This is a genomic window from uncultured Winogradskyella sp. (assembly GCF_947498345.1).
Classification (GTDB): domain Bacteria; phylum Bacteroidota; class Bacteroidia; order Flavobacteriales; family Flavobacteriaceae; genus Winogradskyella.
Map to the genome: position 1 here is coordinate 115,344 of NZ_CANMJY010000008.1, position 57,671 is coordinate 173,014.

Sequence of the window (57,671 nt, forward strand, 5' to 3'; positions counted from 1 at the left end):
ACCACTTCATCGCAGTTGAAACCTTACGGTCTGGACGAATTTGCATAGGGATTTGGAATGTAGCACCACCTACACGACGACTACGTACTTCTACGTGAGGCATCACATTAGATAAAGCTTCTTTCCAGGTTTCCAAGGCTGTTTTTTCGTCATCATTCTTTTTCTCCTCAACAATATCAATTGCATCGTAGAATACTTTAAAAGCTACAGACTTTTTACCGTCCCACATCATCATGTTAACAAAACGCGTTACTAACTGATCATTAAATCTTGGGTCTGGTAAAAGCGGTCTCTTTTTTGCTGCTCTTTTTCTCATGTCTTCTTCTTAAAGTTTTAAATTACTTTTTAGGGCGTTTTGCACCATACTTAGATCTACGTTGAGTCCTTCCAGCTACACCTGCTGTATCCAAAGCACCACGAACGATGTGATATCTAACACCTGGCAAATCTTTTACCCTTCCACCTCTAACCAATACTATCGAGTGCTCTTGTAAGTTGTGACCTTCTCCACCGATGTATGCATTTACTTCGTTTCCGTTTGTTAAACGTACCCTTGCCACCTTACGCATTGCTGAGTTAGGTTTTTTAGGTGTCGTTGTATAAACACGAGTACATACACCACGTCTCTGAGGACACGAATCTAAAGCAGCCGATTTACTCTTCTTGGTTATTTTGGCTCTTCCTTTTCGTACTAATTGTGAAATTGTTGGCATATATTTCTATATAAAATTTTATTTAACCCTCACTTTTGAGGGCTGCAAAGGTAGGAATATATATTTATTATTCAAATAGTTGAGAATTTATTTTTCAAAGAAATATTACGATTCATTTTTTACATATATATAATGGTCTATTTTTACGTTATCATTTGAGTTATTCCATATAGATTTAATGACTTTTATTCGACGATTTATTATACTTCTACTTTTGATTTTTTCAAACCATAACCTAGGTCAATCTATTGGTTTAAAAGTTACTGGCGAAAATGAAGCAAAAACTACTGTTATAGATTCTGTAGGGTATATTACATCTTTTAAGAACTATATCAGTCTTGAGAAAGAATTAAATAGTTTAAAAAATAAGCTGAATCGTTTAGGCTACATCGACACAAGTATTGACAGCATCACCAAGCTAAATGACAGCTTATTTAACGCTCAATTATCTTTAGGCATAAAGGTTAGTAGAATTAGAATTCAATATGATTTAAAATTTAATGCTGAATTATTGAATTTTATCAACCATAAAAAGGGTGATAATTTCTTTGAGCTGGATATTGCAGAACTTGAAAGCTCTCTAAATGAACTAAATTCAAAAATAGCAGAACAAGGAGATCCTTTTTCAAGTTTGCAACTTATAAACATCTCTAAGTTGAATTCTGATTTGATTTCCGCTGATTTAAAAATCACAAATAACCAAAAGCGACGCATCGATAAAATCATTGTAAAAGGTTACGAAAAGTTTCCGAAGTCTTATATAAAACGTTTTTTAAAATTAAGAACAGGAAAATCTTTTAACTTAAATGCGATTAGAGATAATGTTGAGCTTCTGGAAGATCTACGATTTGCGAATAAAATTAAAGATCCCGAAGTGCTTTTTACTAAAGATTCTACTACACTCTACTTATATGTAGAGAAAACTAAAATCAATAACTTTGATGGTTTTCTGGGTTTTGGAACTAACGAAAACACCAATAAAATTGAATTTGATGGTTATTTAGATTTAAGGCTTATTAATAATTTAAACTTTGGCGAAACTCTAAACTTATTTTACAAAAGTGATGAAATAGACCAACAGACCTTTAGAGTAGATGCTGATTTACCTTATTTATTTGGTTCGCCAGTTGGGTTGCAAGTCGGGCTAAAAATTTTCAGAAAAGACTCCACTTTTTTAAATGCTACTCAATATGCTAAAGTTAACTATCAGATTAATGCAAAACACCGAATTGGATTAGGTATTACCTCAACCAATTCAACAAACCTCCTGGAAAATGATACTGCTTTACTAAATGATTATACATCTAATTTCTACACTCTAAATTACAACCATACTAAAGCGCAATTTTACGACCCTCTTTTCCCAATTAATTTTTGGTTTGATTTCTCTTCTGGTTTTGGGGACAGAAGCAATGACTTTGGAAAACAAACACAAAGCGTTTTTAATTTAGATACCTATAAAATTTTTAACCTTAATAATAAAAATAGTGTTTATACCAGATTTAATGGAGCTCTTTTAACTTCTGATGATTACCTAGACAACGAATTATTTCGATTTGGTGGTATAAACTCCATTAGAGGTTTTGAAGAAAACAGCCTGGTAGCCAATCTTTACGGTGTTATTAACACAGAATACCGATATCGATTAAGCAGTAGCATTTATGTACATTCGGTATTAGATGCAGCCTATTTTGAAAATCAAATCACTGACACGAGAGAGAAACTCTTTGGTTTTGGTTTTGGTCTTGGTTTACTAACCAATGCTGGTTTATTTCGTTTAAACTATTCTAGTGGAAAATCCGAAAACAGACAGTTTAGATTGTCTGACTCTAAAGTTCATGTGAGTTTAACAGCTACGTTTTGATTTGTAAAAAATTATATGGTAAATTTGCGATGCTAAGAAAAAGAAAAATACTATGGTTAGAAAATTACTATTGGCATTATTAATTAGTTTTAATTTTGCTCATTCACAAAATACAGTAGGTACGATTTCTATTACAGAAGATGCCTATGATGCCTTTACTCTTTTTTCAGTTCACGAAAAAACATTTCTTATTAACAATTGTGGTGAAATTATAAATGAATGGACAAGTAGTTACCCGCCAGGATCAGCAGTTTATTTATTACCTAATGGCAACCTCCTTAGACCAGGTAGGTTAGATGACGGTAGTACTGACATTGTTATTGGTGGAGCAGGTGGTATTGTAGAACTTTATGACTGGGACAATAATCTCTTGTGGTCTTACACGTACAGTACGGATGATGTTAGGCAACATCATGATGTTTATCCGCTAGCTAATGGTAATATTTTAATGTTAGCCATTTCTGTAATGCCTGAAGCTGAAGCCATTCAATCTGGAAGAGACCCTTCTAATATTCAGGATGGTGAATTGTATAGCGAAACTATATTAGAGTTGCAACCTGTTGGGACAAACCAAGCTAATATAGTTTGGGAATGGGATATCAGAGATCATCTCATACAAGATTTTGATAACACCAAAGATAATTTTGGTGTTGTGGCTGACAATCCTCAATTATTAGATATTAATTTTTTAAATGGAAATAGCCCTGTAAACAATTGGTTGCATGTTAACGCTATTCAGTATGATGCACTACGCGACCAAATTGTTATTAGCTCTAGAAAGATGAGTGAAATATACATTATTGATCACTCAACTACAACAGCTGAGGCAGCCTCTGGCTCTGGTGGCACCTATGGAAAAGGTGGTGATTTTCTTTATCGCTGGGGAAACCCTGAAGCTTACGGAAATGGAACATCTACCGATAGAAAATTATTTGGTCAACATACGCCATATTTTATCCCTGCTGGCCTTCCTAATGAGGGAAAGATAATGCTGTTTAATAATGGCATTGATAGATTACCGTCGTATTCTCAAGTAGATATTATCTCACCTCCTGAGTCTAGTTTAGGGGTTTACGATTACACACCAAATACAGCTTATCTTCCAAATTCAACTGATTTTACATATGATGAAATGCCTTCGTCAGGTGTATCAGATTTTTACACACCTATTGTAAGTAACGCTCAGCAATTACCTAACGGTAATATTTTGGTTTGTGAAGGTAGAGATGGTTTATTCTTTGAATTAAATAGCCTTAACGAAAAAGTCTGGGAATACATAAACCCTATAAATAGTAATAATGGTACATCCACTACACAGGGAGATCCTGCACCAAATGTAAATTTAACCTTTAGAGCTATAAAATATCCCTTGGACTATGCTGCATTTACCAGTAGAGATGTAACTCCAAATGGTACAGTAGAATTGAGTCCAGATTTCACCCCTTGTAATAACTTGAGTATCGAAGATAATCAGCTGTCTATTGTTAATATATACCCAAACCCTTCAAATGGAATTTTTAATATTAATTCGAAACTCAATATTGATAAAGTGGAAGTCTACAATACTCTTGGAAAAAAGATCTATGATACAAAACTTTCTAAGGTAAATTTATCAGAACAAATAGACGGCATCTATTTTTTGAAGATTTATTCTGATTCAAAAGTAATTAGCAAAAAAATTATAAAGAACTAGTTTGAATACCCTTTTTAATTATGAAACCATCCATTAATCAGGATGGTTTTTTTATACCTTTACGACATGAAAAATGAAACCACAATTTTTGGGATTAGAGCTATAATTGAAGCTATAAATTCTGGGGAGACTATAGACAAAGTTTTTTTACAAAAAGGTGTACGAAGCGAGTTGTTTCAAGAGCTAGAACATTTATTAAGACAAGAAGGTATTAATTCGTCTTATGTGCCAATCGAAAAATTAAACCGCTTAACACGAGGTAACCATCAAGGTGCTGTTGCTCAAATTTCGCCTATTGAATTTCACAATATAGACGATTTAGTAATACAGGTTATTGAGTCTGGTGAGACACCATTGTTTTTATTGCTAGACCAACTTAGCGATGTTAGAAATTTTGGTGCTATTGTACGTACTGCCGAATGCACTGGTGTTAATGGTATCATCATTCAGAAAAAAGGTGGTGCTCCAATAAATGGAGATACTATTAAGACCAGTGCTGGTGCAATTTTTAAAATACCTGTTTGCAAAGTTGACCATATTAAAGATGCTGTATTCCACATGCAATCTTCTGGTATAAAAGTTATTGCTGCTACTGAAAAAGCTAATGATTATATATACGATGTGTCTTTTAAAGAGCCTTGTGCAATTATTATGGGATCTGAAGGAAAAGGTATCAATCCTTCGGTTTTAAAAGTTGTAGATACAAAAGCCAAGCTTCCTATTTTAGGTGAGATAGAATCACTTAACGTTTCTGTGGCTTGTGGTGCGTTTTTATATGAAGCCGTTAGACAACGCTCTTAGTTTTCAGTCTTCTTTCTTTCTAAAAATGTATTTAATTTTTGGAGTTTGATTTATTTCAAATTCTGACTCAGTTTCAATTTCTACTTCATCCTCTGGTAATATTTCAATAAAATTTCCGTCTTCATCAAAATGACGCATAAAAGGGTCATCGTCCTCATTGTAATCTGGGCGCTCCCATTTATACCTTTCTGGCTTTGCGACCTGTTTTCTAAAGATTAAAGCAAAAACCAGGCCTGTAATTAACCCACCTAAATGCCCTTCCCAAGACATCCCGTCTTTTATAGGGAATACATACCAAATCATGCTTCCGTATAAAAATATAACCATCAAAGACAGTGCAATAAGCCTATAATGTTTCGCGAAAATACCTTTAAAAAATATGAAGCTCACCAATACATAAATTAAGCCACTTGCTCCAATATGGTTACCATTACTAGCTATTAACCAGGTTAAAAATCCTGACAAGAGAATGCCATAAAAAATAACTTTCCATGCGACTTTATTATAGAAATAGAATAAAGCTAAACTAAGTACAAAAAGCGGTATGGAATTATTATATATATGATTAATATCTCCATGTAAAAACGGACTTGTAAAAATTCCTAAAAGACCTTCTAGCTTTTGAGGTCTTATACCAAAGGATTTAATACCATAGTCTACTCTTACCTGATACCAGAATACCAACCAAATCATAAAAACCATTAGTAATGGATACAAAATGATATTGTTAGAATATTTAAACTGTTGCGAGGACATATTATAATTTAACAGGTATACTTCAAATTTACAGCCAAAATTTGTTTGTATGAAATATTGTCAGAAGTCTATATTAGTTAAGACAATAATTTAACCTATAATCACAAATCTATGACGAATGATTTTTGTAATTTTCGCCTATGAATACTCCGTTAGCTGAACGATTGCGACCGCAAAACTTAAACGATTACCTAAGCCAACAACATTTGGTAGGTAAAGACGGTATGCTATATCAGCAGATTAAGAGTGGGGTTATTCCATCTTTGATACTTTGGGGACCACCAGGCATAGGAAAAACGACTTTAGCTAATGTTATTGCCAATGAATCTGAACGTCCGTTTTTTAAACTTAGTGCTATAAACTCTGGCGTAAAGGATATAAGAGATGTTATTGATAAAGCCAAAAAAAGCGGAGGTCTATTTACCTCTAAAAACCCCATTTTGTTTATTGATGAAATTCACCGTTTTAGTAAATCGCAACAAGATTCATTGTTAGAGGCTGTAGAAAAAGGTTGGGTAACTTTAATAGGAGCCACGACTGAAAACCCAAGTTTTGAAGTCATTTCTGCATTACTATCCAGATGCCAGGTCTATACTTTAAATGCATTTAGTAAAGCAGACTTAGAAGCGTTGCTGCAACGTGCCATTAAAGAAGATGAAATCATTTCAAAATTACAGATTGAATTAAAGGAAACCGAAGCACTTTTAAGATTCTCAGGTGGTGATGCCAGAAAACTATTGAATATATTTGAATTATTGGTAGCTTCATTTGATACCGAGCCTATAATTATAACAAATAATTTAGTAACAAAACAGATACAGAATAAAACTGCTCGGTATGACAAAACTGGCGAACAGCATTATGATATCATTTCTGCATTTATAAAATCTATACGTGGAAGCGACCCAAATGCTGCTGTGTATTATTTGGCACGTATGATTGAAGGTGGTGAAGATGTAAAATTTATAGCCCGACGTTTGTTAATCTTAGCAAGTGAGGATATCGGCAATGCTAATCCTACAGCTTTGGTAATTGCTAATAACACATTTCAGGCAGTCTCTGTAATTGGTAATCCAGAGTCACGGATTATATTGAGTCAATGCACAACATATCTGGCAAGTTCGCCAAAAAGTAATGCAGCTTACGAAGCCATTAATAAAGCTCAACAAATCGTAAAAGAAACTGGAGATTTGTCTGTGCCTTTATCTATTAGGAATGCACCAACAAAATTAATGAAAGAGCTTGGTTATGGTGATCAATATAAATACGCTCACAGTTATGAAAATAATTTTGTTGAACATGAATTTCTTCCGGAAGCTATAAAAAACACTACACTTTACAATCCTGGAAATAATGCCAGAGAACAGGCCCAACGCAACTATCTTAAAACACTTTGGAAAGATAAGTATGGCTATTAGGCTAAAACTTAATATTTAATTGCTTCTTTTCTTTTAGCTTTCCATCATTTTCAGAATAAAACCAAAATCCGTCTTCTTTATAAACAATAGCACTTTTACCCTTTACTAAGTAAACATTATTTGCTGCTGTGTTTAATAAGGTCATCACTATTTTAGGTTCTGAATTTACTAATTGATAACCATTTTCAATAACCTGCGCATAATACAAATCATTATAATTTTCTTTTTCTGCTGAAGGTTCTTGTTTTGGCTCTACTTGCTCAATAGTTTTTTCTATAACAACATTATTTTTAGATTCCTTTTTAGTATTTACTAATTGTGTATCTAAAGGTTCATATTTATAGTCTAACTGCTCTATTGAAATAAAAGCCTCTTTTAAGGCTTCGGTATAGGCTTTCTTTAAGTCCTTATCTTTGCTCAAACCTACTGCTGTTCTGTATACTTCTTTACCAAAACAGTCCTTAAGAATTATCTCCAATCGGGTTGCTAAAAATCCTTTTTTGTTTTTTTCAACGTCAACATACAGTGCTTTACATCTATCCATCATTAAATCATCAGGGAAGTCTTGTACATCAAAAAGAGTTGTAAACCCTTCTTGTTTAAAGATATGTCTTGTTAATGTATTAAGTCTATACTGATCTTTATCTTTTAAAAATTTATACTCTATAGGTACAACAACATATTTATAATTGTTAATGCTTTTTTGAGCCATTACGTATAACCCAAATAACATAAATGCAACTACAATTACTACTCTCTTACTCATAATTTATTTTTTACAGATAGTTTTCTATCGATTTTAATTTAGTAATTCTTTTATAATTTTTAGTGTTATTTAAATTCCTATAGTCAAAGTAAATGGTGTCCATACCAATATTATTTGCACCTTCAATATCGGCTTCGAGGCTATCTCCAATCATAACACTTTCCTCTGGCAGTGCACTTGCAGAATCTAAAGCAAAATTAAAAATTTTAGGATTTGGTTTTTTTACTCCAACCATTTCTGAATTGGTAATAGTTTTGAAGTAATCTCTAATATTAGAATTCTTCATTTTACGTTCTTGAGCTTCTTCAAAACCATTAGTGATAATATGCAACTCATATTTGTTTTTTAAATAATTAAGAACCTCAAATGTACCTTCAAACAAATGATTAAAGGTTGTTAAATGATCTATATAAGCAACTGACAAATAATTAATAGTCTTATCTTCTATGGCCATTTTTAGAGCATCAAAAGCTTCTTTTAATCTACTGTAACGCAAATCTGCTTTAGATATGCGTTCTTCTCTGTACAGTTTCCAGTATTTAAGATTTATAGGTTCGTACACTTGTAAAAAATCATCAAGATTAGCATCAATATTGCTAAGCTTAAAAATCTTCTCGAATGTTAATCCAGAGTTTTTATCAAAATCCCAAAGTGTATGATCTAAGTCAAAAAATACGTGTTTTATATTTTTTTTCATTCAGCAGATTCCAGTATTAAATTAAACAGCGACCTATAGCCTTTCCATCGGTCTAAATTACTAAACGTGTAGTTATGAAACACAGGAGTAAAAGTTCCATTAACAGCTTTTACTTCTTCAATAAGTTTTTCCAGATGTTCTTTTTTATCTAGTTCTGATTGGTATTTCAACAATCCAAAATCTAAGCAGTGGTATGGATTAATTTGTAATGGAGTTTGTACTTCGTAATCCAGGTCATAAAACTGAAATGGTGTACAAGTCCCAGCTCTAAACCCTAGTGTATCTATATACCCCATTGTATAATCTTGATGAATTTCTAATTCAACCAAATTCCTATAAGATTGTGGTAAATTCAACTTTGAAAATGAATGCCTGACAGCTTTTAATTCGCTATTGGTTATGGCTTCTAATTTAAGTTTTTCCTTCTTTAATATTGTAATATCTTCTAAAGCAAAATACGAGGCTTTTATACCTACATTACAATAATCTGCCACGGATTTTATGAGCGATACAAATTCTTTTTTATTAGCGTTTATATTTTTATCGTAGGTCGAATAATCACCTATTAAAAACAGCACCATAAATTTAAAATTGCTTTGTTTTTGTTTAGTTATTATCCATTTAAACGTATCATAAGGATCTCGTTTAAAACCCATTAATACCAAGTAACGCTGATAAAGTTGTTTTAACCTAAATCTCCCTATATCGGACAATGTTCCCCCAATGGTACGCAATAAGCCTTTCTTTCTAAAATAGAATGCCATTGGCACATCGATAACAGGTTGAATTTGATATTGTCTTTTGGAAAATCTAAAATCCGAAAAACGCTTTTGTAAAACTGCTTGTAGCTTATACGCCCATATATCTATAATGGGTTGATTTAAAAACCGATGCCTATATGCCAAACTTTCCTTAGCCATAAATCTCCCATAATCATCTTTTACATGAGGTAAGTATTCTTCATAACGACTCAATAAATAAAATGAAGCCGCAAAAATATCAAATGGTAAGTCACTACGTTCTCCCGTTGCAAAAAATCCTTTTGTGTTTTCCCATTGTTGCACATTAATATCTATATCTGTTAAGCCTTGTTCAAATAATAATGTATGGCTTCTTACAAACAACTCATTGCTTAATGGTTGTTTAGTGTAAGACATCTTAAGGCTATTGTGTGCAATAAAATCTTCTATTTTAGACGTAAACTTCACCTCCAAACCTAATATACGCTTGCAAATATGCTTAAACGTATATTTTAAACGTGGCGTGATTTTATGAGTATATACTAATAGCATAAGTTGAAGCAGATTCCAAAAACTAAAAATAACAAATTCCAATGTTAATAATTCAAAACTATGGCCTATTCTCTATAATTAATTTTTTCAGAATTTAATATTTGAAAATAGCTATATCTTCACAGAAGATTTTGGTCTGCAAAACTAAAGTACGCTTCCTCTGTTAAAATAAGATGGTCTAATACTTTAATGTCTAAACTTTCAGCTGCTGTTTTTAACTTCTGCGTAATATCTTTGTCAGCCTGACTAGGTTTTAAAGTTCCTGAAGGATGATTATGGCACATAATTAAAGCAGTAGCACCAACTTCTAAGGCATTCTTTAATACCAAACGCACATCAACTAATGTACCTGTTATACCACCTTTGCTTAATTGCCCTTTATGAATAACTTTGTTTGAATTGTTGAGATAAAGAATCCAAAATTCCTCATGCGGTAATTCCCCTAAAATGGGTTGCATTATCTTATAAACTGAATAACTAGACTCAATCTTGCTTAATTGCAAATTATCTTCTAGGCGCCTTCGCCTTCCTAGCTCTAAAGCTGCTACAATAGTAATTGCTTTAGCCTCACCAATACCCTTAAACTCCATAAGTTGATTGATAGAACGTTTTCCTAAGGCATTTAAATTATTAGTAACACTACCCAAAATCCGCTTACATAAATCCACGGCACTTTCATCTCTGTTACCAGAACCAATTAAAATCGCAACAAGTTCTGCATCGCTGAGTATAGCTTTACCTTTGTCTCGTAACTTTTCTCTTGGCTGATCATCTTGTGACCAATTCTTAATTGAGAACGAAGTTGATTTTTCTGACATGATTTAAAGATAAAAAATTGTAAATTTATAGCTACAAATAAGTCTATTATTTTTTTGAGTAAAAACAGAAGTTAAAGCTAGTTTAGAGCTAACAACTAATTGTAATTAACTCGGGTAAAACAATAAAACCTAACAAATGAAGTCATTTTTTGAAGATGGAGTCTATGACGAAATTACATCGCGTCTTAGCAAATTAAATAACGATACCTCAGCAATTTGGGGCAAAATGAATGTTGGACAAATGTTACATCACTGTCAAATGCCATTGAATATAATTTTAGAAAAGGAAGATTATGGTGTAAAACCAAACTGGCTTATTAACCTATTGTTTAAAAAATCGATGTATAGTGATAAACTCTGGAAAAAGAATTTACCAACTGCCAAAGGATTTGCCATAAAAGATGAAAAGGATTTTGAAACTGAAAAGAAAGCTATTACCGCTCTTATTGATGAATTAAACACACAGCGCAAGCGTAACGATTGGCAACCACATCCTGCGTTTGGAAAACTCACTAAAGAACAATGGGGGAAAATGCAGTATAAGCACTTAGATCATCATTTTAGACAGTTTGGTGTTTAATTCGTGGCTATTTCCATTGAAGAATGGTAAATTATGTTTTCATTAAACACCTGTTAATAATAATCATTCATTAGCATGAACTATCCTCCAAAACATCATCAAGACGACGATAGAAATCACATGGTTGAAGTTATTAAAACTTACCCTTTGGCTACCATTATATCAGTGAAAGCTAATGAACCATTGATTACACATTTACCATTAATTTACGACAATGAAAAACTTATAGGTCATATAGATATTTTCAATCCTCAAGCTGCACTTCTTAAAGACAATAATGCCGTTAGCATTATTTTTGGTGGACCACAATGTTATATTTCGCCTACAATATATTCGACCACGCAATTACCTACCTGGAATTATATTAAGGTACATTTAAAAGGAACTGTAAAAGCCATTAAAAGTAAAATAGCATTAAAACAATCCTTGATTACTATGACCGAATTTTTAGAAGCGCCAGATCATAAATATGTTTTAGAACCTGATAATCCTCGTTTAGATAAAAACCTCAACTACATTGAAATGTTTGAAATTTCTATTACCAATTGGGAAGGAAAGTTTAAACTCTCACAAGATAAAAAACCTAGTGACACAAAAGCTGCTCGTGAAGAATTGTTAAGAGCCAGCCAGGACAGTATTAGGGAATTTTTAGATAACGTATTTTAAATAACAACCGTTATGAAAAGGATACAACTTTTTGAATTTGAAGATTTCAGTTGGTTTCCAAGTGCTATTAGAACTGGTATGACTAACTTATTAGTGGTGTTGCAGAAAATGATGGGAACATCAAATATTATTGCTACACTTATATTGACTACTAAACAACAACATAACTTTTCTAAAATCATTGATTTGGGTTCTGGTTCTGGAGGGATAATGTTAGATGTTATAAAGCAACTTAATAAAAACAAAACAGAATCTTTAGAACTGGTCTTAACGGATTTACACCCTAACCCTAAATTAGTAGAACGAATAAACTCGAGTAAAGCTGATACTATTACCTATAATAAAATTTCAGTTGATGCTACTAACTTAAGTGATTTGCCAACGGGTTTAAAAACTATGATAAATAGCTTTCATCACATGCCACCAAACATTGCCAAAGGCATTTTAAAATCGGCTCAAGACAATAAGCAACCCTTATTAATTTATGAGATAGGCGAAAACACTATACCAACACTTCTATGGTGGATATTACTTCCATTATCATTGGTTATACTATTTGTTATGGCATTATTAATGACACCTTTTGTAAAACCTTTAAGTTGGAAACAATTAGTTTTCACATACCTTATCCCTATTATTCCGTTATGTTATGCATGGGATGGACAAGCATCCATTATGAGAATCTATACATTCAAAGACATAGAGCACCTCATAAGAGACTTTAAAAATGAAACCTATAATTGGGAAATAGCCAAAGCAAAAAAAGCAAATGGCAAAAAAGCGGGTTATTATATTTTAGGATTGCCTCAATAGTATAACACTAATGCTTTTTTATAGAATTAATTTATGTTATAAGAGTCTAATCGCCTAATAATAGATGGTATGTCTTGTGAAACAAAAGAAGATGTATCATAAATAAGTCCATAACCGTCTGCATAATAAAAATGATCTAGTCCTGGTAATTGCTCATCCAAAGATGAAATGGCATAACGTTGTGAGTATGTACTAATAAATGTACCTGCCTCAACTGTAATTTCATTATCTAATGCAATGAGTTGATCATAGATTGTTCCCCAACCAAGGTCATTCATAACTCTAGCAGAAAAATCATTATTGGCATATTTAATACTACTATCATCTCTAATTAAATAACCCAGAGAATCCCTTAACAATTCAAAATGTTCTCCATTAGGATTGCAAAAGGCAATGCCCGCTTCATTTCCCGTTGTCCATCGTCTAAACTTATAAAACGTATTACCATTAATTATTTCTGTACCAACGATACTTACAGAATCAATAACACCAGTATCGTCGTAACTTTGCGTAGCACTATTATACCTGTAGTTTTTGTAAACCCATTGATTACCTAAAGTAAGTGCATAAAAATTGGAGTCTTGGTTTTGTGGATTGTCATCGTTATCGGAAGCACAAGAGGGTGAAAAAAATGCAATAAGGCAAACATAAATAATTCGTTTCATGATTATTGAGATTGATTAATTTGAAACGTAATTATGCTTTATACCTATAAATAAGATTGGTTGGTTAAATAACTAACGTTGTAATTTTTAATTTATTATAGCATTTGACTTTATGAAAAAATTAAACGAAATTCGGTATCAATTTTTAAAAACACAACCTTCCTGCTATTGTATGAAAGTAATAAACCACGAAACTGGATTTTGGTTTTTGTTACAAGAACATCATAACTACTATCTTGATGTAAACTGTAATTATTCTTTTGTAGGATTTAATAGAACAATAAAACTAAATGAAATAGAATTAGAAAAATTTAAAATTAATGGATTAGAATATATAAATGAACTGGCAAAGGAAGTTCAATATCATGCTATGACTAAATATAGCAGAAGGCATATTACAGGTAAAAACAGCAAATCAATTCATAGAGCCATAATAATTTATAATGAACAAAACACCTTGTAAGATTTCAGATAAAAAGTCAACTAACGTATCTTTACCATCCATAAATATGGAATGTATGCAAGACACAAAAATCCTTAATTATATAAAAGCCGTATTAGAAAATATGCCAAGTGATTGGCTCAATTTAACAACACATCGGCTGGATATTTACAATGAAACATTAGCAAAAACAGAATTCATAGACCAATTTGAATCTCTGTTTAAAAGCAACAGCTTTGAGGCCTTGATACTTGCTAAATTACCCACAGCCTATGACTATATTCGCTTGGGTCATCCTTTGTCTTGTGTTTTAGAATGGACAATTGCCAAGTTGCAACACCAAAAATCAGAACATGTAATTGGTTTTTCGTCACAAACAATCCCTGTTTTGGCAATTCTTAGAAAAAATTTACTCGATAATAAAAACACTCAAATTCTTTACACAGACAAACTAACTGAATGCTTTGATACTGAGCTGATAAAGCGTGTTTATGGTTATAATTTTGAATTAAAACAAGTTGAAAATATTGACGCAATCACACAATTTGATGGCAGCAATGTCTTTATTTCAGAGCAAAATAAGGTTGAAGCTGTAAGTCTAAATCCGCATATTGATTTTTACGTGAATTTATATTCAGACTTAGGAAGTATTTTAGTTATAAATGGTGAAGATAACACAGATTACATATCGGACATACAGCATGTGAGACGACGAGAAACCATAGCTATGACACCTACAAATTGTGTAATTGCTTTAAAAGCGTTAACTGATCAAACTTCAATTATTACGCAAAACCTTAGTATTGAAGATCATAAAACCAGCGTATTACATTCCATAAAAACCATTACGAATTCATCATCTAAAGCAATCGTTGGCTCCAGTGGACTCTCGGTTCAGTATGCCATTATGATGGGACTTATTGATGAGGCCTTAAAACAACATCAAGGAAAAGCTATTAAATTTATTGTACCTACTAACTGTTATGGAGGTACTAATGATCAAGCAAGACGTGTTGCTGTTTGCTTAAACCATGTTGAAGTTGTGGATTTAGAAGTCGACGGTGATAATGATATGGTGCAAAGTTTAGAAAACGTTTTAAGTAAAATTGCAATCGAAGACGCTGTACCCTATATCATTGCCGAAATCCCAACAAATCCTCGTGTAGAAGTCCCGGACTTAGAGCAATTAAAGGCAGTTTTAACCAAAGTTAGACAAACACCAAAAGGTGAAATCGCTACTGCACCAGTTTTTATTTTAGACCAAACGTTTTGTCCTAACCTTAACTTTTTAGGAGACAATGAAACCCTTTCAACAGTAAAGACTATTGCTTATGTTAGCGGTTCTAAGTTTCCTAGTGGCGGAAAATGTACTGCAGGTTATTGTGTAGCGAACAAAAAAGCAGAAGCTTTAATGCACAGCATAAAGCAGCATCTTAATGTATGCGATAACGAAGCCACAGATTTGCAGTATAAAATCTTAGCAGAACAACTGCCATCCATGTTGCAACGTATTAGCAACGCCTATACCAATACACGTGAGTTTGTAACTTTCATACAAGATATCTTGCCTGATGCCAAAATTAATTTTGTATCAGAAGCACTAGCTGCCCAAGGATTTACACCTTCTGTTTTTTCACTAGACCTTCCAACGCAAGGTGATACAGCAGAAGAAAAGGAAACCTATAAACGTGAGTTAAATCATAAGCTTATTAGTCTTATGATTAATAAAATCCCCAATGAAAGCAAGTATTGTGTAAGCTATGGGCAATTAAAAGGTTGCTATTGGACCATACCTGCAACCTCAACACAAGGCACAACGAAAGAAAGTGATAAAGATTATATTGCAAGAGTAGCTGTATCTCCAGATTTAGATTTAGAAAAACATAAAGAGGTGTTTAAAGCCTTTGTTGAAAATATTCAGATGAATAATCAGATATCAATTCAATAATTCATCAAGTAGCACTCTTGTCTTTTCAAAAGAAGGTCTTGGTGCTTCAGAATCAATTATTTTCCCTTCTGGATCTATTAAAATAAATCGTGGAATAGAATTTACCGCATAAGCATTCATAAAATCACTATCAAATGATTTGTCTGCAAAAAGCTGAATACCGCCAAGTTGCTTATCTATTATAAATTGCTTCCAGGTATCTTTCACCTTTTCTTTATCTACCGAAATACTCACAAAAACTATATTTTTATTATGATAACGCTCTTCAAGTACTCTTAAATAAGGTACTTGTTTAATACACGGACTACACCAAGTTGCCCAAACATCAATATAAACATACTTACCTTTTAAATCTTCCAAGCTAATGATTTTGCCATCCACAGACTCATAACTAAATACTGGAGAAGTATCTCCTTTTGCCAAGCCCTATGACTTCATTACCTCATTGTATTGCTTTTCTGCAGCCTCAATAAAAGGTTGATGAGTCGTAACCATCTTTATTAGGTCGAGATAGTCTTTAGCGCGCTCTTTATTTGATGAAATTTTTGAGTAAAATCCATTTACTAAAGTGATAGCAGTATCTCGTAAAGGAACCTCACGCAATACATTTAACATTTCATCTGCATTTGGTGCTGCCTCAATTTTTTTACTCCAAATTGAATTCACCAAATAGCGATAGTAAGGTTGTTTTTTATAATCATCTTCTTTGTTCAATTTAACTTTATCAAGTGGCTTATAAAAGTCTAACGAAGGTGATATTTCATCACCTAAATAAAATTTGTAACTGTTGGCATAATTTTGAATACTTAGTAAACGCTGATACTCTATAGATTTCCTTTCAGCTACTTTAAAAAAGTCTTCAGTAGTGGATTGCTCTAATTTCTTGAGATGAACCTGTTTTAGGTTTTCAATATTCTTTAAATACGTTGATTCATCAACTTTATAAAAAGCTTCTAAATCCTTGGTGAGTTCTTCATCAATAGCTGATTTTTTAGCGAGATAATTATTTCGCGCTGCACCTTTACCTTCAAACACAAGTGTTTCATCAAAATGCTCAGCATCAAAACTTATATACAATTCATCTTTTGGATATAGATATATATAAGCCGTATTACGACCATAAGTCAAAAAATAAAAGCCCTCTTCTATTTTAGTAGATAGTTTGAAATCTCCGTCATCATCTAGGTCAGCTGAAGTTACTTCTTTATAATCGAAAAAAGTAATCTTAATTGAAGTGGCTGAAGGATTACTGACTTTGCCAGAAACTATAACTTTACCTGATTTAGCAAATACAGAAATACTAAAGAATAGAATAGAAAGTGTAACAATAGTTTTGTACATATTTTTAATTTAAAGATTATTAAAAGAACTTTTTCACCTCATCAAAATCCAAACCACCATAATTACCAGAACTCATTAAAAGCAGGGATTTGTTGTCAAAATTTTGCGAGAACAGAAAATCTTTAAAATCGTCTGGGTTGGTATAGATAATTAAATCCTCACGTTCAAAAGCTGTTGCGATTTGCTCGTGAGTTACTTCTTCTAACTTTTTAATTTCTACAGCATGAGGTGAGTAAAATACAACGGCAACATCAGCAACGTCTAAAGCCCCTTTATATTCTTTTAAAAATTCGGCGTTTAAACTACTGTAAGTATGCAATTCTAAACACGCCACTAAAGTTCTATCACTATACTGTTCTTTAACCGCTTTAGTTGTAGCTTCTACTTTACTAGGTGAATGTGCAAAATCTTTATAAGCAACACTTTTAGAATTCTCGGCAATTTTTTCTAAGCGTTTACTTGCTCCTTTAAAGGTAGAAATGGCCTCGTAAAAATCGTCTTCGTCAATACCCATATGCTGGCAAATCCATTTGGCTCCAGCTAAGTTATTAAGGTTATGTGCTCCAAATACCTCAATTGGCATTGGCCCTTCAGGTGTTTCTAATAGGGTTTCACCATTTTCAACGGTGTATTCTGGTGTTTGGTAGGCAATCTTTCTTATCTGGTTTTCTGAAGCCTCCACGACGCGCTTCACCTCAGCATCTTCTTCATTGTAATTAATGCTTCCTCCTCTAACAATAGAATCTACAAAAATGCTAAACTGCTCAACATAATTCTCGTAAGTAGGAAACACATTAATATGGTCCCAGGCAATACCACTTAACAAGGCAATATTAGGCTTGTACAAGTGAAATTTTGGTCGTCTGTCTATTGGAGAACTCAAATACTCATCTCCTTCTAAGACCATAAAATCATTATCTTCCGTAAGTTTTACCATCACATCAAAACCTTCGAGCTGTGCTCCAACCATATAATCCACGTCGCAATCGTGATAATGCATCACATGCAAGATCATTGAGGTAATGGTCGTCTTTCCGTGACTTCCACCAATAACAACACGTGTTTTATTCTTGGCTTGTTCATACAAAAATTCAGGATAGCTATAAATTTTCAAACCCAATTCTTGAGCTTTAAGCAATTCTGGGTTATCTGCTTTAGCATGCATCCCCAAAACAATGGCATCTAAATTGGGTGTTATTTTTTCTGGATACCAACCAAAAGCTTTTGGCAATAGTCCTTTGGCTTCTAATCTTGACTTTGAAGGGTTAAAAATTTCGTCATCACTTCCTGTGACTTTATAACCTTTATGATGAAGAGCTAGAGCTAAATTGTGCATCGCGGCACCACCAATAGCAATAAAATGTACGTTCATAGTATCCTTAAATAAGTGTTGTAAAAATACTATAAGTTTTTTGAAAAGGGAAGAACAATAAATATATCTAAAATGTCTGGCAGAGCCTAGTCGAAGCCATTTGAATCTATAACTTAACTAAGTACTTCGACTGTACTAAGTGTAGCATCAGAAACACATTTTATAACTCAGGATTTACTGCTAAACTATTAAACAATTTTGCTTTTGTGCTAAAAAACTTATTCTGAATTTCTATTGCTTTTAACTGTCCATCAATAAGCTTAGATTCTCGTGAGTTAACCAAAAACAATGAACTTTCACCCAATTCAAACTTACGTTCTTCAGCTTGAAGCATACGCTCGTAATCCGTAACCATTTGAAGCGTTATTTCATTTTGAGCAACATACGATTCTAGCTCTTGCTTTAAAGCATCAATCTTATTCTTCAAGGTAACACGTGTAGCACCAATTTCAAACTCAGTATCTCTTTGCTTTATTCTTGCTAACTTTAAATCTCCACGTTCTTTCCTTAAAAATAGCGGAAAGCTGACATTTAAACCTCCTTTATATTCTGCTGTATTAAATGTCCTTGCCACATCTGGAGTCTCTGTTAAAAAGTTATACTCAACATCTATTCTAGGCAATAACCGGTTTGCTTTTAAGCGCGAATCGACTTCTAAGCCCTGTAACTTATAATCCAAGGATAATATCTTTGGGTGTGATTCTATAATAGCCTCATCGGTTTGTAACTGATTGATATTAAACGTAGCATCTACTATTGGCTCAGTGTCTACATCTGGAATAACATCTGGTTGCAATTCTACCGGTATATTATTTTCTAACCATAAAAAGTTAGAGAGCTCTAAAGCTGCTTTCATCAACTTTACTTTAGATTGCTCTAAACTTAGCTTTCTGTTATTTAAGGCAATTCTGGCTTCAGTAGCATCAATTTCTGCATTTTCACCTACCTCAACTCCTTTAACAATACCTCTATAACGCAATTCTGCATTGATCAAAAAGTTTTCGAATAACTTTAATTCATTGTAGGCTTGCAGCCACTCAAAATACACAAGCGATGCTTCAAACAAAATGTTGTTTATATAAATATCGCGATCTGCCTTGGCTTGTTCTCTAAATAATCTGGCTTGTTTTAAAGCAGCCATTCTATCATTAATCCATAGACCTTGACCCAAAGGAACAGAAACACCAGCGCTATATAGACCATCATCTGGTACAAAAGCTTCGGGATTTAAAAAATCTCCTGAGTTTTCCTCGAATGTTCCTTTCAATTCTACACCAAACCAAGTCGGAATTTTAAAAGTACCATTGAGCCTATCAAAATATTCAGTGTTTTTAAACTTCTTTCTATCATAATCAATTTCGAGTTTTGGATCAAAAGCACCTCTGGACTTCATTAGTTTAGCCTGACTCTCATCTATCACTAATTGAGCCTGCTTAACAATAGGATGAAACTTTTTTACAAAACCTAAATACTCATCAAAACGAAGTACTTTATCTAAACTTTCATTTTGAGAAAATCCCATAAAACTGAAACTGACGAGTAATCCTATAAACCTTAGTCTCATTTAATGTCCTTTTTTAGTTTTTGCTTTAGTAGCTCCCTCTGGTTGGTAATAATTAGGAGGAAAACCATTTAACTGTCTCCACAATTCAAACCAGATTGGCACATCGTCTAACAATGCCATTGTAAATGCTCCTGAGCCAGCTCTAATGTCTTTAGGCCATTTATGATCATCCTCATCTGGTGCCAGCAGAACTCTAAATCTACCGTTATCGCTAATAAAATTCTCTATAGCAACAACTTTTGCACCATAAGTTCCGTAAGAAATATTTGGCCAACCACTAAAGACAATTGCAGGCCAACCATCAAATTGAACTCTTACTTTTTCACCTAAATGCAATAATGGTAAGTCTATTGGCTCTACAAAGGTTTCTACAGCTAAATCTACCTGAGCTGGCATAATACCAACTAAGGATTCTCCTTCCTTAAAGGTCTGTCCTACTCCACCTCGCAATGCCTTGTTGATATAACCATCGTAAGGAGCTGTTACAAACTGTAGTGCATTTCGCATTTTATAATTAGAATATTGGTTGTCTAATTTTGTCACTTGAGCTTCAGTATCGAATTGACTAGACTGTGCCGTAAACTTATCACTCTGCGCTTTTGAAATTTTATCTGCATAAGAAGCCGTAACTCGAGATATTTCTACCTCAGCATTGATCACTTCATTTTTACTGGTCAATAATTTATTTTCTTGAGAAATTAATTTGGCTTCTGTTTCCTGAAGCTTTAATCGCTTATCTTCTACATCTCGTGTCGCTTTAAAACCTTCTTCTTTAAGTGTTACTGTTCGATCAAATTGACGCTGAGCAATTTGCTTGTTTGTCTTTGCTGCTTCAAAATCAATGCTATCGCTTTGTACCTTTAGCTTAGATTGTAATAATTTATTTCTAGCTTGTTCTAATTTTAAGCCACGTTCATTAACCAATGCAGCAATTTGCCTATCCAAAGCTCTTACTTTTTCTTCGTAAGAACCAACAGATTGTGCTTTGGCATCACGTTGCTGAGCTGTTCGCTCCACTAAATTAGGATCAAAGTACTCGCTTTTTATTTCTGAGATTTTCATAATTGTATCCCCTTTAGCTACAAAATCTCCTTCGCGTACAAACCACTGCTCTATTCTACCTGGAATCGGAGATTGAATGGTTTGAGGTCGTTGATCTGGAGTTAAGGTGGTAACATTACCTCTACCTGTAATATTTTGTGTCCAAGGCAGAAATAAAATGATTACACCTATAATAGCAAAGGCCCCTAAAAAACGATTAAAATATTTATAGTATCTACCGTTAAAGACACGCTTGCTTGATTTATAAGTTGAAAGGTCAACTTTTTTATTCAATGGGTTATTCGAAATATTCAACATAGCTGTTCTTTTTAGATAATTTCACCATTATTTAAAGTTATGACATCTGTACAATCACTAGCCCAATCTTTATTAAAGCTTGCAACAATCAATGCCCATGGATTTTCTGGCGATGTTAATGCTTTAATTATACGTTTGGCCTCAGATGCTTCAAAATGTTCTAAAGGCTCTTCGAGCACTAATACTTTAGGCTTTTTTAGAATTGCCCTGGCTAAAATAATTTTCTTTGCAACTGTAAAAGACATTTGTTTACCTTCAGGATAAATAATTGTATCTAACCCATTTTCTGTTTGTTTAATATATTCTCGTAAGCCAACAATCTCTATAACTTTATTGATCTCGGCTTCTGTAATATCTTTATTAACTAACGTAAGGTTATCTTTTATACTACCTTCAAACGGTGTCTCTTCTGCCAACGATAACCCTAAACAAGATCTATAGTTATTAAGGTGTATATTTTGAAGTGATTCATCATTAACAAATATTCGGCCTTTTGTAGGGTGAATAATTCCAGAAATCATTCTAAGCAAACTCGATTTACCCGAACCGCTTGGACCTTGAATTAAAACACGACTCGATGGATGGATTGTAATTGACACATTATTTAATATAGGTTGAGCTCTATTTGGTACTTCGTAAGTCACATTATCAAATTCAATTTTTAAATGCTCAGCAGTATCAACTTCAATTCCATCTTGTGGTTCTAATTTTTTATCTACTACCTGTCCCATTTTCTCTAAAGAGGTTAAAACATCATAAAATGATTCTAATCCTAAGATGAGTTTTTCTACAGATGCGATAACCAATAAAATAATGATTTCTGCTGCAACGAACTGACCTATATTCATTTCCTGGCTAAGCACCAAGAGTCCACCAATAACTAAAAGACCAGCAGTTACAATGACTTTAAAACCTACCATCTGTATAAATTGAATTATCAGAATCTTAAAGTGGTTTTCCCTGGCTTTTAAGTAGCCATCTACCAGTTTGTCGTTTTTATCCAAGGCCAGAGAGGTGCTGCCAGAAATCTTAAAACTTGTAATAGCTCTAGCTACTTCTTGAATCCAATGTGCCACCATATACTTCTTCTTAGATTCAATTAAGCTTGTATACATTCCCTTTTGAATGGTAAACTTAAAAACGATATAAATCAGCAAGATTAAAAGAAAGCCAAATGCTATAAAAAATGGATGATAAAACGATAACAATATCAATGCAAATACAATCTGTAAGACTGCAGCAGGTACATCGATAAGTAATTTAGCCAATCCTTTCTGAACAGTTAGTACATCAAAGAAGCGATTTGCTAACTCTGGCGGATAATAGTTACGCAATTCGTTCATTTTTATCTTTGGAAAGCGATATGTAAACTCAAAAGAAGCTCTCATAAAAATACGTTGTTGTACAGTTTCTATAATTCGCATCTGCATAAGCTGTAATATGCCCACAAAAACGACTCCTAGAGTGACTAAAATAACCAGCACTATCCATGATGTGCTAACTTGTGCACCTTGTATTAAATTGATAATTGCCTGAATACCTAATGGTAATGTAAGACTAATTAATCCTGAAAATACTGCATAGTAGATTACTTGCAATAAATCCTTTTTTTCTAATCTTAAAATTCCCAGGAAACGTTGCCAAGGTGTTAGAAGAGGTTTATCTTGATTCATCTGTTGTTGTCTTTAAAACGTTTTGAGTTAGGTTGATAAAAAATTCGGTTGGAGTGACATCTTTACCACAGTCTGTGATTGAACTAAAATGTGCCTTTAAAAAATGCTGATGCAATGCACCTTCTACGATAGTACTAGCGAGACTCGACGGAAACTTATAATCAGGATCTACCTTGTTAATAAATTCACTTAAACGTTTAATGAGCCTTTTGTATACCACAAAATAGCCTTCTTTGTTTTCGCTATCTACCTCCTTTGTTAAGTAAGATTTAGAATATTCATTAATAATAATTCTATTTAACACTACTTCATTAATATGAGTAAAGGCTATATCTTCTTTAATGGTTCTTGTAACTATATCTATTGCTTTATGTAATTGCAATTTATTATCTGGCACATTGTGGGTAGCAAAAACCAGTTGATATTCTATCCATGCCCAATACCAAGATGTAAGATATAAAAGTAGCTTATGCTTACTCTCAAAATAACGGTAAATAGAACTTTCATTTGACCCGATCTTATTCCCTAGTTTTTTGAATGTAAAACTGTCGAAACCTATTTCATCGATCAACAAAATACTATGTCCAATGATACGCTTACCTAAATCTGATGATTCTGGATCTTTAATAAAGATTTTATCAGGAACTGATATTTTTAAATTTGACAGTAAATTAATCATGATTAAAATATTTGGTTTCAAATATAATAGTAATACTATTAATTTTGCATATTTAACAAATATTTAAGTCATTAATAATTTTAATGATTTACATAAATAATATTTATACGTACGATACTAAAGCCTGTAAATACTAGATTTTTCCTCTTTAAAGACTTTAATTTTTGGTAACCCAGCAATGGCTTTATCAATCCATTTAAGGGCTTCTGTCTTATTATTTTTGTGTTTGTAGATTTGTGCTAAACGATAATAAGCCCAAGCTTTAGGCACTCCATCTTTGGCAGAATGATTAGACAAATAGGTCTTTAGGCACTTCTCACCTTTATCTAATTGCAAGTTGTAATCCGCACAAACTTTGCCAATCTGATAATGCATAGCATTACGTTGTAATTTTTGCTGAGCTTCCTCTAGATTATCGATGGCTTTATTTGGTTTTCCCTGTTTTTCATAAAACGTGGTTAGCTTATCATAACAAGTTACCGAACCACCTACTTTTATAGCTAAGCGGTAGTATTTTTCAGCCAACTCAGGTTCGTCATCATATTCATAGACATAACCTTTTGCTAAGTAGCCATCTACTTTTGAAAGCTTTTGGAGTTCGTTAGCATATTTTAGTGCTTTTGAGTTGCTTCCACCCACAATACCTGGTAGAGAAACATACAATTCTACTAAAGCCCAACGTGCATCAATATGGTTTGGGTCTAATTCTGCAGCTTTTAAAAAAGCACGTTTTACATCACCAATAATCCCCAAAGCTTTAAGTTTACTAATACTTAATGCTTTCATACCTAGAGCGCCACCATACTTATAGTGATAATTGGCATTTGTGGGTTCTTTTTCTTTGAGTTTTTCGTATTGTTCAATGGCTTCATCCCATTTCTTTTGATGCCCATAAGCATCACCCAAAAGTTCAATAGCTTCTTTATCATTAGGATGAGATTCTAAAAATGAAACTATTTCATTTTGAGCATTAACAAACGCTTTTTCGGCAATAAAGCTTTGCGCTTTTTCTTTTGAAGTCTGAGAAAAACAAAAGGATGATATAAAAAAAATACACAGAAACTTATTCATAGTAATTAGCATTTTTTTACAAAAATACAATTTATTAACGTTCCGTTTCACTCTCAAATTGTGTAACTTCACTCATCCAAATAAGAGACTCACTTCTTATTGCTTTTTTTGGAATACCTTTTGAAGGTATTTTGTAGAAAACACATACTGATGAAAAATTATATCTCTATACTCATGCTTATTTGCTTTGCTTTTTTTTCTAATGCTCAAAATCATTTTGAAAGCCAATGGGAAGCTGTAATCCAATTCGAAAAAGAAGGCCTTACCAAAAGTGCTTCGGATTTGGTGGAAAAAATATACCAATCTGCAATCCATAAAAAAGATAAGCAACAACGTATTAAAGCTTTGCTTTACAAAAGCAAATACATGTTAACGCTTCAAGAGGATGCTCAGCTCAATATCGTAAAAGACTTTAAATCTGAAATTGATATTACAGACGATATAGTAACCAAACATTTATTAGAAAATATGCTAGCTACATTATACTGGCAATATTTTCAACAAAACCGATATAAGTTTTATAACCGGTCTAAAACAGCAGAAAAAGTTGATGATATAGATTTTAGAACCTGGGATTTAGAAACGCTTTTCAACGAAATACATCTCTATTATCAACGTTCGCTTAAAAACGGTTTAATGCTTCAGTTAGAATCTCTGGAGAACTATAAAATACTTTTAAACGAAGCCAAGAGCTCTAAAATTTACAGACCTACACTTTTTGATTTATTGAGTCATAATGCGCTACAGTTTTATAAAACAAGTGAAAATAGTATTACACAACCTGCTTATAAATTTAAAATTGAAGATGAAGCTCTTATCGATAATAGTGAACAATTCATTAATCAAAAGCTTGAATCTAAAGATTCATTATCTCTACAGTTAAACGCTTTAAAAATCTATCAGAATCTTTTAAAATTTCATCGTAAGGATAAAGTAAGTAAAGCTTTTGTTAATGTAGATATTGAACGCTTAAAGTTTGTTGCTCAACACGCTACTTTTAATCATAAAGAAAATGCATTAGTACAAACTTTAAATGCAAAGGCTAAAGAGCTAAAAGACTCATCGTTATCAGCTTTATATAATTTTGAAATAGCCACAGTTTATAAAGACTTAGGAAATCTATACAATAGTAATAATAGCCATAAAGAAGTTAAAAATACTTATCGCTGGAAACTTAAAGATGCTATAGAATTATGTGATACTGTAATTTCAAAATACCCTGAGAGTGATGGAGCCAATCAATGTAAAATTTTAAAACAACAGATACTTATATCGAGTTTAAGCATTTATGCTGAAACATATATTCCTATAAATTCAGCATCTCGAATTTTAGTTAACTATAGAAATTTAAAAAGCTTAGATTTTAAGATTTACAAAGTCAATAAAAGACAGCTAGAAACTTTTAACAAAACCTACAATGTTGGCGATAAAATTAAGTTTTTCAAAAATCTGGATGCGGTAGAGGCGTTTTCAAGCACTCTAAAATCTGAGGGGGATTATCAAGAACATCGTACTGAAATCATTGTTCCTGAATTAGCAAACGGATTATACCTTATAAAAGCAGAAACTGACACAAAAGACAATGTTTTTGCCACTGCGCATATTCAAATCACAGATATGGCATTGGTAGAAAGCGTGCAAAATGATGCGGTATATTACCAACTTATCAATAGAATTAACAGCTCACCAATTACCAATGCTAATATTAAGCTAAGCTATAGAAACAATAGAAATAAGACATTCACTAAAAAGTTAAGTACTGACCGTTTTGGTAAGTTTAAGTTTAATCGAGATAACAACTATTACAGAGCTGTTGAGATAAAAGCAACTTATAATGATGAGATTGCCTTTTTTGGCAACTATCACGTAGGTAGAACATACGATCGCAACGTCAATAACGACACACAATACAATGTCTTTTTATTTACTGATCGTAGCATATACAGACCAGGACAGACGGTTTACTTTAAAGGTATAGCAACCGCTACAAAAGACGAAAAAACAGAAGTCTTCGCCAATAACGCTGCTAAAATAACACTCAAAAATGTAAATGGTGAAGACGTTGGTGAGCTCATGTTAAAAACCAATGAATTTGGCTCGGTTAGTGGTGAATTTATTTTACCTAACGATGGACTTACAGGCAACTATACTATTGAAATGTTCTCAGGAACGATTGGTTACACCTATTTTTCAGTAGAAGAATATAAACGTCCAAAGTTTAAACCAGAATTTCAACCGATTGCAGAAACCTATAAAGTCAATGACAGTATAACTGTAAAAGGCACGGCATTAGCGTTTGCTGGTAGTAATATTACGGATGCTAAGGTCGTTTATCGTGTAAAGCGCCAAGTACAATATCCTGATTGGTACTATTGGAGACGACCATTTTACAATTCTGAACTACAGGAAATAACATTTGGTGAGACCAAAACAAATGACAAAGGTGAATTTGAAGTGGTTTTTAAAGCATTACCTGATGAGCGTGTTTCAAAAGACAACCTACCTGTATTTAGATACGAAGTTTCAGCAGATATTACAGATATTAATGGAGAAACCCGTTCAACAACTACTATAGTTAATGTTGGATATCACGCTATGACATTAAGCATAGTTGCACCAGAAGTCATTAATAAATCTAAAAAAGACATTACCATTTCTTTACTATCTCAAAATTTAAATGGTGAAAACGTCCCTGCAAAAGGAACGATTAAAGTCTATAAACTCAACGCACCAAACTATGTATTACGAAACAGACCTTGGAATGCGCCAGATTATCAGGTTATAACTCAGAACGAATTTAAAAGACTATTCCCTCACGACCCTTATAATAACGAACACCTATTAAATAATTGGGATCGAGGAGAGCAAGTTTTTAGTGCTGATTTTGATACTGAAAAAGAAAAAACCATCACTTTAAAAAGGTTAAAGAAATGGGACTCTGGAAAGTATATTATTGTCGCTGAAAGCAAGGATCAATTTGGACAAGACGTAAAGGATAAAGTATACACATCTCTTTATAGTAAAAATGACAAAACCGTTGCAAATCATCAATTATTTGAAGCGTCTTTAGATAAAGACAGTTATAAAATTGGTGATATCGCAAAGCTCACCCTAGGTTCTGCGGCAAAAGACATTACAGTAACTTTAGAAGTTGAAAAAGACAACAAAATTATTGTAACGCAATTAGTAAAACTCAGTGATTCTAAACAAACAATTAGCATTCCTGTATTAGAAAATGATTTAGGCGGCTTTGTAGTGCATACCAGTTTTGCTGCATTTAATAGTTATATACCTCAAAGTTTTAGAGTTAATGTACGTTATCCAAAAACGGATCTGGAAATTGAAACTACGACCTTTAGGGATAAGCTACAGCCAGGACAAGAAGAGACCTGGAGTTTTAAAATAAAAGGTCCAAAAGGAGATAAAGTATCTGCTGAATTATTAGCTGGCATGTATGATGCATCCTTAGATGAATTTGTACCACACAATTGGAATTTTAATCCAATCAACAGATCACAGTATTACGGAAGGCTAAACAAAAGCTTTAGACAGAGTTTTGGGAATACTAATTTTAAATTGTTTAATCGTTTTGCTTACCCAAATGGATATGCAAGTCAAAGTTATGACCAATTGAATTGGTTTGGGTTATATTTTGGGTTTGGTAAAACTAAATATTTAATTAAAGGCAGAGCTCCTGGAATTGAAATCAATGAACTTGCTAGTGAAGCTTTTGAAGCAGATGAAGACTTAGAATCTGTAGTCGTAATGGACGTAAATAATAAAAAAGCTCTTGTTTACAATCAGTTAACAGAACAAAGTGGTGGAACTGTTATTGCAAAGAGAGCTGAAAAAGAAGGGCATAATGAAGAATCATTAGACTCCGACAACATCCAAATCCGAAAAAACCTAAACGAAACCGCATTTTTCTTTCCACAGTTACAAACAGACAAAGAAGGTAATGTAAACTTTAACTTTAAAGCACCAGAAGCTTTAACTCAATGGAAATTACAATTGTTAGCGCATACCAAAACGCTAGAAAGTGCAGTTACCCAATTAGAAACTGTGACTCAAAAAGAATTGATGGTGATACCAAATGCTCCTCGTTTTTTAAGAGAAGGTGACAAAATCTCAATTAGTACTAAAATTGCTAATCTCACGGAAAAAGAGTTATCAGGTGTTGCGCAATTGTTGCTAACAGATGCCGTGACAGGAAAATCTTTGGACGATGAATTGTCAAATTCATACAATGAGCTTGGTTTTAAAGTTGATGCAAAAAGCAATACACAGGTCACTTGGAATTTAGATATTCCTGAAGGTATCCAAGCTGTACAATATAAAGTTATCGCAAAATCTGATGACTTTAGTGATGGAGAACAAAATGCTCTACCTGTATTATCTAACAGAATGCTAGTTACAGAAACCTTACCAATGTGGGTGCGATCTAATGAAACAAAGACGTTTACACTAGATAAGTTAAAAGATAACACCTCTACGACGTTAACGAATCATAAGTTAACATTAGAGATGACCTCAAATCCTGCTTGGTATGCGGTTCAGGCTTTGCCTTATTTAATGGAATACCCTTACGATTGTAATGAGCAAACCTTTTCCAGATACTATGCTAATGCATTAGCACAGCATATTGTAAAATCGAATCCAAAAATTGAAGCGGTTTTTAACCAATGGAAATCTCAAGAGGCTTTATTGAGTAATTTAGAAAAGAATCAAGAATTAAAATCATTATTGATACAAGAAACACCATGGTTGCGAGATACTCAATCTGAAACTGAGCAGAAAAAACGTATTGGTTTGTTATTCGATCTCAACAAAATGAATAATGAGCTAAGCTCAGCCTTACGCAAACTAAAACAAAACCAATTACCTTCTGGTGCTTGGCCTTGGTTTAATGGTGGTTATGCCAACCGTTATATAACACAACACATTATAGCTGGTTTTGGTCATCTAAAGCAACTTAATGTGGTTCAAAATGGTAATGAAGCATCAATGATTTCAAATGCTATTCAATATTTAGATACCAAATTTGTAAAAGAATATAAAGACTTAAAAAAATATAATAAAAAAGTAGATTTAAATAAGGATCACTTGTCTTATACGCAATTACATTATTTATATGTGCGTAGTTTTTATCCAGAAATCAAAGTCTCTAAAGACGTTGAGAAAATTATGGATTATTATAAAGGTCAAATTAAAAAGTATTGGTTATCACGCTCATTATATGCAAAAGGTTTAATGACATTAACCATGTATAGAATGAATAACGATAAAACTGCTGGTAAAATTTTAAGATCATTAAAGGAAAACAGTATTACATCCGAAGAGTTAGGCATGTACTGGAAAGCAAATACCAACTCATGGAACTGGTATCAAGCACCTATTGAAACACAAGCCCTATTAATTGAAGCCTTTTCTGAGGTTGGAACTGTTATTCAAAGTGAAACAAAGAATATTGAAGACATTGATAACCTAAAAATATGGTTATTAAAAAATAAGCAAACCAACCAATGGAAAACCACTAAAGCTACTACAGAAGCTGTATATGCTTTACTATTACAAGGCAGTTCTTGGCTAAATGTTACAGAAATGGTTGATGTAAGAGTTGGTGATGAGACTATATCGTCTTCAAGATTAGAAAATGTAAAAGTTGAAGCAGGTACAGGCTATTACAAAACATCTTGGACAGGTTCTGAAATTCAATCAAAACAAGCAGAAGTTACTATCACTAAAAAAGGAGATGGTATTGCTTGGGGAGCATTATACTGGCAATACTTTGAAGATTTAGACAAGATTACTTCTGCTGAAACGCCATTAAAGTTGAGCAAAAAACTCTTCTTAAAAACTAATACTGATAAAGGTGAAGAAATCTCTGAGGTTACCTCAGACACAAAGCTCAAAGTTGGAGATTTAGTTAGAGTAAGAATTGAGCTATCAACTGATCGTTCGATGGAATTTGTTCACCTTAAAGATATGCGAGCCGCAGGTTTTGAGCCTATTAATGTCTTATCGCAATACAAATGGCAAGATGGTTTGGGCTATTATGAAAGCACCAAAGATGCTGCAACAAATTTCTTTATTGATTTTTTACCTAAAGGAATTTATGTATTTGAATACGACTTAAGAGTTAATAATGCAGGTAATATGAGTAACGGTATTAGCACTATACAATCTATGTATGCGCCTGAGTTCAGTAGTCATAGCGAAGGTGTTAGAATATCTGTAGAGTAAGCATTTTGTTAGTTAAATAAATGGGCAACGACAAAGTCTCTAAACAGGTACGAAAAATAATTTTGTAACTTGTTAAATAATAACTAACAAAATTATACGATTATGAATTCAAAAGTTTTTATGGTTCTAAGAATTTTACTTGGAATCTTTATCCTCGTTTTTGGAGTAAACAAATTTGCAGGTTTTTTACCAATGCCAGAATTATCTGGTGATGCAGCCGCATATTTTGGTGCATTAGACAGTTCTAAAACATTGATGTTAGTCGGTATTGTTGAAATCATTGCAGGATTGGCATTAATACTAAATAAATTTGGCGCTTTATTGGCCTTAATCTTAATGAGTATTTCTATTAATGCGTTCTTATTCCATGCGGTTTTAGATCCTGGTGGAATTGGTGGATCAGTGGTATTACTCGTGCTAAATATTCTAGTGCTTTACGGTTATAAAGATAAATACAAAGAATTATTGAGTTAATTCTTTATAAGTTTAATAAAGCGGCTTTTAAAAGCCGCTTTATTATTTTTAATCATCTGTTATATGGATATTCACTTATCCAATGGAAACCACGATTAGTTAAAGTAAAGTCTTTAATACCGAGACGCTTACATGATCCATAAATGGTATCGCCTTTGAAAATAAAGTTAAAATCTAAACCAGTACTGTCTATTTTCTTATAGTTAAAATCAAAACTTTCAGACTGTTCACTCCAACTCGTAAGCTTTAGTCTACCTTCGACTAGGCTATCCTTTTTCACACCATAATAGCTGGCACCACCATCAGGAAATTTACGAACCTGTAATGACCCTTCTCTTTGAACAGCTATTGACTTCCAGAGCTTCTCATTTTTGTAATTAGTAATTGTATCACCATTAATACTAAAATTTGTGATTTCATAAGCACCATATAATTCTGGTTTTGGAGCTTCTGAACCGTATAGTTTTTGGGAATCTAATGCATTAACAAAACCATAGATAAAGACATAACCAAGTAACAAAGCCTTAAAACTGTTCATGGCTAGATTCAATCCTTTATTAAACTTTGGCCGTTTAACTATATCTAAGGTTGTACTGATATTAGTAAAGAAAAACAACACTAATCTCTTTATATCTCTGGATAGTAAAAACAAGGTCATAATAACTAAATGTGTAGATAAAATCTTTACAGGCACATCATAAAAATAATTAACAGCCATAACATTCATTGCTGTCATTAAAGTTATCAGTGCACCAAATGTCATAGTTCTTCTAAACAAAAGTAGTCCCGCTAATATTTCGGCAATACCCATAAACATATTATACCCTTTAGAAAAACCTAAAAAAGTCCAGGCTAATCCCATTGGCGAAGACTCTCCATAAGGTTCTAAAAGCCTATAGAAGCTTGGGTAAGAAAACTGCAATTGAATTACCTTAACCATACCATAACTTATAAGCATTAGTCCAACATAATATCGCACTCCCATAGTTAGCCAATAATAGAGCTTAGTGTAGTCATTTCTCTTTCTATCAATTATCGACCAGATTAGAGTTCCAATAGTAGCGATTAAAAAAGCTGTAAGTATTACCAAATAATCAAATAGTGTATCACCACTACCTGTCATTTTAGTAGTCACTGCTTCTTCTATACCATAAAGATTAGAAGCCAACCAGCTTATAAATTTTTCCATACCTTGCATAGGGTATGCAAAGATTTTATACCAAAATGGAAAAGCTCCATTATTTTGAAATAGAATGATTTGAGTAAAATAAATAAAAATAAACCTGAATCCTATTTTTTCAAATAGCGACCAAGAAGCGTTTTTGATTGATGTCATTGTAATTTAAGTTGGTTAAAAGCTGTTATGCTTTGTAGTTAAAGCCAATCGTACTCTATAATTAGCCTGATGCTCATATCATAAAATTGATTACGCATGAAAAAGCAGAATAGCAAAACTTATTTCTTAGGCGGATACCCAGCAAATATTTTATCGATCAATTTAGCGAAAGTAGCCTCACGTTTTTCTGGAGATGCATTTGGTCTATATGTACTTTCACTAACCGCTTGCCAAAACAACTTTTCGTTTTGAGATTTATCGACAAAGTCAATAATAATTTGTCTAGTATTTTGATTTCCTCCTAAAGGAATTCCTACAGAAACTCCTCCAAAGCCACCTCTGCCTCCACCACCAGCTCCTACACCAACACTAGAATTGTTTCTATTCATTACGTCCTGGCTTTGAATATCAATAAAAAAATCTGGGTTATCTGAGCGTGTTAATCCCATAGCAGAAAGTTTAGCATCAATAGCTGTCATTATGCGTTTATTATCCAACTGACTTAAGCCCGTCTGCATATCATCAAAATAATTATATGTCTTGTATTTTGTGAAATCAGTAGATTTCTCGTAGTCATAGTTAACTACAGTACCACATGATGTAACAAGTAGAAGCAGAAAAAAATATTTTAGAGTTTTCATTTTTATTTTAAAGGTATTAAAAAATGAAATCACTAAGAAAACTTTAACTATTCTTCTTCAGAATGAGGCTCTACAACTTTAGTTAAAGAAGAAGAAATGATTCCGGTTGGTATGGCTACAATACCCAAACCTATTAGCAAAATTATAAATGTAAAAACACGCCCACCAACAGTTATAGGATATACATCACCATATCCAACAGTGGTTAAGGTTACTATAGACCACCAAAGACTGTCAAAAATTGATGAAAAATGTTCTGGTTGTGCTTCATTTTCAAAGTAATAAATACCTATGGCAGCAAAGTAAATTAATACCAGCGTTACACCCATAAATAAGACAATCTGTTCTTTAGCCATTAGCATTGCTTTGGTAAAATGGCGCATCGCTCTGTTATATCGTACCAGTTTTAAAAGTCTAAAAAGCCTAAATAATCTTAATACTCTGAGCGATCTTAAATCTACACCAAAGGAGAGGTAAAACGGTAGTATAGCTAGAAAATCAATAATTCCGAAAAAACTAAAAATAAATTTTGGTTTGTTATCCGCGACATAGATTCGTGCTAAATACTCCAGAGTAAATACAATTACACAAAAAATCTCAATAGAGTTAAGTATAACTTCGGTTTGTGGTTTTAAATTTGGAAGCGTTTCAACAGAAAACGTAATCACAGAAAGTACAATCAAAAACTGAATAAAAAAGGCAAAACTCTTACTGAGCTTATTATCATTATATTCTACAATATTTTTAATCTTTTCTTTCATTAAAGGACTTTAGATTAGTCATTAAGCATTCTCCATAATTTATCTTTTAGTTCCGTTAAGCCTTGTTCTGCTACAGATGAAATAAACATGTACTGACACTCTAAATCTTTATCTAAAATAGTAGACATTTCGGACTTAAGTTCATCATCTAACATATCTGATTTTGAAATGACCACAAAGCGTTCTTTATCTAACATCTCTGGGTTATAACGTCTTAACTCATCTACCAAAATTTCATATTGTTCAACAATATCCTTGGCATCAGCTGGTATCAAAAACAATAAAATGGAATTGCGCTCAATATGCCTTAAAAAATAATAGCCTAAACCTTTGCCTTCAGCAGCACCTTCAATAATTCCTGGAATATCAGCCATTACAAACGACTGAAAATCACGATATTTTACGATACCTAGATTGGGTTTTAGAGTGGTAAATTCGTAATCTGCAATCTTAGGTTTTGCAGATGTCAATACCGATAGTAATGTAGATTTACCAGCATTAGGAAAACCAACTAAACCAACATCGGCTAATACTTTAAGTTCTATGGTTATATCCTTTTCTTCATGAGGAATTCCGGGCTGCGCATAACGTGGTGTTTGGTTTGTTGGGCTTTTAAAATGCCAATTACCACGACCGCCTTTCCCTCCTTCGGCTACTATCTTTTCTTCGTCATTCTCGGTAATTTCAAAAAGAATATTATTAGTTTCTGTATCTCTAATGACAGTTCCTAAAGGCACTTCTATAATGGCATCTTCACCATCTGCACCAGTACTTCTGCCTGAACTTCCATGTTCTCCGTGACCTGCTTTAATATGTCGCTTAAACTTTAAATGAATTAATGTCCACAGATTAGAATTTCCACGTATGATAACATGTCCACCTCGACCACCATCGCCTCCATCAGGACCACCTTTTTGTATATACTTTTCGCGATGTAAATGTGCAGAACCTTTACCTCCGTTACCAGATGTTACATGCATTTTCACATAATCAACAAAATTTCCTTCAGTCATAATTGAGTTTAAAGTTCTAAGTTTAAAGTTTAAAGTTTAAAGTTTAAACTCGATTGACGAGCTAAAGCTTATCCAGCACCTCACTTAAGCGCACCGTAATTTCTTCTATGCTTCCTACTCCATTTACACCAAAATATTTGTTCTGGTTAGAATAGTAATCTTTTAAAATAGCTGTTTTATTGTAGTATTCTTTTATTCTGTTCCTTATAATACTTTCATCTGCATCATCTGCACGTCCACTTGTTTCACCACGCTTCAATAAACGTTCAACCAATACCTCATCGTCAACCTCTAGAGCTACCATTGCATTGATTTGAGAATCTTTAGTATCCATTAGATCATCTAGTGCTTTGGCCTGCGCATTGGTTCTTGGAAACCCATCAAAGATAAAACCTTTGGCATCAGCATTTTTTTCAACTTCTTTATTGAGCATATCAATAGTAACCTGATCCGGTACTAATTCCCCTTTATCCATGTAAGACTTAGCCAACATTCCTAAAGCAGTTTCGTTCTTAATATTATATCTAAAAACGTCTCCCGTAGAAATATGTACTAAATCGTATTTTTCTTTTAAGAAATTTGCTTGCGTTCCTTTTCCTGCGCCTGGAGGTCCAAATAGCACAATGTTTGTCATGTGTTGTGTAGTTTTTAATTGATAAACGTCTGGTAAATCTCTTCCTAATCCATCATAGTCTAAACCATAGCCAACAATAAATTTATTTGGGATTTCTATACCGACATAATGAAGCTTAAAATCTTTATCATAGGCTTCTGGTTTGTAAAATAAAGTTGCAATGATTAATTCTTTTACATTTTCATTCTTAAAAATGCGATGCACTTCTTCTAAAGTTTTACCCGAATCTATAATGTCTTCTAAAATAACTACAGTTCTTCCCGTTAAATCCTGAGTTAAGCCAATTAAACGCTGAATATCGTCAGTTGATTTCACTCCCTCATAAGATGCTAGCTTTATAAAAGTAACTTCACAAGGTTTAGGGTATTTCTTCACAAAATCACTCACAAACATAAATGAGCCATTTAAGATACCTATAAAAACTGGCATTTCATCTCCCAAATCTTTAGCCACAGCATCTACCATATTTTGCACAGCTGTATCAATTTCTTTCTCAGAAATGAAAGGTTTGAAGTATAAATCGTGAAGCTTTAACACTGTCTTAATATTTTAGAAATGCAAAGATAATCAAATGATTATCGATAGACGATTTTTGGTTTCTAATTTTAGAATTTTATCCTATAATTAGCTTATTTTTGCAGTAAATTAATGTTTAATTTAAAGATTTCTATTAATTTTTCCGTGGAATCGGAAATCTTGGTATTTATAAAAATCATAAAAAAGTTTCCCATTTCTATGGGAACAACTTAAGTTGATGAACTACTTTTCTTCAGACTTCAAGCTAGGTATTCTTGGTGGTGGCCAACTCGGCAAAATGATACTTTACAACACACGTAAGTTTGATATCTATACCTGTGTTTTAGATCCAAGTAAAGATGCACCAGCCCGATTAGCCTGTGATGAGTTTACAGTTGGAGACTTACAAGATTATGATACCGTTGTTAACTTTGGTAAAAAAGTTAATATTCTAACCATTGAAATTGAGAATGTTAATGTTGATGCCTTAGAAACTTTAGAAGATGAAGGGGTTAAAGTTTTTCCGTCTTCAAAAACACTAAAAACGATTCAAAATAAGGCACATCAAAAATTATTTTATCGCGATCACAATATCCCAACGGCAGATTTTTCACGTTTTGCACATACATCTCAGATTGATGAAGCTATAGATAATGGAGGTTTAAGTTATCCTTTTGTGTGGAAAAGTGCACGCTTTGGATACGATGGCCAGGGTGTTAAAGTTGTAAGACGTTATACGGATTTAGTGGATTTACCGAATGTAGAATGTATTGCAGAGGATTTAATTCCTTTTAAAAATGAATTGGCCGTCATCGTTGCCAGAAATTCTAAAGGGCATTTAAAAACCTATCCTGTGGTTGAAATGGAGTTTCATCCCGAAGCCAATCAGGTAGAATATGTGATTTGTCCTGCGAGAATCCCTGATGAAATTACAAAAAAGGCAGAATTGATAGCGCTTAAAACAGCTGCTGCTTTTAAACATGTTGGACTATTAGCTGTTGAAATGTTTCAGACTGAAGATGATGAAATTTTAGTCAATGAAGTAGCACCAAGACCTCACAACTCTGGTCATTATAGCATTGAAGCTAGTTACACGGACCAATTTGAGCAACACCTAAGATGTATTTTAGGCTTACCACTAGGAAGCACTGAAAGTAAAGTTGCCGGAGTGATGGTAAACTTAGTCGGTGCAGAAAACCATACAGGCAACGTACTTTATAAAAATATCGAAGTTATTATGGCTATGGATGGGGTGACACCTCATATCTATGGAAAAAAACAAACCAGACCATTTCGTAAAATGGGACATGTTACCATCGTAGATAAAGATTTAGCAAAAGCCCGTGAAATTGCGGAAAAAGTAAAACGAACAATTGAAGTAATTAGTGAATAAGTTATGAGTAAAGTGGGAGTAATTATGGGAAGTAAAAGCGATTTGCCAGTAATGCAAGACGCTATTGATATTTTAAAAGGATTTGATATTGAGGTTGAAGTCGATATTGTTTCTGCACATCGTACTCCCGATAAACTATTTGACTATGGCAAAAATGCTCACACCAGAGGGGTAAAAGTCATTATTGCCGGAGCTGGTGGTGCTGCACATTTACCAGGAATGGTAGCTTCATTATCGCCTTTACCAGTCATTGGAGTTCCTGTAAAAAGTAGCAACTCTATTGATGGTTGGGATTCTGTGTTATCTATTTTACAAATGCCAGGTGGAGTTCCTGTAGCTACTGTGGCATTAAATGGAGCAAAAAATGCAGGTATACTAGCTGCCCAGATTCTTGGAAGCGCTGACCAATGTATTTTAGATAAGGTCATAGTGTATAAAGAAGGTTTAAAGGCAAAAGTGATTGATTCTGCGAAAAATCTATAAAAAAGCCTCAACAATAACTGTCGAGGCTTTCTGCTATTAACCAACCCTTAGAGTAAAAAGTTCATTACTCATAAGGTGACGCAAAAATAAATAAAACTTAATTAATTATGTGATTTTTGCTATCATAAATTAGCGTTAAAATTCACATTATCAGATAAATACGTAAGAAAAATTAGACGATTTAAAAATGAGTATTCTCAACAAAAACTTTAACACACCATATAATACAGCGCCTTTTTCAGAAATAAATACTGAAGATTTTCTTCCTGCATTTAAAGTTGCAATTGCAAAAGCTAAAGCAGAAATTAATGCTATAGTAACTCAAACTGAAAAACCAACATTTCAAAATACTATTGAAGCTTTAGATTTTTCTGCTGAAGAACTGGATAGGATCTCTAGTATTTTTTTCAATTTAAACTCAGCTGAAACTAATGACACCATTCAAAAAATTGCGCAAGAAGTTTCTCCTCTACTTTCAGAGTTTAGTAATGATATAACATTAAATGAAGGTTTATTTAAGCGTGTAAAAACAGTTTATGATTCTAAATCTGAACTAAATCTTACAACAGAACAACAAACGCTTTTAGATAAAAAGTATAAAGGCTTTTCCAGAAATGGTGCCAACTTAGAAGAATCTCAAAAAGAAAAGCTACGTGCTATAGACAAAGAACTAAGTCAATTAAAACTAAAATTTGGTGAGCACATTTTAGCTGAAACCAACAAATTTGAAATGCTTTTAAATGACGAATCTGATTTGTCTGGGCTACCAGATGGTGCAAAAGAAGCCGCAAAGCAATTGGCAGAAAGCAAAGAAAAAGATGGTTGGTTAATTACATTAGATTATCCTAGTTATATTCCCTTTATGACTTATGCCAACGATAGAGCTCTCCGCGAAAAATTATCTAAAGCTTTTGGTAGTAAAAGTTTTAAAAATGATGATCTAGACAACCAAGATATTGTATTAAAGATAGCTAATTTACGTTTTCAACGTGCACAGCTTTTAGGCTATAAAACGCATGCACACTTTGTATTAGAAGAGCGTATGGCAGAAACACCAGAAAAAGTCAATACGTTTTTAAAAGAGCTATTGGAAAAAGCCAAACCAGCTGCTGAAAAAGAATTCGAAAATCTTGAGAAGTTTGCAAAGAGCTTAGATGGCATTGATAAACTTCAAAAATGGGATTCTGCATACTATTCTGAAAAGTTGAAACAAAAGCTATTCAGTTTAGATGATGAGCAATTAAAACCCTATTTCAAATTAGAAAATGTTATTAATGGTGCTTTTGCCGTCGCAGAAAAATTATTTGGATTGCATTTTGAAGAAATCGATAATAAAGATGCCATAGATTATATTGATAAATATCACGAAGATGTAATGACGTATAAAGTGACTGATTCAGAAGGGTTAATGGCAATTTTTTATGCTGATTTTTTTCCAAGAGCAGGTAAACGTAATGGAGCTTGGATGACCTCTTTTAAATCACAAATGATTAAAAATGGTCATAATCATCGTCCACATATATCTATTGTTTGTAACTTCACCAAGCCTACAAGGAGTAAACCATCTTTATTAACCTTTAATGAAGTTACCACATTGTTTCATGAGTTTGGTCATGCCTTACATGGTATGCTTGCCAACACCACTTATCCAAGTTTATCAGGTACAAGCGTATACTGGGATTTTGTAGAATTACCAAGTCAAATTTTAGAAAACTGGTGTTATGAAGAAGAAACCTTAAAGCTCTTCGCTACACATTATAAAACTGGTGAAATTATACCAATGGAGCTTATCGAAAAAATTAAAGCTTCTGCAACGTTTCATGAAGGAATGCAAACTTTACGTCAATTAAGCTTTGGAATGTTAGATATGGCATGGCATGGTGTTGATCCTTCAAAAATTAAGGATGTAAAAACCTATGAAATGAAAGCTTTTGGTAAGACCAGTTTATATCCCGATGTTACTGAAAATTGCATGAGTACAGCTTTTGCACATATTTTTCAGGGAGGTTATTCTTCTGGTTATTACAGTTACAAATGGGCAGAGGTTTTAGATGCTGATGCTTTTGAATACTTTAAAGAGGAAGGTATATTCAATAAAACCGTTGCGGATAAATTTAAAAACTATGTCTTGTCTCAAGGTGGTACGGAAAACCCAATGACGTTATATAAAAAGTTTAGAGGACAAGAACCTAAGCCTGAAGCATTGTTAAGACGTGCTGGATTGCTGAAATAACTTAATACTTCACCATCTTAACAGTTCGACTAAAATTATCAGAGTTTATTTTTACTAAATAAACTCCAGTACTTTGAAGTTGAAAATCGTGAGTAGTTTGGGTTGCAATATTAAGAGTATCATCAATTACTTTTTTACCTAGCACATCATAAACAACAATACTGTATTGTGCAGGACTTTTAAAAGTAATTGTTCCATTTCCTACAGTGATGTTTTTAGTTATAGTAAAAGTTTCTACCGATAAAATAGCAGAACCAAAACCATAATCACTACCTCTTAAATCAGCTGATTGACGAGACTGATCCGCATTAGTTATTAAAAAATACCAATCAAAAACCTCTGTACCATTAGGAATAGTCGTTGTATTTAGAATGGGCTCTTCTAAATAAGTACGTGTAGCAGGATTAAAAGTCGCCACGTAATATCCTAGTCCAGAATCGAACGTCAATGGAATCATAGTTGAAAGATTCGCAAAATCATCATGATAATCCCATGTCATTGGATCTGCATCAGTTTGTAAGCCCGTATACAAATACAAATTGGGATCGCTCATAGGATCGAAAATAGAGTAATCTGCAAATTCACCATACTTAAAAGTAATAGTACCAGAATTAATATCGCAAGGATTAGGAACAAGCTCTATTTGGGCCTGGCTTATTCCAAACATAAGTAATATAAGATATAGTAGTTTTGTCTTCATATAAGTTCTATTTTAAACTAATATAAGAAATTTCAATAAAATAACTTTCAGTAATTATTGAAAGTTTAAAAATTATTGTATATTTGCTCTATGCAATATCAAGAAGCAAAAGAAAAATTTATTAGTACTTGGGGAAGTTTAGGTTCGCTTTGGGGAATCAATAAAGCTATGGCTCAAATACAAGCTTTGCTTTTTATTTCTACAAAACCCTTGTCTATGGAAGATATCATGCAAGATCTTAAAATCTCGCGTGGTAACACGAGTATGAATCTTAGACAACTTATGGATTGGGGTATTGTAACTAAAGTGCTGGTTTCTGGTGAACGCAAAGAGTTTTTTACCACAGAAAAGGATGTGCAAGAATTAGCACGTATTGTAGCAAAGGAACGAAGCCGAAGAGAAATAAAACCTGTTATTAAGGTTTTAGATGAAGTGTCATCTATTAAAAATGATGGTACTGAAAAAACAAAAGAATTAATTAAACAAACCAAAGCTTTAAGAGAATTAACTGATGATTTGGACACCTTAATGAATAAGTTAGTGAATCAAAAACAAAACTGGTTGACAAAATCGGTTTTAAAGCTGATGAAATAGTTAATATATTTTTTAAATATAACTTTCAATTTTTTCTGAAAGTTTAAAAATAAAAGAAATGAACTACAACATTATAACATACATTATATATCTACCAATTATTTGCTTTATAATGGTGAAAATCGGTTGGTTAGTATATAAAAATGGTGAGGTCTTTTTGATTAATCTGTGTAATGGCAATTTTGAATTGGCAAAAAGTATTAATAAAATATTATTAATCGGATATTATTTGACCAATATTGGGTATGCGATAATTACAATAGCATATTGGGAAAAGATTAACTCATTAAGTTCAATGTTTGGTTCTTTAAGTTCAACTCTTGGTAAAATCATTTTTCTACTAGCAATATTACACTACAATAATATTTTTTGGCTTAGACAAATCTTAAAAACTAAAATCATAAATCAATAATTATGGAAAATTCAAAAATCATCATCGGCTACATTATTTACTTACCTATAGTAATTATCCTAACAATTTACATATCTAAAATGCTTTTCAAAAATGGTAGGCTTTTTATGATAGATATTTTTAAAGGCAAAGAAGATATTGCCTTAGCTACAAACAAATTATTTGAAATTGGTTTCTATTTAATCAATATAGGTTTTGCTTTATATATAATGGAAATTCATTACTATCAAAGTGCCGAATTGAGCTACCAAGGACTCATGGAGATATTAAGCAAAAAAATTGGTGGTTTTACTATATATCTAGGGTTAATACTTTTCCTAAACTTATACCTTTTTTTTAGAGGTAGAAGTAAATCTAGAAAGACTGTATTAAGAACGACAAATCAGTAACTATAAATTTTGTTTATCATGAAAACACAAACTATAAACCTCAGCAGCTATGCAGAACAAAACCGTATCGAAATGGTCGATTTCTACAATGAAGCAACAGAAGATTACGAGTTTTGGAGCAACGATTACAACATGCATTTTGGGTATTTTATACCCTTTAAAACTAATCCGTTTAAACGCGATAGCATGCTCAATCAAATGAATACTCAAGTCCTTAAGCGACTACATATAGGTAAAACTAAAAACCGATTGGTAGATTTAGGTTGTGGTATGGGAGCAACTATGAGACATGCATTAAAATTTCATGAAAACATATTGGCTTATGGAGTAACGCTATCTGATTTTCAAGTAAAGCAAGGCAACGAATTATTAAAAGGAAAAAATGGGATTATTTTAAAAGAAAATTATAACAACACCTCTTTTCAGTCAAATTCGTTCGACTCTGCAATAGCTGTAGAAAGTTTTTGTCATTCTGGTCATAACTATATCTCACTAAAAGAAATGCATCGTATATTAAAACCTGGTGGACGCTTTGTTATTGCTGATGCTTTTCTAAAGAAGGATGAAACCAAACTTTGTAAAGGAGGAAAATATGCTTACCATAAACTCTGTAACCATTGGAGTTTAGAAAAATTAGAAACCCATACTTATATAAAAGAAAAACTTAAAGAACTTGGTTTTAAAAACATAAAAGTAGAAGATACCTCGTTTAGAGTTGCTCCTTCAGTTTTACATGTTCCCTTTGCAATCACAGGCTTTATATTAAAAAAACTCTTTAGTTTTAAAGGTATTAAACGAGAAAGTTTTCATAACCTAAAAGGGTCGTTCTATGCTTTACTCACAGGTTTACACATGAAAAGTTTTGGATATTACATTATCAGCGCAGAAAAAATATAAGTTGCTGAGCTATAAAATCCTAAGTTCAGGAATTTAGATTTTAGTTTTTCTGAAATTAATATCCTATTTTTGAGCAAGCAATGAGAAACACTAATGCCTAAGCATCAATTAGACCCAAATAACTGGATAAAACTATATTCGGATTACCTATTTAATTACACCATAACTCGTGTTAACGACAGGGTAATTGCACAAGATTTAGTATCTGAAACCTTTTTGGCAGGACTTAAATCTATGGCTAATTTTAAAGGTGAAGCCAGTGAACGTACCTGGTTAATTTCAATACTTAAGCGTAAAATTATAGATTATTATCGTAAAATAAATTCTAATAAGGGAAAAGCTGAAGTTAGAATGAATTATAATAGCGATACAGATGCAGAAGGAGATTGGTTAGAAGAGCGGGTTGCCGATCCTTTTGATAAAACGGCAGAAGATAAATTAGAAAACTTGGAATTAGGTGATGCCATCTATGATTGTTTAGGCAAATTACCTGAAAAACAAGCAGAGGTTTTTAAAATGAAAACGATTTTAGGTTATGATACCGAAACTATTTGTAATGAATTAGAAATTACAGCGTCTAACCTTTGGGTAATCATTCATAGAGCGAGAACTGCTTTGGCTGATTGCATGCAAAAAAATTGGTTTTAATACAATGAAAAAAAGTTTTTTATTTATAAGCTGTGAGGAAGCTCACCACATTTGCGACAAAAGACAATATGGTGAAGCTACAGGCTGGGAGCGTGTTAAATTGGGGATCAGACTTTCCTGGTGCCGAATAACAAGAGCTTATTCTAATAGAAATAATAAATTAACTGAAGTGATGCAAAAAGCTGAAGTTGATTGTTTAAAAAATGATGAGCGCGATAAGCTCAAAAAACAATTTGAAGAAGAGCTAGCTAAGCATCAATAAGATAGCTAACCACACTACAGGTATACTTTCTACCCAAAAAGCACTATAATATTTTGATTGGTTTTTGTTTGAAAAAGCAACAAACAAAAGCGTAACAAAAGTTATTATTAAAGTAGAAACTATTGTTTTACTATCAACTTCGTCTTTAAAATACTCTAAAAAGAAAAATACAATCAGCAATAAAACACCTGTGATTTTGGTATTTTTTACACCTATTTTTTGAGGAACTGTGGCGAGTTTTACACTATCATAATTAAGATCTCTAATTTCAAAAGGTAGCATCAACACAATTACAAAAATAAAACGCTGAACACTCATAATAATAACATCCGTACTAATGCTAATATCATTATCGATTAGCGGCAAAATAACAGTAGTAAATGCCCAAACCAAAGCAATTACGTAAATTTTTAGCCCACTTATTTCCCTTAATTTTTTTTGATTATCTCTAAAATAATGCATTGGCAGTAAAGGAATAGCATATAAAAATGTAATCACACCTAAAAGCCCAATTAATATAAGCGTATGCGTTTCAAGGTGATAAGCATAATAACATAAAGCTATAAAGGCCAATAACGAAAATATCTGAATCGTCTTTAACCAACCAGCCAAGCTTCTATGATGAAACTTCGCTACTCCAAAATACTTTACAAAATTATAACCAGTGATAGTAGCAAAAAACACGAAATAGAGCACATTTTCATCATAATCTAACCCAAACTGCAGACATGTCATCCATGTTAATGCATAAACTGCTAATGCCACATGAATGCTAGAGTTTATATAAAAATTTAAAATATGTTTTAATACCCTCACGTTACAAAAATAGGTAATGTGTTAATAACCCTTAGTTTCGGTTAAAAACTTTAGTTTTCCTTAACTATATAAAAAGGCTAAATGCGTATTTTTGCATATCAAAAATTTTAGCATAAAAAAGAATGGACACAACCTCTTTTGCACTTAGGCACATTGGCCCAAATCAAGACGATCAAAAAGCCATGTTAAACACCATCGGTGTTACAAGTATAGAACAATTAGTATCTGAAACCATACCAGCTGGCATACGCCTGGAAAAAGATTTAGATCTCGATGCTGCCATGAGTGAACAAGAGTATCTAAATCATATTTACAAACTGTCACAACTCAATAAAGTTTACAAGTCTTATATTGGTTTAGGCTATCACCCTTCTAATTTACCAGCGGTAATTCAGCGTAATATATTAGAAAATCCTGGTTGGTATACAGCTTACACACCTTACCAGGCAGAAATTGCTCAAGGCCGTTTAGAAGCACTTCTAAATTTCCAAACTATGGTCATAGATCTAACCGGAATGGAAATCGCAAACGCCTCGCTTTTAGACGAAAGTACCGCAGCTGCCGAAGCCATGAGCTTATTATTTGCCGTAAGAGAACGAGCTCAAAAGAAAGCAGGAGTCAATAAATTTTTTGTTTCTGATTTGGTACTGCCTCAGACTATAGAGCTGCTAGAAACCAGAGCTAATCCTATTGGTATAGAATTAGTTATTGGTAATGAAGCTGAGTACAATCTATCTGATGAGTATTTTGGAGCGCTATTGCAATATCCTGGAAAAAACGGCCAGATTACAGACATTAAATCATTCATTGAAAAAGCAAACAAAGAAAACATAAAAGTAGCCGTAGCAGCAGATATATTAAGTCTGGTTAAGCTTGAGACTCCCGGGAAATTTGGTGCAGATGTCGTAGTAGGAACCACGCAAAGATTTGGAATCCCTATGGGTTATGGTGGTCCTCATGCCGCTTATTTTGCTACAAAAGAAGCATATAAACGTGACGTACCAGGCCGAATTATTGGAGTTACAAAAGACACTAATGGTGACAGAGCCTTACGTATGGCATTGCAAACCAGAGAGCAACATATTAAGCGCGATAAAGCAACATCTAACATATGTACAGCTCAAGTTCTATTAGCTGTAATGGCTGGTATGTATGCTGTATATCATGGCCCAAAAGGTCTAACCTTTATTGCCGATAAAGTTAAAAACTCTACGTCTACTTTAGCAAAAGCTTTAGAAAGCTTAGGCTTAGAGCAAATGAACTCGCATTACTTCGATACACTACAAATAAAAGCAGATGCAGTTAAAGTAAAGTACGAAGCTGAAAAAGATGAAGTAAACTTTTACTATCCAGACACAAATACAGTTACAATTTCAATTAATGAGACTACAACAATTACTGATCTTAATGAAATCATTTCAATTTTTGAACGTGTAACAGAAAACAAGACAGATAAAATCATAACGATTTCAGATACTGAAACTATTCCAGATCATATAAAACGTCAATCAGACTTTTTAACTTTTGAAGTATTCAATTCCTATCATTCTGAGACAGAATTGATGCGTTACATTAAAAAATTAGAACGTAAAGATTTAGCTTTAAACCATTCCATGATTTCATTAGGTTCTTGTACCATGAAATTAAACGCAGCTGCAGAAATGCTACCATTAAGCTGGAGTAGTTGGGGAAATATGCATCCTTTTGTTCCCGACGACCAACCTATAGGTTACAAATTGATGTTACATGCTTTAGAAAATCAGCTTACTGAAATTACAGGTTTTGCGGCAACATCTTTACAACCCAACTCTGGTGCTCAAGGGGAATTTGCTGGTCTTATGGTTATAAAGGCCTATCATGAATCTCGAGGAGACCATCATAGAAATATCTGTTTAATTCCATCATCTGCCCATGGAACAAATCCTGCAAGTGCTGTAATGGCGGGTATGAAAGTTGTTGTTACTAAAGCTTCAGAAAATGGTAATATTGATGTTGAGGATTTAAGAGCAAAAGCAGAATTACACAAAGATAATTTATCAGCACTGATGGTAACTTATCCTTCTACTCATGGAGTTTATGAATCAGCTATTAAAGAAATTACAAAAATCATCCATGATAATGGCGGACAAGTCTATATGGATGGCGCTAATATGAATGCTCAGGTTGGTTTAACCAACCCAGGAAACATTGGTGCAGATGTATGTCACCTTAACTTACATAAAACATTTGCCATTCCGCACGGAGGAGGTGGACCAGGTGTTGGCCCTATTTGTGTTGCCGAGCAGCTTGTTCCGTTTTTGCCTGGAAACCCAATTATAAAAACGGGAGGACACCAATCTATTACAGCAATTTCAGCTGCTCCTTTTGGTTCTGCTTTAGCTTGCATTATATCCTATGGTTATATTACAATGCTAGGAGCAAAAGGTTTAAAAAAATCTACTGAGGTCGCTATCTTAAATGCCAACTATATCAAAGAACGTTTAGAAGGTTATTATGACACGCTTTATACAGGAGAAAATGGTAGAGCAGCTCACGAAATGATTATAGACTGTCGTGCTTTTAAAGCAAATGGCATAGAGGTTACAGATATTGCCAAACGTTTAATGGATTACGGATTCCATGCACCAACTGTATCATTTCCTGTTGCAGGAACGATGATGATAGAACCTACAGAAAGTGAAAGCAAAGTCGAAATTGATCGTTTTTGTGACGCTATGATTTCTATTAAAAATGAGATTGATGCTGCATCAAAAGATGAGCCTAATAATGTTTTGAAAAACGCACCACATACTATGGAAATGCTAACCTCTGATGAATGGTTGCTCCCTTATACAAGAGAAGCTGCTGCATTTCCATTAGATTATATAAGAGCAAATAAATTTTGGCCAAGTGTAAGACGTGTTGATGACGCTTACGGAGACAGAAACCTTATCTGTAGCTGTGCACCGATTGAAGATTATATTGAAGCCTAATTTTTTAATAAATATTATTTAAAAAAGCACTCAAATTGAGTGCTTTTTTTATGTTTTCTCATTTTTCCTAAAGAAATATTATCAATTCAAGAAAAATGCTGTTTTTAATGCACTAAATAAAGGAAAACTCTTTATTATTAGTTAGTTTCGTATTACTGAACTGAAATAAAATAACTATGGGAATTAGAATCACCGGAACAGGAAGTTATGTACCTAGCAGTATTGAAAAGAATGAAGACTTTCATCAGCATAAATTTTTAAATCAAGATGGCTCTTCTATTGACTACCCAAATGAAGTCATTGTAGATAAGTTTAAAGCTATTACAGGTATTGTAGAACGACGCTATGCAGACAAGCAATTAACCTCATCTGATATTGGGTTTTTAGCAGCCCAAAAAGCTATAGAAGATGCTAATATAAATCCTGAAGAGATTGATTATATTATCTGTGCTCACAACTTTGGTGATGTTAAAGCAGATACCATTCAAAGTGATATTCTTCCTTGTTTGGCTTCTAGAATAAAACATAGCCTGAGGATTAAAAACCCTAAATGTGTCGCTTACGATATTCTTTTTGGTTGCCCTGGTTGGGTTGAAGGTGTCATTCAAGCGAAAGCTTTTATACAATCTGGCATGGCTAAACGTTGTTTGGTTATTGGTTCTGAAACCTTATCGCGTGTTGTAGATAAACACGATAGAGATTCCATGATTTATTCTGATGGAGCTGGAGCAACCATAGTAGAAAACACCAAAGAAGAAGGCATATTGACTCACGAAACTGCAAGCTTTACTTATGATGAAGCCTATTACCTTTACTTCGGTAACTCAAATAATCAAGAACTTTGCAAGGACACGCGCTACATTAAAATGCATGGTCGTAAGATTTACGAATTTGCTTTAAACAATGTACCACTTGCCATGAAAACCTGTTTAGATAATAGTGGTATAGATATTTCTGAGGTTAAGAAAATTTTAATCCATCAAGCTAACGAAAAAATGGATGAAGCTATTATAAAACGCTTCTACAGATTATATAAAACACCTGTACCAGAAGGTATAATGCCAATGAGTATTCATAAACTCGGTAATAGTTCTGTGGCAACAGTACCAACACTTTTTGATCTTATTAGAAAGCAAAAATTAAAAGATCATAGTATTTCTAAAGGAGATATTATCATTTTTGCAAGTGTTGGAGCTGGTATGCACATCAATGCTATCGTTTACAGATACTAGTATGGCAAAGAAAATTGCAATTATTGGAGGTGGAAACTTAGGTAAATCTATTGCAGATGGATTGTTATCCAACGATTTTGAACCATCACACCTTACCATAACCAGAAATAGAATTGAGCTATTAAAAGACTACAGCGACAAAAATGTAGTCATTACCCAAAACAACAAAAAAGCTGTTCAGAGTTCTGACATCATAATTATTGCAGTTAAACCCTACAAAATTGAAGACATTCTCAAGGACATTGCTTCAGAAATTACAAGCGATAAAATTCTGGTGTCTGTTGTTAGCGATTTTAGCATACAAAGAATTGCAGATCATTTTGATGTACAGCCTCCCATTTTAAGAGCTATGCCAAATACTGCTGCTTCAGTAAACGAGTCTATAACTTGTATAGCTTCGGAAAATGCTTCGGACAACGACATTAAAGAAGTAACTTCAATTTTTGATGCATTAGGTGAAGTCATCCTTATTGATGAACATTTAATGGATGCTGCTACCGTTTTGGGTGCTTGCGGAATCGCTTACGTACTACGATTTATAAGAGCTATGATACAAGGTGGCATTGAGATTGGTTTTGATGCCAAAACAGCTACAAAAATTGCTACACAAACCGTAAAAGGAGCTAGTGAGCTCTTACTTAAAGGTGGCAATCATCCTGAAGCCGAAATTGATAAAGTAACCACACCTAAAGGTTGTACCATTACTGGTTTAAATGAAATGGAACATAATGGGTTTAGTTCTGCTTTAATTAAAGGCATAAAGACTTCATTAGATAAAATTTCTTAGTAATGTACGAAAAGAGTTTTCCTAAAAAACGTTTTAAATACACTTTAGATTTTTTAAAAAAGCATATTGACCCTTCAGAATCTATTTTGGATTTGGGTGTAAAAAACCCGTTTTCAGAAATTATGGTCTCAGAAGGTTATACCATAGAAAATACCTTAGGAGAAGATTTAGATGAAGATCGTACTACTATTGAAAATTCTTCAGCAAATGTCATTACTGCATTTGAAATTTTTGAACATCTGTTATCACCTTACGAAGTTTTAAAATCAATAAAAGCCAATAAGTTGGTGATAAGTGTTCCCCTAAAATTATGGTTTGCGCCAGCATACAGAAGTAAAACCGATATGCGAGATCGGCATTATCATGAGTTTGAAGATTGGCAATTAGATTGGCTTTTAGAGAAAACAGGTTGGGCAATTAAAGATCGACAAAAATGGACCAACCCTGTAAAAAGGTTAGGTATTAGACCTATTTTAAGGCGATTTACAAACAGATATTACATTGTATATGCTGAAAGAGTTTAAATTTGAAGAAATTTCAATTCAATTTTGAACTTCTACATCATCATACCTGCGCATAACGAATACATTTATATTGGCAAGACACTTCAATCTTTGGCTGAGCAGTCATTTCTCCCCAAAAAAGTAGTTGTTGTAAATGATAACTCTACAGATGATACAAAAGCCATAGTAGAAGCTTACACCAGGCAATATGATTGGATAACTTTAGTAAACTCAAAATCTTCAGATAAGCATTTACCTGGTTCAAAAATTATACACGCTTTTAATAAGGGTTTAGATACTTTAGACAACAATTACGATATCATTTGTAAGTTTGATGCTGACTTAATTTTTCCAAAGCATTACTTAGAAGAAATTTCAAATCATTTTAAAACTAATCTTAAGCTGGGAATGGCTTCCGGGTTTTGTTATATTGAAAAAAATGGAACTTGGGTTCTAGAAAATCTAACTAACAAAGACCATATACGTGGTGCATTAAAAGCTTATAGGAAAGACTGCTTTAAAGAGATTGGTCAATTAAAGCCATCTATGGGTTGGGATACGGTTGACGAACTCTTAGCTAAATATAATGGTTGGGAAATCTTAACGGATAAATCGTTACATGTTAAACATCTTAAACCTACTGGTCAGTCTTACAATAAAGCATCAAAATATTTACAAGGAAAAGCCATGTACAAAATGCGTTATGGTTTTTGGATTACATTAATCTCAGCTCTAAAATTAGCTTATAAAAAAGGAAGTTTTAGATTATTTAGAGATTATATAAGTGGTTACTTTAAGGCTAAGTCAAGTAAGTCTGAATTCCTTGTTTCTAAACATGAAGGAAAGTTTATTAGAAAATTACGCTGGAATGGGATCTTCGATAAGTTGAAGTAAAATCTTAATTTAATGCTTCGAGTAATTCTTCGGCTTTATCTTTATTAAATAGGTTTTTCGAGACTATCTTTTTTAAAATCTTACTAGCATCCCCTACTCTATCTTGTTTTAAAAAAAGTAAGGCTTTATACCAGTAGCCAACATTAGCATTTGACAATTCACTATCAATAAGTATATTAAATGTGGTTTCTGCTTCTGCATACTTTTCTAGTTCTGTTTGAGATATACCTGCATAAAGAAAAATAAATATATCACTCTGGTCAGTTTCAATAATTGGTTTAAAAATGGCTAACGCCTCTTTATAATTCTTAGAATCGAAAAGCTTTTCGGCTCTTACTAGTTTAGCACCTGTGCTATCCGTTATATTACGCGTGGTAAAAGAGGGCAAATCACTTAAACTCGCATATTCTTTATAGAGTTCTTGATTAGAAATCTTTTGATTAAAGAAGAATTGAAATACCATAAAAACAACAATAGAGGCAGCTGCTAAATAATAAAGAAGCTTTATATTAGCTCTTTTTGATACAGTTTTTTGACTAGAATTCACTTTATCTAGTGTACGCTTTAAATCTTGAATGTCACTTTCATCTAATAATCGTTTATAGTCGTGGACTTCCTCAGATAAATTTTTAGCATAACTCCACTCTTCTTCATTTAATACATTAAAAAGTTCCTTTTCTAATTCAAAGTTTTCTTTGAATAGAACATCAGAATTTAAGCGTTCTAAAAATGATTCTTCTTCATCTTTAGATAACAATCCTTTTAAATACTTATCTATTAAAATATCGTCTTTCATCTTATAATTCTGTAAGTGTTCTAAACCTCTTATCTTTCATTATGAGTTCTTTTAGACTGTTTTTACATTTAAAAACGCGCTGCCTAGCAACAGTCTCTGAATTATAATTAAATCTATTCATTATCTCTACATAAGGCACTTTAGAAAAGTATAATTTTAGAACTTGTTTACAATTCTCAGAAATTAACTCTAAACATTCGGTAAATAATTCCCATCGTTTTTGTTCTAAAATTGCCACAGCAATATCTTGGTTGTCATCTCTTAGTTCAATAACACTATGTTTTGTTACTTTAATCTTTGATTTATTTAATTCTCTTCTCCATAAATTTTTACAAACCGTAAATAAATAGGCTTCAAAACTTGTAGTAATTTCAAATTTTTCCCTCTTATACCTAACAGCAAGTTGAAGCAAAGCTTTTTGAAAAATGTCTTCTGCATCTTCTTGATGACCCTTATTATTTATAACAAAAGATTTAACTTTAAAAAAACTATTCTCATAAATAGCTTTAATGACCTTATCATCGTTATTCAATAAAGCTCTTAAATAAGTAGAATTATCAGCCATTAATTAATTTTAGTTTTTAAGCAAAAATAAACTTTTATCTTTGATAACTTAATAGGATTTAATTTTAAGAATCCTCTTATTATTGAATTTTTTTTAAATGCATTTTGATAAAATTCATGATACCATGCACCAAGTAAACCTATCAATTATGACATACTTTAGCCTATTTTGTACTCAAAGATTATTCACACTACTATTTATTTTAAATCTATTTTTTGTCAATGCTCAGCAAAATGACAGTTTAAAAATTACAGATTTAGAAAATGGAAAAGAGCTTCTTTTTTATGGAAAGTATAATGAATCAGTTTCTGTTTTTCAAAAAGTATTAGAGAACTTTAAATCATCAAAAGACTATTCGAAAATTGCTGAAACGTACAATTTGTTATCGCAGGCTTACTTCTCTAATTCACGCTTAGACGAAGCATTATTATCTGCACAAATCGCATTAGAGAATAGTCGCAAAAATGACCTGAAAAGTAATTATGAAGAAGCAAATGCTCTTGATAATATTGGCAATGCCCAAACTGCTATGGGTAAGTTTAAAGAAGCACTTACTAATTATAATTTAGCGCTAAACATTAGGCTTCAATATATAGAAAAAGACAACTACGGACTAGTAAGTAGTTATTATAACTTAGGTACACTTTTTAGGTCAAAAGGTGAATTTGAAAGCGCTTTAAACTATTTAAATAAAGCCTTAAATACTGAACTAAAAAAAACAAAAAAAAACAAAATACTACAAGCTAATAATAACGAAGCTATGGGTTTCGTATACTATGACCTAAGTGATTTTGATACTGCATTATCCTATTTTGAAACAATGTTAGACTTGTCTAATGAGGTATATGAAAACAATAACCCTTACTTTGTAAAAGTATATAATAATCTTGGTCTTATATACTCCATTAAAGAACAGTTTAACCAAAGTCTTGAATATTACCAAAAAGCAATTGGCGTAAGTATTAATAATTATGGAGTAGACCGCCATCCAGATCAGGCCAAACTAAATTTCAATATTGGTACTATTTACCGCAGACAAAATCAAAAATCAAAAGCTCTATACCATACCAAAAAATCATTAGATATGGCTTTAAAGGTCTTTGGAGAAAATCACAGAAATCTATTCTTCCCTTACAGTCAAATAGGACAAATATATAATGACGAAAAAGGTATTTTTTATTTAATGAAAGCATTAAAAATTTGTAACGAAACTGATAAATTAAGAATTTCCTATCTATATGATTATTTATATGAGGCCCATACAAATGTTGGTAATTATAGTGAAGCTCTTATTTATGCAAAAAAAGCACTTCAAATTCGGGAAGATGTGTTTGGAGAAAATAATGTTAACATTGTCCGCTCTAATAACATAGTTTCAAAAAGTTATATGGCAGTAAACGACAACCAAAATGCTTTAGATCAGATTAATAAGGCTATTAATTCAAATTACTTAGGATATGATCGTAATAATATTTTAGCAAAAACCATAAAGTTGACTGACTTTTTAGATGATGACTTATTACTTGAATCTATAAAGATTAAAGCAGATATATACTTGAGTCTGTACAACAAAGAAGGGCTAAAGGAGCAACTAGAGGAGAGCAATCTTTTATACAAAAAAGCCAATTCATTGATTAATATCAAAAGAAATAAAAAAAGAAACTATGACGATAAGATTAAGTTTTCTGGTATAGTTAAGTCTATTTATGCAAAAAATATTGAAACTCAGCTTTTGTTAAGTAAATCTCAAGAAAATAAAACGTCGCTAGATGAATTATTTTATTTTTCTGAAAAAAGCAGAGCAAATGTCTTAAGAGAATTAGCAAAAAATACGGATGCAAAAAACATATCGCATATAAATACTGAAATCTTAGAATTAGAAAATCATATAGACACAGAAATTGCTAAGTTAACATCTAATATCATTGACGAAGCATCAAAAAAACAAATAGATAGCTCTAAAGCACACAAATTAGAGGGTAATTTGTTTGACTTAAAAAGAAGAAAAGATTCGTTAGAAACACAAATTGAAACTGATTATCCGAAATATTATGAATTAAAATATGAGAAAAACATCATTGAAATCTATGAGCTTCAAAAACAACTAGAAGAAAACACAACATTTATAGAGTTCTTTACTTCAAAAAATAATGTTTACGTCTTTATTATAACAAAGGATAATTTTCATGTTGAAAAGTTACTAATCGAAAATTTAAATGAAAAAATAGAAACATTAAATGAAAGCATCACTAGCAAAGAAGAAGCTAGTTATATAAGTTTGTCATCAAACCTATATGAACAATTAATTAAACCTATTCGAAAACATATTATAGGTAACAAGTTAATTATTGTTCCAGACGAATCATTATGGCATTTACAATTTGATTTACTAATTACTTCTAACGAAACTAAAACTTACAATCAACCAAATTATTTACTTTTTGATTATGCTATTAGTTATGCAAATTCTGCTAGTATGTTATTTGAAAATACAAAAGGTATAATAAAAAATGATTTATTAGACGAATGTATAGCCTTCTCCTATACTAGTAGCAACTCAATTTCAAACACTACCGATATAGATCTACCTGGTTCGAGAAAAGAAATAAAAGAGCTATCAACTATTTTTAAAGGTAAATACCTTTATGGTGACCAGGCTAATGAAACTAATTTTAAGAATAATGTTAATTACTATAAATTAGTTCATCTTGCTTTACATGCAAAGATTGACAGTCTAAACCCAAAACATTTAAAAATCTTTTTTTCAGAAACAGAACAAGACGAAAAAGAAGATAATATTCTTTACGGTCACGAATTATATAACGTTAATATTCCTGCAGACTTAGTTGTTTTAAGTGCCTGCAATACAGGAGTTGGTAAAATCAATAAAGGTGAAGGTATTTTAAGTTTAGGAAATGCTTTTCAATACGCAGGTGCCAAAAGTCTTATGTTGAGTCGATGGGAAATTTCAGACGAAACCACACCAGAAGTCATGAAACTTTTTTATACAAATATTAAGAGTGGAATGAATAAAAGTGTGGCATTACAACAAGCCAAAATTAATTACTTAAGCTCTACTGATATCCTTAGATCTTCACCTTATTATTGGGGTAGTTTTTACATCTTGGGAGATACAAATGCTGTAGAGCTTAGTAACTCATCTTCATATATGTATTATTATATGGGAGCATTTATAGTACTTATAATCTTCATTATCCTTTTCCGAAGAAAAAAATAAATTATTATTAAATAACAGATTTAGAAATAGTCTCAGCAAATTTTATGAGACAATTTTCACCTCCTTTTCGTCAATGATTGCAACTTTAAAAAATTTAGCTTAAAAAACAGGGTAACAGAATAAAAATAATTGAACAATAATACAAATTGATTGTTTAATTAAACTTAAAATACTATGAGATTATACTTTTACAAAGTACTAACGATTCTGTTTATATGTACTAGCATGGGCGGTTTTTCGCAAAACAACTGTATTGATACTTTTGATAGTGGTCAACTACTTAATAACAACTATAATTTAAGAGGTGCGTCAACAAACCAATTAGGTAACAATCTTACTGCTGATCACTACGCCTATTGCGGCAATAATGATCCTGCTTCAGTTCAAAGTTTGAGTTTTCCTTTCAACCAAACCAATAATTTTCAGGATGCTGCTACTCAAGTAACTTCAGGGATTGAACAATATCTATCAAGTCAATTAGGAGTATCTCTTAACAGAACAATTGGATCCAGAGCCCTCAAATTAAATCCAACAATGGAATTGAATATTAGCAATAGAACAACAATTTCTAGGAATATTCAATTAGATGGTGACTTTCTTAATTTTGACTTCATACACTTAGGATTGGTACCTGACAGCAATAATGATCACATAAATGGCTTTCTAGAATATAAATTAATTGATGCCAATAACCCAAGTGTTATTTTAGATCAAGGATGTTATAATATCACAAATGACACCTCAGCTAGTGAATTTAATCTTTACACAAGAGCCTATCATCCTACCATTTCTAGTCAGCTAATAGCATATACACCAAATTGGGTAACACACAGCATAGATCTAAGCTCAATTAATGCAAATAATGCTGTATTAGAATTAACTGTATCTGACTGTGGCACTTTAGGCGCAGAGGGACAAAAACATTTTAGTACTGCTTATATCGACAATATTTGTATTACTTCATGTGATGATAACACAGGTAGTATAAAAATGGATGCTTTTGTCAGACTAAATTGTCCAACTGAAAACTTTATAGTTTCTGGACTTTATGAAAACCCAGGTTGCAGTACAGATGCTGTCTCTATAACTGCTTACATTGCTCCTTACGACACAAGTAATCCTAATGGAACTTCAAACGCAACTCCAATTGCTACAGGCACTTTTAATGATTCAAATTTTAGCTTTGATATTAATCCAAATACTTTAGATTTTATACCATTTCAAGACTATAACATATTTGTCATTGTA

51 protein-coding genes (2 of these 51 cut by a window edge) are annotated in these 57,671 nt (G+C 32.7%); 26 read left to right on the forward strand and 25 right to left on the reverse strand.

The features are described from left to right. Both rpsG and rpsL read right to left on the reverse strand, forming a co-directional pair. Nucleotides 1-316, reverse strand: the 5' portion of a protein-coding gene (rpsG, locus tag Q0912_RS11950) for a 30S ribosomal protein S7 (protein ID WP_299115352.1). 161 nt of this gene lie to the left of the window's left edge; the window shows 316 of its 477 coding nt (coding positions 1-316); the start codon lies at nucleotides 314-316; its stop codon lies beyond the left edge, outside the window. A 22-nt stretch (nucleotides 317-338) separates the two neighbouring features. Then, entirely contained in the window at nucleotides 339-713 is a 375-nt protein-coding gene (rpsL, locus tag Q0912_RS11955) for a 30S ribosomal protein S12 (protein ID WP_008269190.1), read from the reverse strand. Between the two features lie 214 nt (nucleotides 714-927). On the opposite strand from rpsL, the gene Q0912_RS11960 reads away from it, so the two are divergent. The 3 genes from Q0912_RS11960 to rlmB all read left to right on the forward strand — a co-directional run bounded on the left by Q0912_RS11960 (nucleotide 928) and on the right by rlmB (nucleotide 5,071). Then, on the forward strand, nucleotides 928-2,577 hold the full coding sequence (locus Q0912_RS11960) for a POTRA domain-containing protein (RefSeq protein ID WP_299115354.1): 1,650 nt from the start codon (nucleotides 928-930) through the stop codon (nucleotides 2,575-2,577). A 52-nt stretch (nucleotides 2,578-2,629) separates the two neighbouring features. Then, nucleotides 2,630-4,270, forward strand: coding sequence for an aryl-sulfate sulfotransferase (locus tag Q0912_RS11965; protein WP_299115356.1), 1,641 nt, complete (start codon nucleotides 2,630-2,632; stop codon nucleotides 4,268-4,270). Between the two features lie 66 nt (nucleotides 4,271-4,336). Continuing rightward, nucleotides 4,337-5,071, forward strand: a complete 735-nt coding sequence (rlmB, locus tag Q0912_RS11970) for a 23S rRNA (guanosine(2251)-2'-O)-methyltransferase RlmB (protein ID WP_299115358.1) — start codon at nucleotides 4,337-4,339, stop codon at nucleotides 5,069-5,071. 3 nt (nucleotides 5,072-5,074) lie between these two features. Here the strand turns inward: rlmB and Q0912_RS11975 are convergent, their stop codons facing one another. Continuing rightward, on the reverse strand, nucleotides 5,075-5,827 hold the full coding sequence (locus Q0912_RS11975; RefSeq protein ID WP_299115360.1) for a rhomboid family intramembrane serine protease: 753 nt from the start codon (nucleotides 5,825-5,827) through the stop codon (nucleotides 5,075-5,077). Nucleotides 5,828-5,967: 140 nt separating this feature from the next. On the opposite strand from Q0912_RS11975, the gene Q0912_RS11980 reads away from it, so the two are divergent. Then, nucleotides 5,968-7,245, forward strand: a complete 1,278-nt coding sequence (locus Q0912_RS11980) for a replication-associated recombination protein A (protein ID WP_299115362.1) — start codon at nucleotides 5,968-5,970, stop codon at nucleotides 7,243-7,245. 1 nt (nucleotide 7,246) lies between these two features. On the opposite strand, the gene Q0912_RS11985 is transcribed toward Q0912_RS11980, so the two are convergent. The 4 genes from Q0912_RS11985 to radC form a co-directional block, all read right to left on the reverse strand. Continuing rightward, complete coding sequence (locus tag Q0912_RS11985) at nucleotides 7,247-8,011, reverse strand: hypothetical protein (RefSeq protein WP_299115364.1); 765 nt, start codon at nucleotides 8,009-8,011, stop codon at nucleotides 7,247-7,249. Nucleotides 8,012-8,021: 10 nt separating this feature from the next. Beyond that, nucleotides 8,022-8,708 carry a YjjG family noncanonical pyrimidine nucleotidase gene (locus Q0912_RS11990; RefSeq protein ID WP_299115365.1) on the reverse strand — a complete coding sequence of 229 codons (687 nt, stop codon included), beginning with the start codon at nucleotides 8,706-8,708 and terminating at the stop codon, nucleotides 8,022-8,024. Beyond that, complete coding sequence (locus Q0912_RS11995) at nucleotides 8,705-10,000, reverse strand: polysaccharide deacetylase family protein (protein ID WP_299115366.1); 1,296 nt, start codon at nucleotides 9,998-10,000, stop codon at nucleotides 8,705-8,707. Before Q0912_RS11995 ends, Q0912_RS11990 begins: the two co-directional genes overlap by 4 nt. Before the next feature lie 119 nt (nucleotides 10,001-10,119). Next, complete coding sequence (gene radC / locus Q0912_RS12000) at nucleotides 10,120-10,818, reverse strand: DNA repair protein RadC (protein WP_299115367.1); 699 nt, start codon at nucleotides 10,816-10,818, stop codon at nucleotides 10,120-10,122. 136 nt (nucleotides 10,819-10,954) lie between these two features. Here radC and Q0912_RS12005 point away from each other — a divergent pair, with 136 nt between their 5' ends. The 3 genes from Q0912_RS12005 to Q0912_RS12015 all read left to right on the forward strand — a co-directional run bounded on the left by Q0912_RS12005 (nucleotide 10,955) and on the right by Q0912_RS12015 (nucleotide 12,877). Continuing rightward, nucleotides 10,955-11,398: a DUF1569 domain-containing protein gene (locus Q0912_RS12005; RefSeq protein ID WP_299115368.1), complete on the forward strand. Its 444-nt coding sequence runs from the start codon at nucleotides 10,955-10,957 to the stop codon at nucleotides 11,396-11,398. Between the two features lie 75 nt (nucleotides 11,399-11,473). Then, nucleotides 11,474-12,064 (forward strand): FMN-binding negative transcriptional regulator, encoded by a 591-nt coding sequence (locus tag Q0912_RS12010; protein WP_299115369.1) that lies wholly within the window; start codon nucleotides 11,474-11,476, stop codon nucleotides 12,062-12,064. Nucleotides 12,065-12,076: 12 nt separating this feature from the next. Next, the gene (locus Q0912_RS12015) at nucleotides 12,077-12,877 is read left to right on the forward strand and encodes a hypothetical protein (protein ID WP_299115370.1); all 801 of its coding nucleotides are present in this window, start codon (nucleotides 12,077-12,079) and stop codon (nucleotides 12,875-12,877) included. Between the two features lie 26 nt (nucleotides 12,878-12,903). Here Q0912_RS12015 and Q0912_RS12020 read toward each other — a convergent pair whose 3' ends face one another. Then, nucleotides 12,904-13,542: a hypothetical protein gene (locus Q0912_RS12020; RefSeq protein WP_299115371.1), complete on the reverse strand. Its 639-nt coding sequence runs from the start codon at nucleotides 13,540-13,542 to the stop codon at nucleotides 12,904-12,906. 172 nt (nucleotides 13,543-13,714) lie between these two features. Here Q0912_RS12020 and Q0912_RS12025 point away from each other — a divergent pair, with 172 nt between their 5' ends. Then, nucleotides 13,715-14,005: a hypothetical protein gene (locus Q0912_RS12025; protein WP_299115372.1), complete on the forward strand. Its 291-nt coding sequence runs from the start codon at nucleotides 13,715-13,717 to the stop codon at nucleotides 14,003-14,005. Between the two features lie 55 nt (nucleotides 14,006-14,060). Beyond that, entirely contained in the window at nucleotides 14,061-15,932 is a 1,872-nt protein-coding gene (locus Q0912_RS12030; RefSeq protein ID WP_299115374.1) for a PLP-dependent transferase, read from the forward strand. On the opposite strand, the gene Q0912_RS12035 is transcribed toward Q0912_RS12030, so the two are convergent. The 8 genes from Q0912_RS12035 to Q0912_RS12070 all read right to left on the reverse strand — a co-directional run bounded on the left by Q0912_RS12035 (nucleotide 15,921) and on the right by Q0912_RS12070 (nucleotide 24,991). Continuing rightward, nucleotides 15,921-16,355, reverse strand: a complete 435-nt coding sequence (locus Q0912_RS12035) for a TlpA disulfide reductase family protein (protein WP_299115376.1) — start codon at nucleotides 16,353-16,355, stop codon at nucleotides 15,921-15,923. The genes Q0912_RS12030 and Q0912_RS12035 overlap by 12 nt on opposite strands. A 3-nt stretch (nucleotides 16,356-16,358) precedes the next feature. Next, on the reverse strand, nucleotides 16,359-17,273 hold the full coding sequence (locus tag Q0912_RS12040; RefSeq protein WP_299115378.1) for a hypothetical protein: 915 nt from the start codon (nucleotides 17,271-17,273) through the stop codon (nucleotides 16,359-16,361). A gap of 19 nt (nucleotides 17,274-17,292) precedes the next feature. Next, nucleotides 17,293-18,645, reverse strand: a complete 1,353-nt coding sequence (locus Q0912_RS12045; RefSeq protein WP_299115380.1) for a Mur ligase domain-containing protein — start codon at nucleotides 18,643-18,645, stop codon at nucleotides 17,293-17,295. A 160-nt stretch (nucleotides 18,646-18,805) separates the two neighbouring features. Next, nucleotides 18,806-20,209 carry a TolC family protein gene (locus Q0912_RS12050; RefSeq protein ID WP_299115382.1) on the reverse strand — a complete coding sequence of 468 codons (1,404 nt, stop codon included), beginning with the start codon at nucleotides 20,207-20,209 and terminating at the stop codon, nucleotides 18,806-18,808. After that, nucleotides 20,210-21,568, reverse strand: a complete 1,359-nt coding sequence (locus Q0912_RS12055) for a biotin/lipoyl-binding protein (RefSeq protein ID WP_299115384.1) — start codon at nucleotides 21,566-21,568, stop codon at nucleotides 20,210-20,212. Nucleotides 21,569-21,579: 11 nt separating this feature from the next. Next, nucleotides 21,580-23,241 (reverse strand): ATP-binding cassette domain-containing protein, encoded by a 1,662-nt coding sequence (locus tag Q0912_RS12060; RefSeq protein WP_299115386.1) that lies wholly within the window; start codon nucleotides 23,239-23,241, stop codon nucleotides 21,580-21,582. Then, nucleotides 23,228-23,920 (reverse strand): TetR/AcrR family transcriptional regulator, encoded by a 693-nt coding sequence (locus Q0912_RS12065; protein ID WP_299115388.1) that lies wholly within the window; start codon nucleotides 23,918-23,920, stop codon nucleotides 23,228-23,230. The genes Q0912_RS12060 and Q0912_RS12065 overlap by 14 nt, the downstream gene beginning before the upstream one ends. Nucleotides 23,921-24,037: 117 nt before the next feature. Further along, nucleotides 24,038-24,991, reverse strand: a complete 954-nt coding sequence (locus Q0912_RS12070) for a tetratricopeptide repeat protein (protein ID WP_299115389.1) — start codon at nucleotides 24,989-24,991, stop codon at nucleotides 24,038-24,040. 150 nt (nucleotides 24,992-25,141) lie between these two features. Here Q0912_RS12070 and Q0912_RS12075 point away from each other — a divergent pair, with 150 nt between their 5' ends. Further along, a complete protein-coding gene (locus Q0912_RS12075) occupies nucleotides 25,142-31,234 on the forward strand; it encodes an MG2 domain-containing protein (RefSeq protein ID WP_299115391.1) in 6,093 nt (2,030 codons plus the stop codon). A 102-nt stretch (nucleotides 31,235-31,336) separates the two neighbouring features. Beyond that, a complete protein-coding gene (locus Q0912_RS12080) occupies nucleotides 31,337-31,708 on the forward strand; it encodes a DoxX family membrane protein (RefSeq protein ID WP_299115393.1) in 372 nt (123 codons plus the stop codon). Nucleotides 31,709-31,760: 52 nt separating this feature from the next. On the opposite strand, the gene Q0912_RS12085 is transcribed toward Q0912_RS12080, so the two are convergent. The 5 genes from Q0912_RS12085 to Q0912_RS12105 form a co-directional block, all read right to left on the reverse strand. Continuing rightward, nucleotides 31,761-33,044: a hypothetical protein gene (locus Q0912_RS12085; RefSeq protein ID WP_299115395.1), complete on the reverse strand. Its 1,284-nt coding sequence runs from the start codon at nucleotides 33,042-33,044 to the stop codon at nucleotides 31,761-31,763. A 119-nt stretch (nucleotides 33,045-33,163) separates the two neighbouring features. Then, entirely contained in the window at nucleotides 33,164-33,685 is a 522-nt protein-coding gene (locus Q0912_RS12090) for a DUF4136 domain-containing protein (protein ID WP_299115397.1), read from the reverse strand. A 47-nt stretch (nucleotides 33,686-33,732) separates the two neighbouring features. After that, nucleotides 33,733-34,446, reverse strand: a complete 714-nt coding sequence (locus tag Q0912_RS12095) for an ion transporter (RefSeq protein WP_299115399.1) — start codon at nucleotides 34,444-34,446, stop codon at nucleotides 33,733-33,735. Nucleotides 34,447-34,460: 14 nt separating this feature from the next. Beyond that, a complete protein-coding gene (obgE, locus tag Q0912_RS12100) occupies nucleotides 34,461-35,459 on the reverse strand; it encodes a GTPase ObgE (protein ID WP_299115401.1) in 999 nt (332 codons plus the stop codon). Nucleotides 35,460-35,520: 61 nt separating this feature from the next. Beyond that, entirely contained in the window at nucleotides 35,521-36,630 is a 1,110-nt protein-coding gene (locus Q0912_RS12105) for an adenylate kinase (RefSeq protein WP_299115403.1), read from the reverse strand. 217 nt (nucleotides 36,631-36,847) lie between these two features. Here Q0912_RS12105 and Q0912_RS12110 point away from each other — a divergent pair, with 217 nt between their 5' ends. The 3 genes from Q0912_RS12110 (at nucleotide 36,848) to Q0912_RS12120 (ending at nucleotide 40,718) form a co-directional block, all read left to right on the forward strand. Next, on the forward strand, nucleotides 36,848-38,002 hold the full coding sequence (locus tag Q0912_RS12110; protein WP_299115405.1) for a 5-(carboxyamino)imidazole ribonucleotide synthase: 1,155 nt from the start codon (nucleotides 36,848-36,850) through the stop codon (nucleotides 38,000-38,002). Nucleotides 38,003-38,005: 3 nt separating this feature from the next. Continuing rightward, nucleotides 38,006-38,485, forward strand: coding sequence for a 5-(carboxyamino)imidazole ribonucleotide mutase (purE, locus tag Q0912_RS12115; protein WP_299115407.1), 480 nt, complete (start codon nucleotides 38,006-38,008; stop codon nucleotides 38,483-38,485). Between the two features lie 187 nt (nucleotides 38,486-38,672). Beyond that, nucleotides 38,673-40,718, forward strand: a complete 2,046-nt coding sequence (locus Q0912_RS12120; protein WP_299115409.1) for a M3 family metallopeptidase — start codon at nucleotides 38,673-38,675, stop codon at nucleotides 40,716-40,718. A gap of 1 nt (nucleotide 40,719) precedes the next feature. Here Q0912_RS12120 and Q0912_RS12125 read toward each other — a convergent pair whose 3' ends face one another. Further along, nucleotides 40,720-41,418 carry a T9SS type A sorting domain-containing protein gene (locus Q0912_RS12125; RefSeq protein ID WP_299115411.1) on the reverse strand — a complete coding sequence of 233 codons (699 nt, stop codon included), beginning with the start codon at nucleotides 41,416-41,418 and terminating at the stop codon, nucleotides 40,720-40,722. Nucleotides 41,419-41,508: 90 nt separating this feature from the next. Between Q0912_RS12125 and Q0912_RS12130 the strand changes: the two genes are divergently transcribed. From Q0912_RS12130 to Q0912_RS12150, 5 genes are all read left to right on the forward strand, one after another. Continuing rightward, nucleotides 41,509-42,012, forward strand: coding sequence for an ArsR family transcriptional regulator (locus Q0912_RS12130; RefSeq protein ID WP_299115413.1), 504 nt, complete (start codon nucleotides 41,509-41,511; stop codon nucleotides 42,010-42,012). A gap of 414 nt (nucleotides 42,013-42,426) precedes the next feature. Continuing rightward, nucleotides 42,427-42,813: a hypothetical protein gene (locus tag Q0912_RS12135; RefSeq protein WP_299115415.1), complete on the forward strand. Its 387-nt coding sequence runs from the start codon at nucleotides 42,427-42,429 to the stop codon at nucleotides 42,811-42,813. A gap of 18 nt (nucleotides 42,814-42,831) precedes the next feature. Then, the gene (locus tag Q0912_RS12140) at nucleotides 42,832-43,710 is read left to right on the forward strand and encodes a methyltransferase domain-containing protein (RefSeq protein ID WP_299115418.1); all 879 of its coding nucleotides are present in this window, start codon (nucleotides 42,832-42,834) and stop codon (nucleotides 43,708-43,710) included. Between the two features lie 93 nt (nucleotides 43,711-43,803). Beyond that, complete coding sequence (locus Q0912_RS12145; RefSeq protein WP_299115420.1) at nucleotides 43,804-44,358, forward strand: sigma-70 family RNA polymerase sigma factor; 555 nt, start codon at nucleotides 43,804-43,806, stop codon at nucleotides 44,356-44,358. Between the two features lie 4 nt (nucleotides 44,359-44,362). Next, on the forward strand, nucleotides 44,363-44,620 hold the full coding sequence (locus Q0912_RS12150; protein ID WP_299115422.1) for a hypothetical protein: 258 nt from the start codon (nucleotides 44,363-44,365) through the stop codon (nucleotides 44,618-44,620). On the opposite strand, the gene Q0912_RS12155 is transcribed toward Q0912_RS12150, so the two are convergent. Then, nucleotides 44,603-45,385, reverse strand: coding sequence for a hypothetical protein (locus tag Q0912_RS12155; RefSeq protein ID WP_366125134.1), 783 nt, complete (start codon nucleotides 45,383-45,385; stop codon nucleotides 44,603-44,605). The genes Q0912_RS12150 and Q0912_RS12155 overlap by 18 nt on opposite strands. 173 nt (nucleotides 45,386-45,558) lie before the next feature. Between Q0912_RS12155 and gcvP the strand changes: the two genes are divergently transcribed. The 5 genes from gcvP to Q0912_RS12180 all read left to right on the forward strand — a co-directional run bounded on the left by gcvP (nucleotide 45,559) and on the right by Q0912_RS12180 (nucleotide 51,824). Beyond that, the gene (gene gcvP, locus Q0912_RS12160) at nucleotides 45,559-48,408 is read left to right on the forward strand and encodes an aminomethyl-transferring glycine dehydrogenase (RefSeq protein WP_299115426.1); all 2,850 of its coding nucleotides are present in this window, start codon (nucleotides 45,559-45,561) and stop codon (nucleotides 48,406-48,408) included. A 176-nt stretch (nucleotides 48,409-48,584) separates the two neighbouring features. Next, the gene (locus Q0912_RS12165) at nucleotides 48,585-49,640 is read left to right on the forward strand and encodes a 3-oxoacyl-ACP synthase III family protein (protein WP_299115428.1); all 1,056 of its coding nucleotides are present in this window, start codon (nucleotides 48,585-48,587) and stop codon (nucleotides 49,638-49,640) included. Nucleotide 49,641: 1 nt separating this feature from the next. After that, a complete protein-coding gene (gene proC, locus Q0912_RS12170) occupies nucleotides 49,642-50,427 on the forward strand; it encodes a pyrroline-5-carboxylate reductase (RefSeq protein ID WP_299115430.1) in 786 nt (261 codons plus the stop codon). Between the two features lie 2 nt (nucleotides 50,428-50,429). Beyond that, the gene (locus Q0912_RS12175) at nucleotides 50,430-50,951 is read left to right on the forward strand and encodes a methyltransferase (protein ID WP_299115433.1); all 522 of its coding nucleotides are present in this window, start codon (nucleotides 50,430-50,432) and stop codon (nucleotides 50,949-50,951) included. Between the two features lie 24 nt (nucleotides 50,952-50,975). After that, entirely contained in the window at nucleotides 50,976-51,824 is an 849-nt protein-coding gene (locus Q0912_RS12180) for a glycosyltransferase family 2 protein (protein ID WP_299115435.1), read from the forward strand. A gap of 4 nt (nucleotides 51,825-51,828) precedes the next feature. On the opposite strand, the gene Q0912_RS12185 is transcribed toward Q0912_RS12180, so the two are convergent. Together Q0912_RS12185 and Q0912_RS12190 are read right to left on the reverse strand one after the other, a co-directional pair. Beyond that, nucleotides 51,829-52,620 (reverse strand): hypothetical protein, encoded by a 792-nt coding sequence (locus Q0912_RS12185; RefSeq protein ID WP_299115437.1) that lies wholly within the window; start codon nucleotides 52,618-52,620, stop codon nucleotides 51,829-51,831. 1 nt (nucleotide 52,621) lies between these two features. Then, the gene (locus Q0912_RS12190) at nucleotides 52,622-53,185 is read right to left on the reverse strand and encodes a sigma-70 family RNA polymerase sigma factor (RefSeq protein ID WP_299115439.1); all 564 of its coding nucleotides are present in this window, start codon (nucleotides 53,183-53,185) and stop codon (nucleotides 52,622-52,624) included. A 148-nt stretch (nucleotides 53,186-53,333) separates the two neighbouring features. On the opposite strand from Q0912_RS12190, the gene Q0912_RS12195 reads away from it, so the two are divergent. Together Q0912_RS12195 and Q0912_RS12200 are read left to right on the forward strand one after the other, a co-directional pair. After that, a complete protein-coding gene (locus tag Q0912_RS12195) occupies nucleotides 53,334-56,423 on the forward strand; it encodes a CHAT domain-containing protein (RefSeq protein WP_299115441.1) in 3,090 nt (1,029 codons plus the stop codon). 174 nt (nucleotides 56,424-56,597) lie between these two features. After that, nucleotides 56,598-57,671: the 5' portion of a T9SS type A sorting domain-containing protein gene (locus Q0912_RS12200; protein WP_299115443.1), read on the forward strand. Its footprint extends 1,053 nt past the window's final position; 1,074 of the gene's 2,127 nt are visible here — the first part of the coding sequence; the start codon lies at nucleotides 56,598-56,600; the stop codon falls past the right edge of the window.

What these genes read in the sequence shown, in the direction of transcription:
- Q0912_RS12130 (WP_299115413.1), top strand. Translation starts at nt 41,509, where the DNA reads ATGCAATATCAAGAAGCAAAAGAAAAATTTATTAGTACTTGGGGAAGT.
- Q0912_RS12010 (WP_299115369.1), top strand. Translation starts at nt 11,474, where the DNA reads ATGAACTATCCTCCAAAACATCATCAAGACGACGATAGAAATCACATG.
- Q0912_RS11985 (WP_299115364.1), bottom strand. Translation starts at nt 8,011, where the DNA reads ATGAGTAAGAGAGTAGTAATTGTAGTTGCATTTATGTTATTTGGGTTA.
- Q0912_RS12025 (WP_299115372.1), top strand. Translation starts at nt 13,715, where the DNA reads ATGAAAGTAATAAACCACGAAACTGGATTTTGGTTTTTGTTACAAGAA.
- Q0912_RS11965 (WP_299115356.1), top strand. Translation starts at nt 2,630, where the DNA reads ATGGTTAGAAAATTACTATTGGCATTATTAATTAGTTTTAATTTTGCT.
- Q0912_RS12055 (WP_299115384.1), bottom strand. Translation starts at nt 21,568, where the DNA reads ATGTTGAATATTTCGAATAACCCATTGAATAAAAAAGTTGACCTTTCA.
- Q0912_RS12005 (WP_299115368.1), top strand. Translation starts at nt 10,955, where the DNA reads ATGAAGTCATTTTTTGAAGATGGAGTCTATGACGAAATTACATCGCGT.
- Q0912_RS12040 (WP_299115378.1), bottom strand. Translation starts at nt 17,273, where the DNA reads ATGTACAAAACTATTGTTACACTTTCTATTCTATTCTTTAGTATTTCT.
- Q0912_RS12090 (WP_299115397.1), bottom strand. Translation starts at nt 33,685, where the DNA reads ATGAAAACTCTAAAATATTTTTTTCTGCTTCTACTTGTTACATCATGT.
- Q0912_RS12020 (WP_299115371.1), bottom strand. Translation starts at nt 13,542, where the DNA reads ATGAAACGAATTATTTATGTTTGCCTTATTGCATTTTTTTCACCCTCT.
- radC (WP_299115367.1), bottom strand. Translation starts at nt 10,818, where the DNA reads ATGTCAGAAAAATCAACTTCGTTCTCAATTAAGAATTGGTCACAAGAT.
- Q0912_RS11995 (WP_299115366.1), bottom strand. Translation starts at nt 10,000, where the DNA reads ATGCTATTAGTATATACTCATAAAATCACGCCACGTTTAAAATATACG.
- Q0912_RS12135 (WP_299115415.1), top strand. Translation starts at nt 42,427, where the DNA reads ATGGAAAATTCAAAAATCATCATCGGCTACATTATTTACTTACCTATA.
- Q0912_RS12080 (WP_299115393.1), top strand. Translation starts at nt 31,337, where the DNA reads ATGAATTCAAAAGTTTTTATGGTTCTAAGAATTTTACTTGGAATCTTT.
- Q0912_RS12050 (WP_299115382.1), bottom strand. Translation starts at nt 20,209, where the DNA reads ATGAGACTAAGGTTTATAGGATTACTCGTCAGTTTCAGTTTTATGGGA.
- Q0912_RS12030 (WP_299115374.1), top strand. Translation starts at nt 14,061, where the DNA reads ATGCAAGACACAAAAATCCTTAATTATATAAAAGCCGTATTAGAAAAT.
- gcvP (WP_299115426.1), top strand. Translation starts at nt 45,559, where the DNA reads ATGGACACAACCTCTTTTGCACTTAGGCACATTGGCCCAAATCAAGAC.
- Q0912_RS12175 (WP_299115433.1), top strand. Translation starts at nt 50,430, where the DNA reads ATGTACGAAAAGAGTTTTCCTAAAAAACGTTTTAAATACACTTTAGAT.
- Q0912_RS12095 (WP_299115399.1), bottom strand. Translation starts at nt 34,446, where the DNA reads ATGAAAGAAAAGATTAAAAATATTGTAGAATATAATGATAATAAGCTC.
- obgE (WP_299115401.1), bottom strand. Translation starts at nt 35,459, where the DNA reads ATGACTGAAGGAAATTTTGTTGATTATGTGAAAATGCATGTAACATCT.
- Q0912_RS12190 (WP_299115439.1), bottom strand. Translation starts at nt 53,185, where the DNA reads ATGGCTGATAATTCTACTTATTTAAGAGCTTTATTGAATAACGATGAT.
- Q0912_RS12060 (WP_299115386.1), bottom strand. Translation starts at nt 23,241, where the DNA reads ATGAATCAAGATAAACCTCTTCTAACACCTTGGCAACGTTTCCTGGGA.
- proC (WP_299115430.1), top strand. Translation starts at nt 49,642, where the DNA reads ATGGCAAAGAAAATTGCAATTATTGGAGGTGGAAACTTAGGTAAATCT.
- Q0912_RS12085 (WP_299115395.1), bottom strand. Translation starts at nt 33,044, where the DNA reads ATGACATCAATCAAAAACGCTTCTTGGTCGCTATTTGAAAAAATAGGA.
- Q0912_RS12125 (WP_299115411.1), bottom strand. Translation starts at nt 41,418, where the DNA reads ATGAAGACAAAACTACTATATCTTATATTACTTATGTTTGGAATAAGC.
- rpsL (WP_008269190.1), bottom strand. Translation starts at nt 713, where the DNA reads ATGCCAACAATTTCACAATTAGTACGAAAAGGAAGAGCCAAAATAACC.
- Q0912_RS12075 (WP_299115391.1), top strand. Translation starts at nt 25,142, where the DNA reads ATGAAAAATTATATCTCTATACTCATGCTTATTTGCTTTGCTTTTTTT.
- purE (WP_299115407.1), top strand. Translation starts at nt 38,006, where the DNA reads ATGAGTAAAGTGGGAGTAATTATGGGAAGTAAAAGCGATTTGCCAGTA.
- Q0912_RS12070 (WP_299115389.1), bottom strand. Translation starts at nt 24,991, where the DNA reads ATGAATAAGTTTCTGTGTATTTTTTTTATATCATCCTTTTGTTTTTCT.
- Q0912_RS12015 (WP_299115370.1), top strand. Translation starts at nt 12,077, where the DNA reads ATGAAAAGGATACAACTTTTTGAATTTGAAGATTTCAGTTGGTTTCCA.
- Q0912_RS12145 (WP_299115420.1), top strand. Translation starts at nt 43,804, where the DNA reads ATGCCTAAGCATCAATTAGACCCAAATAACTGGATAAAACTATATTCG.
- Q0912_RS12195 (WP_299115441.1), top strand. Translation starts at nt 53,334, where the DNA reads ATGACATACTTTAGCCTATTTTGTACTCAAAGATTATTCACACTACTA.
- Q0912_RS12150 (WP_299115422.1), top strand. Translation starts at nt 44,363, where the DNA reads ATGAAAAAAAGTTTTTTATTTATAAGCTGTGAGGAAGCTCACCACATT.
- Q0912_RS12065 (WP_299115388.1), bottom strand. Translation starts at nt 23,920, where the DNA reads ATGATTAATTTACTGTCAAATTTAAAAATATCAGTTCCTGATAAAATC.
- rlmB (WP_299115358.1), top strand. Translation starts at nt 4,337, where the DNA reads ATGAAAAATGAAACCACAATTTTTGGGATTAGAGCTATAATTGAAGCT.
- Q0912_RS12045 (WP_299115380.1), bottom strand. Translation starts at nt 18,645, where the DNA reads ATGAACGTACATTTTATTGCTATTGGTGGTGCCGCGATGCACAATTTA.
- Q0912_RS12140 (WP_299115418.1), top strand. Translation starts at nt 42,832, where the DNA reads ATGAAAACACAAACTATAAACCTCAGCAGCTATGCAGAACAAAACCGT.
- Q0912_RS11990 (WP_299115365.1), bottom strand. Translation starts at nt 8,708, where the DNA reads ATGAAAAAAAATATAAAACACGTATTTTTTGACTTAGATCATACACTT.
- Q0912_RS11980 (WP_299115362.1), top strand. Translation starts at nt 5,968, where the DNA reads ATGAATACTCCGTTAGCTGAACGATTGCGACCGCAAAACTTAAACGAT.
- Q0912_RS11975 (WP_299115360.1), bottom strand. Translation starts at nt 5,827, where the DNA reads ATGTCCTCGCAACAGTTTAAATATTCTAACAATATCATTTTGTATCCA.
- Q0912_RS12110 (WP_299115405.1), top strand. Translation starts at nt 36,848, where the DNA reads ATGAACTACTTTTCTTCAGACTTCAAGCTAGGTATTCTTGGTGGTGGC.
- Q0912_RS12185 (WP_299115437.1), bottom strand. Translation starts at nt 52,620, where the DNA reads ATGAAAGACGATATTTTAATAGATAAGTATTTAAAAGGATTGTTATCT.
- Q0912_RS12165 (WP_299115428.1), top strand. Translation starts at nt 48,585, where the DNA reads ATGGGAATTAGAATCACCGGAACAGGAAGTTATGTACCTAGCAGTATT.
- Q0912_RS12120 (WP_299115409.1), top strand. Translation starts at nt 38,673, where the DNA reads ATGAGTATTCTCAACAAAAACTTTAACACACCATATAATACAGCGCCT.